The sequence below is a fragment of the Gordonia sp. 852002-10350_SCH5691597 genome (genome assembly GCF_001665715.1).
In the GTDB taxonomy this organism is placed as follows: domain Bacteria; phylum Actinomycetota; class Actinomycetes; order Mycobacteriales; family Mycobacteriaceae; genus Gordonia; species Gordonia sputi.
In genome coordinates this window covers 1-57,671 of the sequence record NZ_LZMO01000188.1, presented here as the reverse complement: position 1 = coordinate 57,671, position 57,671 = coordinate 1, and the positions used below count along the sequence as shown (strand labels likewise).

Sequence of the window (57,671 nt, the reverse complement as noted above, 5' to 3'; positions counted from 1 at the left end):
TCAGCACCCCGACGACCCTGTTCTCGCTGTCGACGACCGGCATGGCGAGGATGCCGCGGTCGACGCAGCGTTGCGCAGTCGACTCCGCGTCGTCGTCGGCGGCGGCAGCGACGGGCTTGCGCATGAGGTCGCCGACCGGGATCTCGGGATCGGCGAGCAGGAGATCGCGCAGGCTCACCACACCCTCGAGGACGCGGTGGTGGTTGATCACCGGGATGGTGTAGATCGTCTCGACCTCGGAGCCGCGCTCTTTGACGCGCGCGAGAGCTGCGGCGACCGGTTCGTCGACGTAGGCATGAACTATTTCCGGACTCATCCGCCTGCCGACCGAACCGCGCGCATAGCCGAGGACGACGCCGGTGGCATCACGTTCTTCGGGTGTCAGGTCTGCGATCAGCGTGTTGGCGACGGCCGCGGGCAATTCGTCGAGCAGTTCGGCGCGGTCATCGGGATCGAGATTGTCGAACGCCTCGGCGACCGCGGTGGTGCCGAGGTCGTCGATCAGGTGGCGCTGCGACCGCGGGCTGAGGTCGTCGAAGACGTCGACGGCTACGTCCTTGGGCAGCAGTCGAAACGCGATACCGCTGTGCTTGCGGGGGAGTCTGTCCAGAATGGCGGCGACGTCGTGGTGGGGAAGGGTGGAGAGGTATGCCGACGTCTGGGCCAGCTCGCCCGCGTCGATGAGGCCGTCGATGTCGTGGGCGGAAACGGTGGGGCTTGCCACCCCAGAACCTTAACGCGACGGCCGGGTTCGGGCGGGTTGACGATGACTGCTGGGCACGATTCTGCGTGTCAGCGTCTCGGGCGTCAGGATTCTGCCGCGGCCGCGGCGGCGTATGGATCGGGGATACGGCCGCGACTCGCGGCGGACAGCAATGGCAGGTCGCGGAACATCAACGCCGGCAATCGGACTTTCGAGCCGTCGGACAGCACTGCCCGAACGGGTCCCCACTTGGAGAACTGCAGACCCGCAATGTCCGACCACGCGATGCGCCTGGTGCGAAACGTGCCTACCGCGGTGATCCCGTCCGCGGTGACGACAGTCCGGATTCGAGCGATCCACAGGGCGAGCAGGATCGGGATGATCAGTGTCCAGCCGAGCCACACCAGCGACGTGCCCGCCAGGATGATCGCAACGATGAACGCCGCGGGCACCGCGAAGTAGGCCAGCTTCTGTACCCGGAAAGCCTGTGGCAGCTCGACCGCATCCTCGGTTGAGGAGTCCTCGAGTGACAGGTCCTCGCTCGGGGGGACGTCGTCGGGGAGGTCGCTGGAAGTCGGCTGGTCAGACGAAGGCACGACCCCATTGTGTCATCCTCGCCCGGTGGCCCGTCCACGCAGTGCGTTCCCACGATGTGGGACTCAGGTGTCCGTAGTTTGACTCAGTGATGTGCACAGCCCTACCGTGAACAACGTGATGCACAAGGATCTTCTCGTAGTAATCGGCCGGCGCGTCGTCGCCTGATCGGTCACTTCGTAGACCCAACCAGCATCGACGCGCCACCCTCGAACAGCCTTGCTGTCGGGGGTTTTTTGTTGTCAACGACATGGTGAACCGATCTCCATGCGCAATCACAAGTCAATCGAATCCCAGTCCGTCCCAGGACGCCGAACAGAAGATGTGAGGACCGTGCAGTGAGCGCACCAACAGCACGCGCCGCCAGCGGGGCCGATGCCACAACCGAGCCCGCAGCCAAGAGTAATGGCACCGCAGCCAACGTGCTGCGCGAACAATCACCGGCGGCGGGCACGCTCCGCGCCGTGCCGCAGAACACCGTCGCACCCGAGCGGGTCAGCGGTGCGCAGTCGGTGGTTCGATCGCTCGAGGAGCTCGGCGTCGAGGTGGTTTTCGGCATTCCCGGCGGCGCTGTTCTGCCGGTCTACGACCCCCTTCTCGACTCGCAGAAGGTGCGGCATGTTCTCGTTCGTCATGAGCAGGGTGCTGGTCACGCTGCCACCGGCTATGCACAGGTCACCGGTCGCGCCGGAGTCATGATGGCGACGTCGGGTCCCGGTGCGACCAACCTCGTCACGCCGCTCGCCGACGCGCAGATGGACTCGGTCCCCGTCGTGGCGATCACCGGCCAGGTCGGCCGGGCACTGATCGGCACCGACGCGTTCCAGGAGGCCGATATCTCCGGCATCACGATGCCGGTCACCAAGCACAACTTCTTGGTGAGCAACGCCATCGACATCCCCCGGATCATCGCCGAGGCGTTCCACATCGCCGAAAGCGGCCGTCCCGGTGCGGTTCTCGTCGACATCCCCAAGGACATCCTGCAGGCGCAGACCACCTTCTCGTGGCCACCGCAGATCGATCTGCCCGGCTACCGTCCGGTGACCAAGCCGCACGGCAAGCAGGTTCGTGAGGCAGCTCGACTGATCAACGCCGCGAAGCACCCCGTGCTCTACGTCGGTGGCGGTGTCATCAAGGCCAACGCATCGCCGGAGTTGCTCGAACTTGCCGAGCTGACCGGCATCCCCGTCGTCACCACCCTGATGGCTCGCGGAGCGTTCCCGGATTCGCACCAGCAGCACCTCGGCATGCCCGGCATGCACGGCACCGTGGGAGCCGTTGCGGCACTGCAGCGTTCGGATCTGTTGATCACTCTCGGCGCGCGCTTCGACGACCGTGTCACCGGACAGTTGGCGTCGTTCGCGCCCGACGCGAAGGTGATCCACGCCGACATCGATCCCGCTGAGATCGGCAAGAACCGCGTCGCCGATGTCCCGATCGTCGGCGACTGCAAGGCTGTCATCTCCGATCTGATCGAGACGCTGCGCAACGAGCGTGCCACCAGTGACACGTCACAGGATCTCACCGAGTGGTGGGCCTACCTCGACCGCATCCGCCGCACCTACCCGGTGAGCTACGACCGTCCCGCCGACGGTTCGATGTCGCCGGAGTTCGTCATCTCGCGCGTCGGGCAGCTCGCGGGCCCCGACGCCGTGTACTGCGCGGGCGTCGGTCAGCACCAGATGTGGGCCGCACAGTTCATCTCCTACGAGAAGCCACGCACGTGGCTGAACTCGGGTGGTCTCGGCACGATGGGCTACGCCGTTCCCGCGGCGATGGGCGCCAAGATGGCCGATCCCGACGCCGAGGTGTGGGCCATCGACGGCGATGGTTGTTTCCAGATGACTAACCAGGAGCTGGCCACCTGCGCGATCGAGGGCATCCCGATCAAGGTGGCGCTGATCAACAACGGCAACCTCGGTATGGTCCGCCAGTGGCAGACGCTCTTCTACGAGGAGCGCTACTCCAATACCGACCTCTCGACCCACTCGCGGCGAATCCCCGACTTCGTCAAGCTCGCGGAAGCGTTGGGCTGCGCAGCATTCCGTGTCGAGAACGAAGCCGACGTCGACGACGTGATCGCCAAGGCGCGTGAGATCAACGACCGCCCGGTCGTCATCGACTTCATCGTCGGCGCCGACGCCCAGGTCTGGCCGATGGTCGCAGCGGGTACCGGCAACGACGAGATCATGGCCGCCCGCGATATCCGGCCGCTCTTCGACGACGACGAGTCGGCCGCGGAGGACGTCGCCGAGATCCACGAAATCGTCAACCAGCAGACCAATCTCGGCCAGGAGGGTCGCAAGTGAGTACTCATACCCTGAGCGTTCTGGTCGAGGACCTGCCCGGTGTCCTCGCGCGCGTGTCGTCGCTCTTCTCGCGCCGCGGATTCAACATCGAGTCGCTCGCTGTCGGCCCGACCGAGATGAAGGGTGTCTCGCGAATGACCATCATGGTCTCCGTCGAGGACTTCCCACTCGAGCAGGTCACCAAGCAGCTCAACAAGCTGATCAATGTGATCAAGATCGTCGAGCAGGACCCGGCGTCGTCGGTGTCCCGCGAACTGATGATGGTCAAGGTGCGCTCCGACGCTTCGGTGCGCAGCGAGGTCATCGAGGTCGTGAATCTGTTCCGCGCCAAGGTGATCGACGTCTCGCCCGAGTCGTTGACCATCGAGGCGACCGGAACGTCGGAAAAATTGGAGGCCCTGCTGCGGATGCTCGATCCGTACGGCATCCGCGAGATCGCCCAGTCTGGTGCGGTCACACTGGGTCGAGGACCCAAGAGCATGTCGGCCAACCGCTGACGTTCTGAAGAAAACAACCTGTCGTAAGACAACATACGAGCCCCGGCCGCGAGACCACTTCGACTGGGGCACAAGTAGATATCGAAGGGAATCCAACTGTGGCGATCGAATTGTTCTATGACGACGATGCCGATCTGTCGATCATCCAGGGCCGCAAGGTCGCTGTGATCGGCTACGGCAGCCAGGGCCACGCGCACTCGCTGTCGCTGCGCGACTCCGGCGTCGACGTCGCGATCGGCCTGCGTGAGGGCTCCAAGTCGCGTGAGAAGGCGGAAGAGCAGGGCCTCAAGGTCATGTCGAACGCCGAGGCCGCCAAGTGGGCCGACGTCATCATGCTGCTCGCTCCCGACACCTCGCAGGCCAAGATCTTCACCGAGGACATCGAGCCGAACCTCAAGGACGGCGACGCGCTGTTCTTCGGCCACGGCCTCAACATCCACTTCGGCCTGATCAAGGCGCCGGAGAACGTCACCGTCGCGATGGTTGCCCCGAAGGGCCCCGGTCACCTCGTGCGTCGTCAGTTCGTCGACGGCAAGGGCGTTCCCGCCCTGATCGCCGTCGACCAGGACCCCAAGGGTGAGGGACAGGCGCTTGCACTGTCGTACGCCTCGGCTATCGGTGGTGGCCGCGCCGGCGTCATCAAGACGACCTTCAAGGAAGAGACCGAGACCGACCTCTTCGGTGAGCAGGCTGTGCTCTGTGGTGGCACCGAGGAACTGATCAAGACCGGCTTCGAGGTCATGGTCGAGGCGGGCTACGCACCCGAGATGGCCTACTTCGAGGTGCTGCACGAGCTCAAGCTCATCGTCGACCTGATCTACGAGGGTGGCATCGCTCGCATGAACTATTCGGTGTCCGACACCGCGGAGTTCGGTGGCTACCTGTCGGGCCCGCGTGTCATCGACGCCGACACCAAGGACCGCATGCGCGCCATCCTCTCCGACATCCAGGACGGCACCTTCGTCAAGCGCCTCGTCGCCAACGTCGAGGGCAGCAACAAGGAGCTCGAGGATCTGCGTCAGAAGAACGCCGAGCACCCGATCGAGGTCACCGGCAAGAAGCTGCGCGACCTGATGAGCTGGGTGGATCGTCCGATCACCGAAACCGCCTGATACTCAAAGCGCTCAGCACCGGCCCGGTTCCCGTCAGGGAGTCGGGCCGGTGTTCATCTGTTCGCCGTGCGCCCGCCGGGTCTGCCACACTGCTGCGGTGGGCGAACTGTGGATGTTGGAAGACCTCGAACCCTGGCCCGACGCACCAGAATCCGGCGGCATCTGCTCGCCGACGACTCTGTGGATCACTCCGGACACGATGGAGTTGCCCGACGAGGTGTGTGTCACCATCACAGCGAGAGTCGAGGCGCTGGTGGTAGGTGGTCGAGTCGAGCGCGTCGCGCACATCGGTCACGGCGTCACCACCATCGTCGGTTCCGGAGACGGCGATACCGGCGACGTGGAGCTGACCGGATGCCTCCTCTGGGATCACTACCTTTGGATGGACTTTCACACCGAGCCAACGGGACAATTGCGAATGACGCGGCGCGGCAGTCTCATTCAGCGAGCGATCAGTCACCCCACACGCAACCCGCACTGGTTCAGCGTCACGTACGAGGGTCCGATCGAATACTGGGCCGCGCCCAGGGTGAAGCCCGGGTATGACATCCGCTGGCGAGCGTCGACGGTGTCGCTGGGTGCGGCCTGATCGCACTGGTGCAGACGTAGACCGGCGACAAAGCAACACCCCGAGGCGAATTCGCCTCGGGGTGTTGTGGTGACTGTGTCGCGTCGATCAGATCAGCGAGAAACCCTTGTACTTGGTCGATTTCACGTAGTCGAGCACGGGGCCGATGTTGGTTCCGGTCTCCGGTCCGATGCAGCCGACGAAGTAGTACGCGTTGACCATGCCGACGAGCCGGTCGCCGACGATCACGGGGCTACCCGAATCGCCTTCGATGACGCAGATCTGGGAGAAGTGCACGTCACCGTCGGAGAACCACGAGATGCCGCAGGTGTTGCCGGTGGTACGACCCTGCTTGCATGCGACGGTGGGGAAGCCGAGGGGCTTGGTGTCGATGTGGTTGATCGTCACACCGTTCACGGTCCGCAGTGGAACGACGCGGCTCTTGTCGAACTCGATGATCGCGACGTCTTCTTTGGGGTCCGAGTAGGTGATGGTGCCTGCCTGGCCGCGACTCTGGAATGTCTCGGAGAGCACCTTCTGGCCGGGCTTGCCGCAGTGGCCGGCGGTGATACCGATCAGCTCACCGGTCCTGGCTTTCCCGATTGTGGTGAGGGTGCAGGCGGCTGCGCTGTTACCGCCCTTGAGGACCAGGATTCCCGACCCTCCGCCGAGATAGATCTTTGCCGGGGCAGCAGTGGCGCTACCGGCCCCCCAGCCGGCCAGCAATACTGCGGCGAGAACAGCCAGCATTGCTGTCAGCTTCCTCATCATTCACATGCTCCACTCTTGTTAACACCGGTCCCGCCCAAGCGGCGGGTCTTGCACACCGTAACGGTCAGCGGCCAAGACGAGCTGCACCTGGAATCCAGATGCGGTTGCTTTGCAACCTGTCTGTGATGACGTGTCCGATATTGGAATCGTCGGCCGCGTAATGACGATCACAATGTACAGGTGTTTCCTGAGTAAGAGCTCCGACGACGCAGACCGGCTGTTCAGGCGCGTCGGACGTCCCTCTAAGCTGAGTGCCGTACGTCCCTGGCGCTTCGATTACGTCCTTCGATATTTCGACACGTCTTCGGCGTCCCGATTCCTGTGTAACCGATCTACGGAGAATTCACTGTGACCTCAGCTGGCAGTCCGGTCGTCCTGATCGCCGACAAACTGGCCCCCTCGACCGTGGAAGCGCTCGGCGATGGCGTCGAGGTGCGGTGGGTCGATGGCCCTGACCGTCCCAAGCTCCTCGAGGCAGTGGTCGATGCGGACGCAATCCTCGTGCGGTCCGCCACCACCGTCGACGAGGAAGTGCTCGAGGCGGGCAAGAACCTCAAGATCATCGCCCGCGCAGGCGTGGGTCTCGACAACGTCGACGTACCTGCCGCGACCGCACGCGGCGTGATGGTGGTCAACGCTCCCACCTCCAACATCCACACCGCCGCCGAGCACGCCGTCTCGCTGCTGCTCTCGGCCGCACGTCAGATCCCCGCCGCCGACGCCACGCTGCGCGAGCACACCTGGAAGCGGTCGTCCTTCAATGGTGTCGAGATCTTCGACAAGACGGTCGGCGTCGTCGGGCTCGGTCGTATCGGACAGCTCGTTGCCGCGCGTCTCGCCGCGTTCGAGACACACGTCATCGCCTACGACCCCTACGTCTCGCCCGCCCGCGCGGCGCAGCTGGGTATCGAATTGGTCAGCCTCGACGAACTGCTCGAGCGTGCCGACTTCGTGACCGTGCACCTGCCGAAGACCCCGGAAACCCTCGGGTTGATCGGCGCCGACCAGCTCGCACGCACCAAGAAGGGCGTCATCATCGTCAACGCCGCTCGCGGTGGACTCGTCGACGAGCAGGCTCTCGCCGACGCGATCACCTCGGGCCAGGTGCGCGCTGCAGGCCTCGACGTCTTCGCCACCGAACCGTGCACCGACTCGCCGCTGTTCGAGCTGCCGCAGGTCGTCGTCACGCCGCACCTCGGTGCGTCGACCAGTGAGGCGCAGGATCGCGCGGGCACCGACGTCGCCAAGAGCGTGCGTCTCGCGCTTGCGGGCCACTTCGTTCCCGATGCCGTCAACATCACCGGTGGAGCCGTCGACGAAGAGGTCGCGCCGTGGCTGGAGATGTCGCGCAAGCTCGGCGTGCTGATCGGTGCGCTGAGCAGCGAACTGCCGTCGTCGATCGTCGTCGACGTTCGTGGTGAGCTCGCGTCGAGCAACGTCGACGTTCTCGCACTGTCTGCTCTCCGCGGACTCTTCTCGGCCGCGCTCGACGAACCGGTGACGTTCGTCAACGCGCCGACGGTCGCCGCCGAGCGCGGTGTGACCAGCGAAGTCGTGACCAACACCGAGAGCCCCAGCCATCGCAGCGTCGTCGACGTCAAGGCCGTCTACGCCGATGGTTCGGTGCACAACGTGTCGGGTGCGATCACCGAGCCTCGTCAGGTCGAGAAGATCGTCAACATCAACGGCCGCAACTTCGACCTGCGGGCCGAGGGACTCAACCTGCTCGTCAGCTACGTCGACCAGCCGGGTTCGCTGGGCAAGATCGGTACGTTGCTCGGCAACGCGGGCATCGACATTCTCGCCGCGGCGCTCTCGCAGGACACCGACGGTGGCGGCGCGACCATGATGCTGCGCGTGAGCAAGAACGTCGACGACGCCGTGGTCACCGAGATCTCCGAGGCTGTTGACGCGACCCTGATCGAGCAGGTGGATCTGTCATGAAACTCGCTGTCATCGCCGGAGACGGCATCGGCCCCGAGGTCATCTCCGAGGCGCTTGGCGTCTTGACGACGCTCGTGCCCGAGGTGGACGTCACCGAGTATGACCTCGGTGCTCGTCGCTACCACCGCAACGGAGAACTGCTCACCGACGATGATCTGGCGTCGCTTCGTGAGCACGACGCAATCCTGCTCGGCGCCATCGGCGATCCGTCGGTGCCCTCGGGTGTGCTCGAACGCGGACTGCTGCTCAAGATGCGGTTCGCGCTCGACCATCACGTCAATCTGCGGCCGTCGCATCGCTTCCCGGGCGTGACGTCGCCGCTGGCGGGCGATCCCGACATCGACTTCGTCGTGGTCCGTGAGGGCACGGAGGGTCCGTACACCGGCAACGGGGGAGCGGTCCGCGTCGACACCCCGCACGAGGTCGCGACCGAGGTCAGCGTCAACACCCGCTACGGGGTGGAGCGAGTGGTGCGCAACGCCTTCGAGCGTGCGACCAACCGTCGTAAGCATCTGACGTTGGTCCACAAGACCAACGTGCTGACCTTCGCTGGATCGTTGTGGAGCCGCACCGTCAACGCCGTTGCCGCGGAGTATCCCGACGTGAGCGTCGACTACTGCCACGTCGACGCCGCGACGATCTACCTGGTGACCGATCCGGGTCGGTTCGACGTGATCGTCACCGACAACCTGTTCGGCGACATCATCACCGACATCGCGGCAGCGGTCAGCGGCGGCATCGGCCTGGCGGCCTCGGGCAACATCGACGCCACGGGCACCAACCCCTCGATGTTCGAGCCGGTGCACGGCAGCGCCCCCGACATCGCCGGGCAGCAGAAGGCCGACCCGACCGCGGCCATCCTGTCGGTGGCGCTCCTGCTTGATCACCTCGGATACGCCGACGAAGCGCGCCGCGTCGAAAAGGCCGTCGCCGACGATCTTCTCGACCGCGACGGCGCGACGCTGTCGACCGGCGAGATCGGCAAGCGCATCCTGGATCGTCTCTGATCAGTTGTCGTCTTCTCGGGCCGGAACCCGAGGGTTCCGGCCCGAGTCGTCTGTGAGGGCACTGGCTCAGTGCACGTGAGCCCGCACCAGGGCCTGTCGGTCGACGGGGTCGCAGAAAACCGCGCCCCTCGGGATGTCGGAACGTACCGGTACATGCGAGCGACCCACGAGGCGCAACTTTCTGCGAGCGCGGCACGCGACAGATCGACCGCGCGACGCAAGTTGTTCTATTTAAACTAGAACTATATGATCAGGGCATGCTCATCCGCATCGACGCCGCAGATCGCGCGCCGATCTTCACTCAGATCGCCGCATCGGTTCGTGGCGGCATCGCGCGCGGGGAGTTGACCCAGGGCGAGCGGCTTCCGTCTGCTCGCGATCTGGCGGCGTCGCTTGACGTGAATATCCATACCGTCTTGCGCGCGTACCAAGAATTGCGCGACGAGGGACTGGTCGAGCTGCGCCGGGGTCGGGGTGCCGTGGTTTCCGGCGACGCGCCGCGCGCCGCCGAGCTCGCTGATGCGCTCGACCGACTCGTCGACGCGGCCCGCCGCTTCGGAGTCGGGCCAGCGGAACTGACCGTCGAAATCACCAGGAGGATGTCATGAACCATCCGTCGTCTCAACGCCGTTCGGGGAGAGTGGCAGCTTTCCTGCTGGGCACTCTGCCGTCCATCGCCGTGCTCGTCGTCGCGTTGGTGCTCTTGCGTATCTGGCGTGCGGATTTGCCGAAAGAGATTGCTACGCATTGGAACTCGCACGGAGTTGACGGCACGATGAGTCTGATCGGTGTCGTCGCCACCGTGGTGGTGATCGCGGTACTGGGCGCAGTCCTGGGAGGTGTGGCGGGGTGGTACATCCGTGAATCGGAGTCGCTGCGAGTCGCGCTCGCCCTTGTCAACGGGCTGACGGTGTTCGTGGTCGCCGGGATCGTGAGTACCGTTGGCGCCCAACGCGGTATCGCCAGTGTCAACGAACTCGGCATTCCGGCAATCGAACTCGTCGTCGCGGGTGTGATCGGACTGGTCGTGGGGCTGGTCACCGCGGCGCTGGTACGCCGCAGGGAGCTGCCGGCACCGGCGCCGGTCGGCGATGTGCCTGTCGCCGAACTCGCAGTGGGAGAACGCTTTCTGTGGCAGCGCCGAGTATCGACGTCGGCGACGTCGCTGGTCATCGTGGGACTTGTGCTGTTTCTAATCGTCGTGCTCGCGGTTCTCCTGCGGGAGCCATGGTTGGTGCTGCCGGGTGTCGTCGCCGCGTTGGCCGGTGCGATCCTGTGGTCTGCCCGCGTGACCGTTGATCGGGAGCGAATCGCCGTGCGAGGCGTTCTCGGGTGGCCTCGGGTCACCGTCCCCATGAGTGATGTCGTCCGCGCCGAAGTCGCTCAGGTCAACGCCTTGCGTGACTTCGGCGGGTACGGTCAACGGCTCTGTGTGCACGGCCGGTTGCGCGGAGTGCGCGGCATCGTCCTACGGTCCGGGCCCGCACTGATGCTGACTCGACTGGACGGCGGACGTGAACTCGTCGTCGTTCCCGATGCGCAGCAGGCCGCGGGCTTGGTCAATGCGTGCGTCGCGCAGGCACGCTCGCGTCGGTGACTTGCTCGACGGCCCGCGTAGTGCGTTCGACGGATTGGCGCGCGGGCCGATCAGCGTGACAATCGAGCTATCTGGTTCTGCACGTCAGCGTTACGGATCTGCGGGGCTACGAGACTGCCGGGTTACGAGACTGCCGGGTTACGAGACTGCCGGGTTACGAGACTCGGGGCTATGAGACTGCGGGGCCAAGAGACTACGGGTCTGCCGGATGCCGCCGAATCGGCGATGACGGGTGGTCGCCCTCAGGCGACCAATTCCTCCTGAGAGAGTGCGTCTTTCGGAATGAGTGGCGTCGCTACGACCGGTGCGGCGGCGCTGACGAGGAAGGCGAGTGGAAAGCCCGCAGCACCGATCAGAAGTCCGAACAATGGCGTGGTTGCCGCCGTTGCCAGGTACTGGGCGGTGTTCTGAATCGCGAGTCCGCGGCCACTCCATTGTGGCCCTGCGTATTCGGCGATCGCGGTGAATGCGAGACCATTGTCGGCAACCGTGATGATCGAGGCGATCATCATCAACGCCGGCGCCAACGGCGTGTGCAGCCAGTCGGTGACGGCCAGCAGCACCATCGCCGCTGCGGCGCCGATGGCGATCAGCCGAATCGGACGCATGCGTGACAACCAGGCATCCGACCAGCGACCGGCCGCGATCCTGCCCAATGCGCCGATCACCTGGGTGATCGTCACCAGAATGCCCGCTGCGGCGGGCGACCAGTGCCGCGCGACGATCAGCCAGGTCGGTACGAATGTCCACAACATCTGCTGCGGGATCACCAGCAAGACGCTGACTGCATGGACCCGTGCGAGAAACGAGCTCTCGCGGTACGGGTTTCGACGTTGTGCTGGGGCGGTGGTACCGGTTGTCGACGGCGCGGGCGGATCGATCACACCGAACACCACGGCAGCCAGACCGATCGCGGTCACCACGGCGGGCACCGCCAGTGCGGCGGCGACGGAGTGGCTTGCGGCGATGACGGGCATGGTCAGTGCGCAGACGCCGATGCCCAGCGGCTGTGCCATCTGCCGGATTCCCATTGCGGTGCCGCGCAATTCGGGCGGAAACCACCCGACGACGATGCGGCCGCTGGCTCCGTTGGCCGCGCCGGAACCCACTCCCGCGATGAACAGGCAGGCCGCTATCGCGACATACGACGCATGGGCGGCCGCGGTGATCGCGGCTGCGGACGTGCCGACAAGGGTGATGGAGACCGAGATCAGCAGGATCGTCCGCTCGCCGTATCGATCAAGAAGCGTGCCCCAGCCGACGATCGCGATCATGAGGCCGATCGTCGGGATCGTGGCCAGTACGGAGGCCTGGGCGAGTGACATGCCCTGCTGGGTGTGTAGCGCTGGGATGAGGTACGCGACCCCTCCGACGACAACCGCAGTCGTCATCGCGGCGACCAACGAGCACGCGAGCATGGTCCAGCGCCTGGTGTTGCTGATGGTGGACGTAGTCGTCATCGCGGACCTCCTTCGGGTGTGTCCTGGCAGCGAGGACCAGGTGGCGTCGCCGCACATCTCGAGCCGCTCTCAAATAATGAGATGATATTTTCACATTCTAAGACCGATGCGACGTCGGCTCAATTTCGCGTCCCACAGAGTGGACGCGGTGGGTGCGCTAGTGTTCTTGGTATGCGTCTTGGCCGAATTGCGAGTCCTGATGGTGTGGCTTTCGTCTCGATCGAAGAGTCGGACGGCTCTTCGATCGCCAAGGAAATCGCCGAACATCCCTTTGGTACACCGACGTTCACGGGCAGATCGTGGCCGCTGGCCGACGTTCGATTGCTGGCGCCGATCCTCGCGTCCAAGGTGATCTGCGTCGGGAAGAACTACGCGGCACACGCCGCCGAAATGGGTTCGGAAGCGCCGGAGAGTCCTGTGATCTTCCTCAAACCCAACACCTCCATCGTCGGACCCGAGGTGCCCATCGTGCGCCCGCCGTCGTCGGAACGCGTCGACTTCGAAGGTGAGCTCGCCATAGTGATCGGACGTCCGTGCAAGGACGTGAAGGCTGCCGACGCCGCCGGTGCGATCCTCGGCTACACGGTCGCCAATGACGTGACCGCTCGCGATCAGCAGAAGATCGACGGTCAATGGACGCGCGCCAAGGGCTACGACACCTTCTGCCCACTCGGACCCTGGATCGAGACCTCGTTCGACCCGTCCGACGCCGCGATCACGACGGAACTCGACGGCGAGGTGCGTCAACGCAGTCGCACATCGCTCATGCTCCACGACGTCGGAGCGCTGGTGGAATGGATCTCACGCGTGATGACCCTGCTCCCGGGTGACGTGATCCTGACCGGAACACCCGAGGGAATCGGTCCTATGGTTGCCGGCCAACGTGTTTCGGTCACGGTGGAGGGCATCGGCACACTGAGCAATCCGGTGGTCGACAAGCCGTGAGCGGATCGGGCGTGGCGCGCGTCAACGGAATAGAGCTCGCCTACGAGCGCACGGGCGCGGGCCCCGCGGTCGTGATGGTGATGGGCAGCGGCAGCCCGGGGCGCGTGTGGAAGGCCAATCAGGTTCCCGCGCTTGTGAAAGCCGGGTACGAGGTCGTCACATTCGACAACCGCGGTATCGCGCCGTCGTCGGAGTGTGCCGACGGGTTCACCCTCGACGACATGGTCGCCGACACCGCGAGCCTGATCGAATCGCTCGGCATTGCACCGGCATTCGTCGTCGGAACCTCTCTCGGCGCACGGATCACACAGGAGTTGGCGCTCGCGCGACCGAATCTCGTCCGCGGCGCGGTGATGATGGCGACCTACGGGCGTACCACCGTTCTGCAGGAGACCTTCTCGGTGGGCGAGCGCGCGCTGTACGACAACGGAGTCGAGTTGCCGCCAGAGTACGAGGCGGCGATCACTGCCGAGCAGAACCTCTCCGCCCACACGCTTGCCGACGACCGCGCGACCCGCGACTGGCTCGACGTCATGATGTTCTCGCAGCAGAAGATGACGCCGGGTATGCGTGCGCAACTCGGAATCCACACGAACGAGCCCAACCGACTCGACGCGTACCGCCGCATCGCCGTTCCGTCGCTCGTCGTCGGATTCAGCGACGACAGACGACTTCCCGTCGAGCTCGCCCGTGAAGTGGCCGATGCGATCCCCACCGCGGAGTATGCGCAGGTCGACAAGGCCGGGCACTTTGGGTATCTCGAGCAGCCAGCCGAGGTGAATCGACTGCTGATCGACTTCCTCGGTCGCCACCGCGACTGAGCACGCGGTCGGAGGTCGGCGCCCATTCGATACGCTGACCTCCATGAGCAGCGCGCAGGGAGTCCGTGTCCGTTTCTGTCCGTCGCCCACGGGCACACCGCATGTGGGAATGGTGCGGACCGCTTTGTTCAACTTCGCCCAGGCTCGTCATGACAAGGGCACCTTCGTTTTCCGGATCGAAGACACCGACGCCGCGCGCGACAGCCAGGAATCCTACGACGCGATCCTCGAGTCGCTGCGCTGGCTCGGGCTCGACTGGGACGAGGGCCCCGAGGTCGGCGGCCCGTATGCGCCCTATCGGCAGTCGGAACGTCGCGGCATCCACCAGGACGTCGTGAAGCAACTCCTCGACGCGGGTGAGGCTTACGAGGCGTTCTCGACGCCCGAGGAGGTCGAGGCCCGCCACCGCGCGGCAGGGCGCGACCCCAAGCTCGGTTACGACAACTTCGACCGCGACCTGACCGACGAACAGCGCGAGGCCTATCGCGCCGAGGGACGCAAAGCCGTTGTCCGACTTCCGATGCCCGATCACGACATCACCTGGAACGATCTCGTACGCGGGCCGACGACCATCAAGGCCGGCACCGTCCCCGACTTCGCACTCACGCGCGCCAACGGCGACCCTCTCTACACGCTGGTCAATCCTGTCGACGACGCGATGATGAAGATCACCCACGTGTTGCGCGGTGAAGACCTCTTCTCGTCGACGCCCCGTCAGATCGCGCTGTACGAGGCGCTCATCCGGATCGGCGTAGCCGAGCGTGTCCCGGAGTTCGGGCACCTGCCGTTCGTGATGGGGGAGGGCAACAAGAAACTCTCCAAGCGCGACCCGCAGTCGAATCTCTTCCACCATCGCGATCGTGGATTCCTCCCGGAGGGTCTGCTCAACTACCTCGCGCTGCTCGGTTGGGGCTACTCCCACGAGACCGACGTGTTCACGCTCGAGCAGATGATCGACAAGTTCGACGTCCGCGACGTGAACTCCAACCCGGCACGCTTCGATCAGAAGAAGGCCGACGCGATCAACGCAGAGCACATCCGCATGCTCGACCTCGACGACTTCGCGGCGAGGCTCAAGGCGTACCTGGTCACCCAGGGATTCCTCACCGTCCCGATCGACGACGAGCAGTTCACCACGATCGCAGAACTGGTACAGACCCGTATCCAGGTTCTCGGTGAGGCATGGCCGCTCATCTCTTTCCTTTATGTCAGCGATGACGAGTTCGCGATCGACGAGAAGTCGGCGGCGAAGAACCTCGGCGCCGACGCCGGGCCGGTCCTCGACGCCGCGATCTCGACGCTGTCCTCGCTCGCCGAGTGGAACACCGACGCCATCCAAGAAGCTCTGACGACCGCGCTGGTCGACGGACTCGAACTCAAACCACGAAAGGCGTTCGGGCCCGTGCGCGTGGCGATCACCGGATCGCACATCAGTCCGCCGCTGTTCGAGTCGATGGAGTTGCTCGGACGCGACAAGAGCCTCGCACGACTCCGGTCGGCAGCGGACCAGGTGGCCAATTAGCGGGTCTGACCAGGCGATTTGTAGTAACCCGGTCGGCCTCTGCTAGGCTATCGCAGGTTGTTTTCCTCACGGAGAACGAGACCTTTGGGGTATGGTGTAATTGGCAACACAGCGGTTTCTGGTACCGCCATTCTAGGTTCGAGTCCTGGTACCCCAGCGAAAGCCGGGACACCACACCCTGGTTTTTCAATTGAATATAGAGACATCTGATGTCGTTTCTTGGCCCCGTCGTCTAGCGGCCTAGGACGCCGCCCTCTCAAGGCGGTAGCGCGGGTTCGAATCCCGTCGGGGCTACAAGAAAAACGCACTTCTCCTTTCGGAGAGGTGCGTTTTTTCGTTGCCGCGCCTTCGAAAGCGAGTCAGGCCTTTGACCCCGATGAGTCGACGACGGCCGTCGACCCGGCGACTGGCATCGGGTCGAGGCCGAGCTTGCGGTGGTCCCAGGACCGCACGCGGGACGGGACGAGCCGCACGGCGACGCGCTTGTGCATCATCTGGTCGACGAAGGGCTTCATCTCGTCGGTGTAGGGGCCCGTGTAGCGTTCCCAGACGCTCACGCCGATGCGGTGGCAATGGTCGGGATCGTCGTGGATTTCCGCATGTCCTTCAAAGGCGACGCCGCGCAAAGTGTCGTAGGTGTCGCCATCTTCGATGAGGACCGAGCATCGCGCGTCGCGGCCGAGGTTGACCGCCTTCTGTGACTTGGCCTTTGTCTCGAACCAGATCTCGCCGTCGATGACGCCGTACCACATGGCGACGAGATGGATGCCGCCGTCGGCGCCGTGGGTCGCGAGAGTTGCTGTGCGACTGCGTTCGACGAAGTCGGTGATCTCGGCGTCGGACATGACGATCTGTTGACGTTGGTTTGTTCCCATGCCCAGACGCTAACTCCAATCAGCCTCGCGTGGTTGGTACTAACCGTTTCTGGATGGCCTCGGCGGCGGCGAGTAGATCGGCAGCCCATCGAGCGCCGGGGCGTCGGCCCATGCGATCGATCGGCCCTGAGACCGAGATCGCCGCAACCACATCGCCGTTGGCGTCGCGCAGCGGTGCCGAGACACTGGCGACACCCGCGGCTCGCTCACCAGCGCTCTGCGCCCAGCCGCGGCGGCGGATCTCGTAGAGTGCGCGTTCGCTGAAGACGCTGTCGTGTAGAAGCGCCCGCTGAGTCGACGGTTCGGCCCAGGCGAGCAGGACCTTGGCCGCCGAGCCCGCACTCATCGGGAAGCGGGTGCCAACGGGTACGGTGTCGCGGAGTCCGGTTGGCGGTTCCATGGCCGCGATGCAGACGCGTTCGGAGCCTTCTCGGCGATAGACCTGAACGGACTCGCCGGTGATCTCACGCAGTCGGGGGAGCACCATGAGTGCGGCCTCCTGGATGGGATCGTGCGCGCTCGACGCCAACTCGCTCAGGGCGGGCCCCGGGTACCACCGTCCGGCGGCGTTGCGTGCGAGCAGGCGGTGCGTCTCCAACCCGACGGCCAACCGATGGGCCGTTGCCCGCGGCAGGCTGGTGCGCTCGCAGAGCTCCGTGAGGTTGGCAGGGGCATGCGCGACGGCCCGTAATACGATCACGGACTTGTCGAGTACACCGATTCCGCTCTGCGGTTCCGGTGCGCTATCCTTTCCCATAGGACGATACTAGCGGTCCACATCGTGAGATGCACGCGAGAGGCGGCACAGCCCGCCGACTCTCGCCGCACCCCACCCGAAACCACAAGTGCTACAGCCAGAATGAGTGCAGTGATGACGAACAGCGCAAGTAAGCCTCGTACTCTCGCCGAGAAGGTGTGGGATGACCACGTCGTCGTACGCGGAGACGCGAACGGCGGGAACGACCCCGATCTGATCTTCATTGATCTCCACCTCGTTCACGAGGTCACCAGCCCGCAGGCATTCGAGGGTCTGCGGCTCGCGGGCAGGCCTGTGCATCGACCGGATCTGACGATCGCGACCGAGGATCATAATGTGCCGACAGTCGACACCAACCTGCCCATCGCCGACCCGGTGTCCCGGACTCAGGTCGACACTCTGCGAAGCAACTGTGAAGAGTTCGGTATTCGCCTGCATCCCATGGGCGATAAGGAACAGGGCATCGTTCACGTCGTCGGACCTCAGCTGGGACTGACCCAGCCGGGAATGACGGTTGTCTGCGGCGACAGTCACACGTCGACCCACGGCGCCTTCGGTGCGCTCGCAATGGGAATCGGGACATCGGAGGTCGAGCACGTGCTCGCGACGCAGACGCTGTCGTTGCGGCCGTTCAAAACGATGGCCATCACGGTCGACGGCGAATTGGCGCCCGGTGTCACGAGTAAAGATCTGATCCTGGCCGTCATCGCCAAGATCGGTACGGGCGGCGGACAGGGTTACGTGCTCGAGTATCGCGGTAGCGCCATCGAAAAACTCTCGATGGAAGCGCGGATGACCATCTGCAACATGTCGATCGAGGCGGGCGCGCGTGCGGGCATGATCGCTCCCGATGAGATCACCTTCGATTTCCTCAAGGGCCGTCCCAATGCTCCGAAGGGAGCCGATTGGGATGCGGCGGTCGAGTATTGGAAGTCGTTGCGCACCGATGACGACGCCGAATTCGACGAAGAAGTGCATATCGATGGCGCGTCGTTGAGTCCCTTCGTCACGTGGGGCACCAATCCCGGCCAGGGAGCGCCACTCTCCGCGTCGGTGCCGGATCCGGCCGACTTCGGCGACGAGAACGCGGCGGTCGCGGCGTCGAAAGCCCTTGAGTACATGGACCTCACCCCCGGAACCCCGTTGCGTGAGATCAGTGTCGACACCGTCTTCGTCGGCTCGTGCACGAACGGGCGGATCGAGGACTTGCGTGCGGTCGCCGAGATCCTCGACGGTCGAACGGTCGCCGAAGGTGTTCGGATGCTTGTGGTCCCGGGTTCGATGCGGGTGCGTGCGCAGGCCGACGAGGAGGGTCTCGGTGAGATCTTCACCGCCGCAGGCGCGGAGTGGCGTCAGGCCGGTTGCTCGATGTGTCTTGGAATGAACCCAGATCAGCTCTCGCCCGGCGAGCGCTGCGCGTCGACGTCGAACCGCAACTTCGAAGGGCGACAAGGCAAGGGCGGCCGTACGCATCTCGTGTCACCCGCCGTCGCCGCGGCAACGGCTGTGCGAGGCACACTGTCGTCGCCCGCGGATCTGTGACAGGCGCGCAACGCGCCGTCTGAGTCCGCCATCACCGAAGCCAACTCCCAGATCGCAAGAGGCACACATCATGGAACCGTTCATCACTCACACAGGCATCGGCGTTCCGCTGCGTCGAAGCAACGTCGACACCGACCAGATCATCCCCGCCGTCTACCTGAAGCGTGTGACCCGCACGGGTTTTGAGGACGGACTGTTCGCCGGGTGGCGCACCGACCCCGACTTCATCCTCAACGTCGAACCCTGGAATCGCGGTTCGGTTCTGGTCGCGGGTCCCGACTTCGGCACCGGGTCGTCGCGCGAGCACGCGGTCTGGGCGCTGTCGGACTTCGGTTTTCGTGTCGTCATCTCGTCGAGGTTCGCAGACATCTTCCGCGGCAACGCCGGAAAGGCCGGTCTCGTCGCCGCACAGGTCGAGCAATCCGACGTCGAACTGCTCTGGAAGCGTCTCGAAGAGCAGCCGGGTCTCGAACTGACTGTGAGCCTCGAAGATAGGACCGTAACCGCGGGAGACCTCGTGGTGCCGTTGACAATTGATGACTACACGCGGTGGCGTCTGATGGAGGGACTCGACGACATCGGGCTGACATTACGGCAGGTAGACGCGATTTCTGAGTACGAGCAGCGTCGCCCGTCATGGAAGCCGACAACATTGCCGCTCTGATTTTCGGCTCCAGGCAAGCCTTTCCGCGATACGACGATGGAAGTGCCCGAAAGCGTGACGAATTGGTGACACGTCACGCTAATTGGCGTGGAAGATGGAAGTTTTCGGCGTCGACGTTTACCGTGTGGTGGTAGCTGGCCTGATAAGAGGGCCAGATCGGCTTGCGGAGGTATCCAATGAACAAGGCAGAGCTCATCGATGAGCTGACAGTAAAACTCGACACGGATCGAAAGACCGCGACCGAGGCGGTCGAGCAGTTGGTCGACTCGATCGTGCGCGCAGTCAACAAGGGTGAGAGCGTCACCATCACCGGCTTCGGTGTCTTCGAGAAGCGTCGTCGCGCACCACGCGTCGCGCGTAACCCGCGCACAGGCGAGACCGTGAAGGTTCGCGCGACGTCGGTGCCCGCGTTCCGTCCGGGTGCTCAGTTCAAGGCTGTCGTGTCCGGCAAGCAGAAGCTCGCCTCGTCGGGTCCGGCCGTGAAGCGTGGCAGCGGCGCCACCACGGGTACCGCGGCCAAGAAGACCACTGCGGCAAAGAAGTCGACAGGTACTGCGGCCAAGAAGACAACCGCGGCCAAGAAGACCACGACTGCGGCGAAGAAGACCACGCCGGCAAAGAAGACCACGACCGCGGCGAAGAAGACCACGCCGGCAAAGAAGACGACGGCCAAGAAGACAGCCGCCAAGAAGACGACCCGTCGCTGAAAGTTCGCAGCGACAAGTTCACATTCTCAACTCACCCCCGATGGCCTTCCCCCGTCGGGGGTGAGGTGCGTTCGGACCCGATTCAGCCCCTGTAGCCAATCGCCCTGGGCCCGACCAACCCCCGGGCCCGACCAACCCCGGGGCCCGGTCAACCCCTGGGCCCGGTCAACCGCTCCGGCGGGTCACTCGACGTCGTGGCGGGGGAACGGGCTGTCGATGTGGTCGGCGGCGACGAGCTTGCCCTGATGCGTCGATACCACCCAGACGCTCGCCTTGCGGTTCCGCGCGGCGGGCAACGAGACGCCGTCCTGCTTGCCCCACCACTCCATGAGCGGCGGAATCACCTTGCCCTGACTACATACTGCGCGCACGACGGAGCCAGAATCGGTCGCGAGGTCGACGATGCGTCGTTGCGCGGCAACGGGGTCGTCGCGGTAGGCCTCTTCCGACAGCGTCGATTCCGTGATGATCGGCACCCCCAGTGCGCGCGCGGTCGGCGCAACGGTTTGCTCGCACCTGGTCCGGTCGGCGCTGTGTATCTCGTTGGTACCGAACGCGGGGAGCAGCGCCGACAGCGCGTCGGCCTGTGTGCGTCCCTCGGGGTCGAGCGGACGCAGCCGGTCGTCGCCGTGGTAGCGGGAACGACTGCCTGCCTTGGCGTGGCGAACCAGCAGCAGAGTATCGAGATCGACTGGGAGCCTTAGGAATTCGCGTAGTACGCGGCGATCCTGCGAGTAGCTCAGAAGCCGCTCTGCCGCGTCGATGCCGAGCCACTCCATCTCGTCGACTTCGTGGTTCTCGACGAAATCTCCGCCGACAGCTCGAGCCGACCAGTACCGCACGCGCTTTCGGCCGCTCGAGATGTCGTAGCCGACGTCGCGGAGATGCCTGCCGATCCGTACGCGGTAACCGGTCTCCTCGCCGATCTCACGGACCGCGGTCATCACGAGTGTCTCGTCGGCTTCGATCTTCCCTTTGGGAAGGGTCCAGTCGTCGTAGCGAGGTCGGTGGATCACACCGATCTCGACACCGTTGTTCTCCCGCGGACGCCACAGCACGCCGCCCGCGGCCCAGATCGTCTTGAGTGTCTTGGACATTGCCTGTGATGCTAGTGGCCGAAGGTTACGAAAAGGGTGGGCTTGTCACATGCCTGCGTCGCGACGGCGGGTGCGCCGCATCATCTGTCGTTGATGGTCGCGTACCTCTTCGCCCGCGGCGGGTGAGGCCATCCAGCTTCCGTCCGATTGCAGGACCCAGCATCGTGTTCGGGGGTCGAGCGCCGAATCGAAGATGTCGCCGAGTTCAGCGGTGAGCCGGTCATCGCGCACCTGCACCATCACCTCGATACGTCGATCGAGGTTGCGGTGCATCATGTCGGCACTGCCGATCCAGTACTCATCCTGCGCCCCGAAATGGAAGATGCGTGAGTGTTCGAGGAATTGGCCGAGGATCGAGCGCACATGAATGTTGTCGCTGACGCCCGGCATCCCGGGACGCAATGCGCAGATTCCACGCACGACGATTTCGACCGGAACACCGTTTTGCGATGCGCGGTACAGGGCATCGATCACCTGCTCGTCGACGAGGGCGTTGGCCTTCAACCGAACTCGGGCGCGGGGATCGCCCTCATGCTTGAGATCGATCTCACGGTTGATGCGCTCGACGATGCCGGAACGAATCCCGGTAGGGGCGACCAGGATGTTGCGGTACTCGCGTTTGCGGGAGTAACCAGTGAGCGTGTTGAACAGATCGGTCAGGTCGGCGCCGATGTCCGGTGCGGCAGTGAACAATCCGACGTCCTCGTAGAGCCGCGCGGTCTTCGGATTGTAATTGCCGGTGCCGATGTGGCAGTAGCGTCGGATCGACGATCCCTCACGACGCACCACAAGGCATGTCTTGCAGTGGGTTTTGAGTCCGACAAGGCCGTAGACGACGTGCACGCCTGCCTGCTCGAGCTGGCGCGCCCACTTGATGTTGGCCTGTTCGTCGAAGCGAGCCTTGATCTCGACGAGAGCCACGACCTGCTTGCCTGCCTCGGCAGCGTCGATGAGCGCGTTGACAATCGGCGAGTCACCGGAGGTGCGATACAACGTCTGCTTGATCGCGAGGACCTGCGGGTCGGCTGCAGCCTGCTCGATGAATCGCTGCACGCTCGTCGAGAACGAATCGTAGGGGTGGTGCACGAGGACATCGCCTTCGCGCAACGTGGAGAACACACTCTTGGGCGTCTCCCGCTCGCCGAACGCGGGATGTGTCGACGGTACGAACGGGGGGTCCTTGAGCTGTGGCCGGTCGAGCGAACCGATCTCGAACAGCGACGCCAAATCGAGCAGCCCGGGAACCTGGATCACGTCGGCGGGGTTGACGTCGAGTTCACGCAGGAGCAGTTCGAGCATGTGCTCGGTCATGTCGTCGGCGACCTCGAGTCGGACCGGCGAACCGAACCGGCGTCGTGCGAGTTCACGTTCGAGCGCCTGAAGCAGGTCTTCGTCGCGATCCTCTTCGACCTCGAAGTCTGCGTTGCGCGTGATGCGGAACGCGTGGTGCTCCACGATCTCCATGCCAGGGAACAGATGTCCGAGATTGGCGGCGATCAGATTCTCCATCGGAAGGAAGATCGCGGTGCGATTTCCTTTGCCGTCGGCTTCCGCACTGGGCGGCATCAGTCGATCGACACGGACGAACCGATTGACGTTGTCGGGCACCTTGACTCGCGCGAAGTGCTCGCCACCCTCGCCGGCGTCGCGCACCGTGACAGCGAGGTTGAGGCTCAGTCCGCTGATGTAGGGGAAGGGGTGTGCGGGATCGACGGCGAGGGGCGTCAGCACCGGGAACACGTCATCGTGGAAGTACTCGACCATCCGGGCCTGCTGGGCCTCGGTCAGATCCGACCAGCCGACGACGTAGATGTCGTTGTCCGCCAGTGCAGGACGCACCGAGTCGAGGAACACTCTGGCGTGCCGGTCGGCGAGGGTCTGGGTGCGTCCGGCGATCCGCAGCAACTGTTCGCGCGGGGAGAGTCCGTCGGCTGAGCGCACCGACAGGCCGGTTTCGTCACGGCGCTTGAGACCCGCGACGCGGACCATGAAGAACTCGTCGAGATTCGACGCGAAGATCGCGAGGAACTTCGCGCGTTCGAGCAGCGGGATCGACGTGTCCTCGGCGAGGGCGAGAACACGCGAATTGAAGTCGAGCCAACTCAGCTCGCGATTGAGGTATCTGTCCTCGGGAAGATCGGCTGACTCGCCCGGTTCGAGAGTTGCCGCGGGCGGCGCACCAGGAATCGCACTGATCGGTTGTGTGGTGACCGGAGTCGTCGTGGTGTCGTCAGCTGTGCTCACCGTTCAATCATGACGCATCGGACTGATCGCCGACACCGCTGGCCGTCGCGTCGGAGATCTCGGCATTTCCGAGCACAGAGAGTGTGTGCTCGCCGACGCCGAGTCGCAGTGCGGCGGCGAGATCGTCGACGGTGTCGACGTCGGTGCGCACGTCGGGCCAGAGGAGATGCTCTGGGTCGAGTTCGACAACGCCCGCGGAACGATGCGCCGCAGCCGAATCCGGCCCGAAACGCGGCAATTCGTGCGCTGTCATCGGCCGCAGCAGAAGAGATGTGCCCGTGCCTGCGCGGTCGGTCACCATCGACTCGCCGCGCTCGACTGCGGCGTCGACGATCTCGCGCAGACTCGACGGCTGCGCCGCGGGAAGGTCGGCCTGGACGATCACGACCCATCGATGCAAAGGCCACATGGTTCGAGCCTCCGCGGCGCCGAGCGCGTAGGCCGCGTTCAGGTCGCCTGCGACGTCGCCGGGCTCGTCGACGACGTGTGCCGAGAGCTGCTGGGCCCGCTCGCGGACCCGGTCGTCCGGGGTCACGACCACGACGTCGCGAATTCCTGCTTCGTGCAGGGTGCCGATGGTGTCCGCGAGCATGGCGAGCACGAAGGCGCCCGGATCGGCCCGCAGGCGCTCGCGCTGTGCGGGGGAGAGCTCGATCAGGGACGTCTCGGGAGTCTCAACCCCTGCGGCGTCGCTCATGGTGGAGACCAGACGCGATTTGGCGTCGCCGAGTCGTTTGACCGCGAGGACCGCGACCACGGTGCCGAGCGCGCACTCGTCGCCGGAGTCGCCGCAGTGCTGCCCGCGACCGGCGGGTACCGGAGCGTCGGCGGGCATGCGTCGTCGCTCGTTCGGATGACCGCGTACACAGGAGAGGGTCATGTAGACATGATGACCCATGCACGAGAGGACGTGTGGACGCGAGGGGTGATCGGCGTCGGAGGTTCTCGAATCGATCGGACGGGCATCGTCGGCGGTCTACCCTTGACCGAAGCGATGTCGGGCGAATGAGGAGAGTTGTGCGGGCGGTTGTGATGGGTGCCGGGTCATGGGGCACGGCGACGGCGAAGGTACTCAGCGACGCGGGGACCGACACCACCCTGTGGTGTCGGCGGGAAGAACTCGCCGATCGGATCAACGAGTCGCATACCAATGCCGACTACCTGGCGGGAATCACCCTTCCCGCGAATCTCACGGCGTCGAGCGACATCGCCGAGGCGCTGACCGACGCCGATCTCGTGGTGTGTGCTGTCCCGGCGCAGTCGCTGCGCGACAACCTCGCCAACTGGCGCCCGCACCTGAGCGACGACGCGACGCTGGTCTCGCTGGCCAAGGGCATCGAGACGTCGACGCTGATGCGTATGAGCGAGGTGATCGCCGAGGTCGCAGAGGTTCCCGCCGAGCAGATCGCGGTGCTCACCGGGCCGAATCTCGCGCGTGAGGTCGCCGAGGGCCAGCCCGCCGCAACGGTGATCGCGTGCTCCGACCTCGCGCGTGCCGAACAGCTACAGCAGATGTTCAACACCGGGTACTTCCGGCCGTACACCAACACCGACGTCATCGGCTGTGAGATCGGCGGTGCGGTCAAGAACGTGATCGCGCTGGCGTGCGGTATGGCCAGCGGCGTCGGATTCGGGCAGAACACCCTCGCGACGATCATCACTCGTGGCCTCGCGGAGACCATCAGACTCTCGAGCGCAGTCGGTGGGCAGATCGAGACCCTCGCCGGTCTCGCGGGTATCGGCGACCTCGTCGCCACCTGCTCGTCGCCGCTGTCGCGCAACCGCACCTTCGGTGCTCATCTCGGGCAGGGTGCGACGATGGAAGAGGCGCAGGCCGCAGCGTCGGGTCAGGTCGCCGAGGGCGTGAAGTCGTGCACGTCCGTCACGGCACTCGCCGAGAAATACCAGGTCTCCATGCCGCTCACCGAAGCTGTGAACAGTGTCTGCCACGACGGCCTGCCCGTCGCCGAAGCGGTCAGCTCATTGCTGGGTCGCAAGACCAAACCGGAGTTCCGAGCCGGCGACGCGTGATCTACCCGCGGCCGGACGGTACGAAAGCGGTTGCCGCTCAGCCGAAGTCGAGTGGTCCTCGGGGGAGTGTCCGTTCGATGGCGGCCGAGACGTCGGTGATCGGTCCGTTGCCCGCGTTCACCGGAACCCACAGCGCAACGTACGGGCGGTGATCGACGCAGATGAACGCCTGCCCGGAACCCTCGATGGAATCGGTGATGAACCACTGCACGGGGTTGACCACCTGCAGGTTGCTGGTGGGGGAGAGCTCCGCCGGGCGCGAGACGCCGCACCGCACGATCACCGGATCGCCGTCTTTGCTCGCAGGCCAACTGGCCTGTGTTCCCGAGATCGTCTTGTTGCCGTATCCCTCGAAGGTCTGCGGCAGCGCGGCGAGGAACTTCGGGCATTCGGCGGGAGTCGACGACTCCGCGGCGTACGAGTCGACGGGCGTCGAGTCCGAGTTGCCCGGACGAAGCGCCGCGAACACGATGAAGCCCACGATCACCATCACCGGAATCGTCACCAGTGTGGCGATCAGCGCCGGACTCAGCCGCGGTCCTGAGTCGCCGTAGCGCGCGTGCGTCGTGTCCTCGACGCTTTCGGCGGAGCCGGACTTTTTGACGCCTTCGGCCGCGCTGCCACGTTCGGCGTCGGTCTCTTCCGCGCGGTCGGCGTTGTTGTCGGGTTCGTCCGGTCCGGGTGGGGTCACGTCGACAACCCTAGGACATCGCCGCGCAGCTCCTGTGGCGTGCCGGTCAGTGCGCTGCGTTCACCACCGGGCATGTCAGGGTGCGTGTGATGCCGTCGACCTTCTGGATCTGAGGTACGACGTCGTTGTTCAGGTGGCCCGCATCGGTGGCCTCGACCCGCACGATCACGTCGTAGGGTCCACTGACCTCCTCGGAGGAGGCAACTCCGGAGATCTCTGCGATCGTCGCAGCCGCCAATGCGGCTCGTCCGACCTCCGTCTGGATCAGTATGTATGCCTGAACCACGGCCATCCTCTCGTATCCACTGTGCCGTCGGCCCCGGGCTGGGGAGCGGCGAGTCGACGCCCGCGGCAAGCCGCCGAAGGCATCTGGCTCCGGTCTCCCGGAAACCACTTCGCGCGTCGAAGCGCCACACGAAGTCACTACACTGTGGGGATATTGTCACCACAACGCCGCGAGAGCGCGAACCGAAACGAATAACCGTGGAGCCGACGAGGAGTTGACAGTGGCAGGTGGCGACGAGAACGCCACGACCCCCGACCACCCGGAGCCCAGTGGTGTCACAGTCGGTGACCTGGGTGAGCGGGCGCTCATCTCGCTGTTCACCTCGGCGGCGACGACCGCAACGTCGGGCGACATCGTCGTCGGATCCGGTGACGACGCCGCCATTTTCGACGCGGGTGGTCCGACCGTCATCAGTACGGACACCGCCGTGCAGAACCGTCACTTTCGCTTCGAGTGGTCGACGCCGCGCCAGATCGGAGAGCGGGCGGTGATCCAGAGCGCGGCTGACATCGCGGCGATGGGGGCACGTACGGTCGGCGTCGTCGTATCGATCGCATGTCCGGTGAGCACTCCCGCTGCCACTCTGACCGAGATCAATGACGGCATCCTCGCCGCAACCCATCGTCTCGGCGGTCGAGTGCTCGGCGGCGACCTCGTCGCCGCAGACGAGGTGGTGCTGACCGTCACATCGGTGGGTGCACTCGACGGACTCACTCCGGTGGCGTTGACCGGCGCGCAGGTCGGCGATGTGCTGGCTGTGAGCGGACCGCTCGGCAGCGCCGCCGCCGGGCTCGCCGTCCTGCTCGCCGCTGACGAATGCGACGACGACGGCGAGCGCAGTGCGCAGCGCTCCCGACTACGTGCACAGCACACCGAGGTGGTGGATTCGCACCGTCTGCCCAACCCCGACCTCTCGGCGGGTGTGGTGGCGGCGCGCGCAGGCGCTCACGCCATGACCGATGTCTCCGACGGACTGGTCGAGGAGCTGAAGACCCTGGCGGCAGCGTCGAATGTCGCTCTTGCAGTTGATGTCTCGCGAGTTCCGCGAACAGAGGCGACCAGACGAGCCGCGGCCGAACTCGGTGAGTCCGACGACATCTGGGCACTGACCGGCGGCGAAGACCACCAGTTACTGGCTGCGTTCGCGGCCGCCGACGTTCCGCTAGGGTGGGTCGTCATCGGTGATGTCCGCGAACGCACGGGCGATCGCGCACCGGTGTCTCTCGACGGCATCGCGACGAGTGACCTGCGCGGATGGCAGTCCTTCGGACACCAGTAGGTGGCGGCCGTCACCGCGGTGATTAGATCGACCCATGGCGATTTACGCACTCGACGATCGTGAACCGATCCTCGGTGAGGACGTGTACATCCACCCCGACGCGACGGTGATCGGCGCCGTCACCCTCGCAGACGGGGTGTCGGTGTGGCCCGGGGCTGTGCTGCGGGGTGACTACGGGACAATCTCCATCGGTCGGCGAACCAACATTCAGGACGGCACGGTCATCCACTGCACGCCGATCGATCCGACGGTCATCGGTGCCGGTTGCGTCGTCGGACACAACGCCCACATCGAGGGTGCGACGATCGGCGACAATTGTTTGATCGCGTCGGGTTCCGTTGTCCTCAACGGGTCGACGGTCGGTGACGGCGCCATTGTCGGCGCGGGAGCCGTTGTGCCTTTCAAGTTCTCGGTTCCCGCACGGGCGATGGCACTCGGTGTGCCCGCGCGTATCCGCGAGGGATTCGAGGTGCCCGCCGACCATATCGACCTGAACGTCGAGATGTACCACCAGAATTCGCTGTACTACCGATCGAAGCTCAGGAGACTCGACTGATCATGACCCCACAACCGTTGAGCGAACTCATCGATCCCGGTTGGGCGCAGGCACTCGCGCCGGTCGAGGAGAACATCGCGCAGATGGGGCAGTTCCTGCGTGACGAGAATGCCGCTGGTCGCCGCTACCTCCCAGCCGGACGAAATGTGTTGCGCGCATTCACACAACCTTTCGACGACGTCCGCGTGCTCATCGTCGGACAGGATCCGTACCCGACGCCCGGCCATGCGGTCGGGCTGAGTTTTTCTGTCGCAGAGGATGTTTCGCCCATTCCGCGCTCGTTGGCCAACATCTACACCGAGTACTGCGCCGATCTCGGTTATCCCAAGCCGGCCAACGGCGACCTGACACCGTGGGCGAAATCGGGTGTGCTGCTGCTCAACAGAGTGTTGACCGTCGCTCCCGGCGAGCCCGCGTCGCACCGCAACAAGGGGTGGGAGGCGGTGACCGAGTGCGCGATCAAAGCGCTCGTGTCACGCGACGAGCCGCTCGTGGCAATCCTGTGGGGACGCGATGCCGCAGGCCTTCAGCAATGGATGCCCGACGTACCGGTGATCGTGTCGCCGCACCCCTCACCGTTATCGGCGAGCAAGGGGTTCTTCGGCTCGCGTCCGTTCAGTCGGGCCAATACCGAACTCGAAGATCTCGGCGGCGAACCGGTCGACTGGCGCCTACCCTCCTGAAGCCCCTGCTCTCCTGAAGCCCCCTTCCTGTCAGCGGACGAAGCGTCGGGCTTCGGCGTCGGTGCGTTCCTGCCAGCCCACTCTCTCGAGTTCGGGGACGTCGTCGGCCTCGGTGGGATAACCCAGGCACAGGTATGCGGTGAGTCGCCACGTGTCGGGCACACCGAGATCGGTTGCCGCGGTGGGGGCGTCGAGGATGGATATCCAGCCGACTCCGACGCCGCGCGCCCGTGCTGCCAGCCACAGGGTCGCGACGGCAGTGACCGTCGAGTAGTCAAGTGTCTCCGGCATCGTCCGCTTACCGAGGCCGTGCCCCTGCGTGCCCGCATGGTCGGTGAAGACAGCGAGCTGGATCGGAGCGTCGTCGAGTCCGGAGAGCTTCAGCGCCGCGTACGCACGCTTGCGTTCGCCCGCGTACCCGTCGAGGGCCTCGGCGTTGCATGCGACGAAGTTGCGGCGGATGCGAACGCGGGCCTGCGCCGAGTCGACGCGCACCCATCGCCACGGTTGGCTGTTGCCGACCGACGGCGCGAGCTCGGCTCGTGCGAGCAACTCGTCGAGCAACTCTGGCTCGAGTGGATCGGCCCGGAAATGTCGGACGTCACGACGCCACGCGAACAACGTGTCGAGGTTTTCGATGAACGAAGCGTCGAACGTCGTCACCGCTCGCGTGCCGCTGCGAAGTCGGGGGTCCGCTTGCCCACGAACGCGTCGACGCCCTCGACACCCTCCGCGGAGCCGCTGTTGGTCGAGATCGCGTGCGCCTCGGCGGCGAGCTGATCGCGGAGTGTCGCGGTGGCCGACGCGCTCAGGAGGGCGCGTGCCGTGGCCAGGCCGGCGCGTGGGCCTGCGGCGAGTGTGCGGGCGATCTCGGCGGCGGTGTCGTCGATCTCGGCGTCGTCGACGAGGCGCGAGAGGATGCCCCACGCGAGTCCCTCGTCAGCGGTGATGACTCTGTCGGTGAGGATGATGTCGCGGGCGCGGGCCGCTCCGACGGTGCGCGGGAGGGTCCACGTCATACCGCCGTCGGGCGACAAGCCGATTCCGGTGTAGGCGGGACGCAGGTTGGTCGACGGCCCTCCGATCGCGATGTCTGCGTGCAGCACGATGCTCAGCCCGGCCCCTGCGGCCCATCCGCGCACACCCGCGACGACCGGACGATCGGCGTCGAGCAGGGCGGTGACGAAGTCATGGAAGGTGTCGGCGAGGGCACGGATGAAGGTGGGGCGGTGCTCGGCAGAGGCGAAGTCGCGCACATTGCCGCCCGCGCAGAAATTTCGGCCGGCGCCGAGCAGCAGGACCGCGCCGACTTCGCGTTCGCCGCGTGCGATCTCGCGCAGGGCGGTGGTTGCCGATTCCAGTGAGGCGTCGTCGAGTGCGCCGCCCTTGCTCGCATCGGAGATGCGTAGGACGAGGACGTCGCCGTCCGGTGTCACAGCCGAGTCTGCCGGGGACGTTGTGGTCGAGGTCATGGACGACACCCTAACCCGCAGATGCAGACAACCCGACCCCGGGGCCGAGCGTTCGCTCGGTCGGGATCGGGTTGTCAGTTCTCGCGATCAGGCGAGGGTGGTCTTGCCGGCCTTCAGGCAGGAGGTGCAGACGTTCTTACGCTTGCGGTTGCCCGGGGCCACCTCGACACGCACAGACTGGATATTGGGATTCCAGCGGCGGTTGGTACGGCGGTGCGAGTGCGAAACGGACTTGCCGAAGCCCGGACCCTTGCCGCAGACGTCACAGACGGCAGCCATTGTCGAACTCCCTTGATAGATGGAATGATCTTGCGGTTACGCCAGCTCGCTGCTCGCGGAAACGCAACGTCATCCACGGCGGCGGCAAGGCAACCCTGCAAGGGTAACCGTCCGGGTGCGTCACCACCAAATCCGGGCCGAGCGTGATCTGCCGCGGCGTCGGCGTCGGGTAGGCGGCGAATGCGCCGGACCCGTCGACGGCGACCGTGTCGGCGACTCCGAGTAATCTCTCACACATCCTGGGCAGCACGTGTCGTGGCACTTCGTTGGTGCGCACTTTTTCGATGACGTGGATTCGATGACGTGGAGACACGGCGTGAGCCCCCGCGGTGAAGGAGGACCCCCATGTCGACCGACGGTGGACTCGTTCGCGTGATGAATCCACAGGTCCTGCGTGACTGGGCCCAGGAGTGTGTTGCCCGGCTCGAAGACCTGCGCGGTGAGATCAACGACCTCAATGTCTTCCCGATCCCTGATTCGGACACCGGCAGCAACATGCTGTTCACCATGAGGTCTGCTGCCGACGCCGCCACCGGGCTCCCCGCCGACGCCGACGTGGTCGCCGTGACGCGGGCCATGGCAGAAGGTGCCGTGGCCAACGCGCGCGGCAATTCCGGCGTCATCATGTCGCAGATCCTGGTCGGCCTCGCCGACGCCGTGGAGATCGGCGCACCGGACGGACAGTTGACCTTTTCGCAGCTGGCGGTATCGGGGCTGAGGCTTGGATCGTTGGCAGCACAGCGCGCGGTCAGCGACCCCAGGGAGGGCACCGTCCTGACGCTGCTGACCATCGCCGCGGAGTCTGCAGCGCGTCACGCCGGTGAGACCGCCGCCGACCAGGCCCGCACGATCGCCGACGACGTGGCCGATGGTCTGGAACGAACGCCCGAACAGCTCCCCGAACTGGCGTCGGCGGGCGTCGTCGACGCGGGCGGTCGGGGTTTTCTCGCCATGCTCGACGCGATGGTCGGGGTGCTCACCGGTGTCACGCAGCGGCGGCGTCGGTACCGCGGAACCCTCACCGGGGGAGGACAGCCCGGTCATCCCGTCGACCAGACGTGTGATGGCCCGGGCGACATGGACTTCGAGGTGATGTATCTGCTCACCGGGGCTGCGGGCGAGAGCATCGCGACGCTGCGATCCGAACTCGGCGAACTCGGCGACGCCGTGGTGATCGTCGGAGACAGTTCGCCGGCGGGTGAACGGTTCTCGGTGCACGTCCACACCGACGAGCCGGGGGCCGCGGTCGAGGCAGCGATAGCGCACGGGAACGTCTCCGACATCCGGATCTCCTGCTTTGCGCTCGATTCGATTCGCGCGCAAGCCAATTCGATGGAGCCGCCGCCTCGTCACCGGCGCGCCGTCGTCGCTGTCGTGCGCGGCGACGGGGCCGCGGAACTCTTCGCCGAGGCCGGAGCGGCCGTGGTCCGCGCCGACGACGGGGTGACCCCGGAGGCGCTCGCCGCGGCCATTCGCGCCACCGATTCGGCGCACGTGGTGGTCATGGCGAACGGATCGCTGACCTCGCAGGATCTGGTGAGCGTTGCAGCGGAGGTCCGGTCTGCACAGCGGTCGGTGATCTCGTTGCCGACCTCATCGATGGCCCAGTGCCTTGCGGCCCTCGCGGTCCACGACCCCTCCGAGTCGCCGGATGCCGACGCCTACGCGATGGCCGAAGCCGCAGCGGGTGCACGCTGGGGTTCGCTGCTGCTCGCCGACGAGCGCATGATCACCCTCGCCGGTACGTGCGACGTCGGAGATGTGTTGGGCCTCATCGGCTCTGATGTCCTTGTCATCGCGCCGGAGCAGACGGCCGCTGTCGTGTCGTTGGTCGACCTCATGTTGGCGACCGGCGGCGAGATGGTCACCGTCCTTGCGGGTTCGAGCGTCGACCGCGACGCGTTGGCGGCGCTCGAAGCGCAGATCCGACGGGCCTATCCAGGCGTCGAAATGGTCGTGTACGAGACCGGGCAGACCGACGATCTGATGCAAGTGGGTATCGAGTAGTGGTCCGTGCATCCGACTCTCTGTCCGATGTCTTCAACGCTGAACGGGCGGCGAGTCTCGCGTCGTTGGGAATCGCGACCGTCGGAGAGCTGCTGCGTTACGCACCGCGTCGTTATCTCACGCATGGCCAACCCTCGGAGGAGCAGGACCTCACCGAGGGGGAGTGGGTCACGGTTGTCGGACGCATCACCCGTGCCGACCTGATCCGCATGAAGAAGCGTCACGGGCAGTTCCTGAAGGTGACAGTCGACGACGGCAACCGCTCCTACGAGGTCAGCTTCTTCAACCCGCGCTTCATCAAGAACGCACTCAAACCCGGCACGCGGCTCATGGTGGCGGGCACCGTGAAGTTCTTCCGCGAGCAGCCGCAACTCTCACACCCCGAATGGATGGTCCTGCCGGACGGCGACGTCGAGGTCGATCGTGTCGTCGGGTCGGCGATGCTCGCCGAGATGTACGCGGCCGAGGCCGAGATCACCGGCGAACAGCGGCGCCCGGGAGCGCACTCGGCCGACATCGCCGCCGCGTTCGATCGAGCGATCGTGCCGCTGTATCCCGCGAACCGCGAGATCCAGACTTGGGACATCTGGGCGTCGATTCGTCAGGTTCTCGACGACGTCGAGTCGTTCGTCGACCCGCTGTCCGACGACGAACGCGAACGCCGTGGGTTGATGTCGCTTGACGAGGCGATCCGCACCATTCATGTCCCCGACTCCGATGCACACGTCACCGCCGCGAACGATCGACTGAAATTCGACGAGGCGCTCGCGATCCAGACAGTCCTCGCGCAGCGTCGCCTCGCGGGCCGTGCCGAATCCGCACCCGCGTGCCCGCACGTTCCCGGCGGCCTGGAAGACCGCCTCCTGCAACGACTTCCGTTCACTCTCACCGACGGGCAGCAATTGGTGATCGCCGAGATCGCAGAAGACCTGCGCCACCCGACGCCGATGAGCAGGCTGCTGCAGGGTGAGGTCGGTTCCGGCAAGACCCTCGTGTCGTTGCTCGCCATGCTGCGCGTCGTCGACAACGGCCATCAGTGCGCGATCCTCGCGCCGACGGAAGTTCTCGCCGCGCAGCACCTTCGGACCATCACGTCGATGCTCGGCGATCTGGGTACTGCCGGTGAACTCGGCGCCGCCGACGGCGCGACGAGTGTGGTGTTGCTGACCGGCTCGATGAAGACCAAGGGCAAACGTCAGACGCTGCTCGACGTGGTGACCGGCAAGGCGGGCATCGTCGTCGGAACCCACGCGCTGCTCGAGGAGAAGGTCGAGTTCTTCGATCTCGGCATGGTCGTCGTCGACGAACAGCACCGCTTCGGCGTCGAACAACGAGATGTGTTGCGGGGCCGTGGTCGCGACCATCTCATGCCCCACTTCTTGGTGATGACGGCGACGCCGATCCCGCGGACGGTGGCGATGACGGCGTTCGGCGACCTCGACACGTCGGTGCTCACCGAACTTCCGCAGGGGCGTCAGCCGATCACCACGACCGTGGTGCCGACGGCGAAACCCCAATGGATCGAACGCATGTGGGGGCGCGCCGCGGAGGAGATCGAGGCCGGGCGGCAGGTGTACATCGTCTGCTCGCGCATCGGCGACATCGAGTCGGCGACCCCGAAGCGCGGCGCTGGCAAGCGCACGGCGGGCGAAGAAGCCGACGCGCAGCAACAGACCATCTCCGTGCTCGATCTTTACGACGAGCTGCTCGTCGGACCGCTCGGCCACCATCGGCTCGCAGTCCTGCACGGGCGGCTACCCGCCGACGAGAAGAACGAGGTCATGGACGCGTTCGGGCGCGGAGAGATCGATGCGATCGTGGCCACCACCGTGATCGAGGTCGGTGTGGACGTTCCCAATGCGTCGATGATGATCATCGTCGACGCAGAGAGATTCGGCGTCAGCCAGCTCCACCAACTCCGCGGACGTGTCGGCCGCGGCGGCCATCCCGGCCTGTGTTTGCTGATGACGTCGACGAAGCCGGTGTCGCAGGCGATGGAGCGGCTGCGTGCCGTCGAGGCGTCGACCGACGGATTCGAACTCGCGCGCGTCGACCTACTGCAGCGCCGCGAGGGTGATCTGCTCGGCTCACTGCAGTCGGGTGGGGTGTCGTCGCTGCGTCACCTCTCGCTACTCGACGACGTCGACGTGATCGCCGACGCTCGCGAACTGGCCGAATCCGTGGTGGCAACCGACCTTCCGCTGGCCGACCACCGGCCACTCGCCGACCTCGTCGACGCCATTCTCGTACCCAATAAGGTGCGCTACCTCGACAAATCCTGACCCGAGCCGCCCGCGTCCTCGAACCCGTGCGCCACACGCCGCCCGAACCCGCAGACGCGGCTGGTGTACCAACCGCGTTCACCAGAACGAGCCGCGTGTGCGACGCGGCTGCCAGATAGGGGAACCGCGTGCCGCCGCGCAGCGTCGAAGATGGCGTGAATCCCGTCATCGCGGTGCCGCTCTACCGGCTGCGGATGCGCTATCGGCACGTCAGGCGCGACGCGCAGTGGCCCGCCCGCAGGTGGGCGGTCACGATCGCGTTCGTGCTCACGGCGGTCGTCGTGGCCGTGGGTGTGTACCGCGACGTACCGCGCACCCGAGCGGGGCAGTGGCACGCCGGTGCGCAGCTGGCATTGCGCCAACTCGCAGGAGTGCCCGTCGTCGCGGCGCGTACCGGTCGCGAGGACTACGAACGGTCGGCGTTCGGGGCGTCGTGGACCGACGACGCGAGCGTGACGGGAGGCGGAAACGGCTGCGATACCCGAAACGACGTGCTGACCCGCGACCTCGGTGATGTGCGAATCGGCCCGGTGACCTCGTGTCCGCGCGCTGTCCTCGCGGGCGAACTGCGCAGCCCGTATACCGGCAAGATGGTCGTGTTTCGGCGTGATCGCAATGCGACTGCGGTTCAGATCGACCACATCGTGCCCCTGGCCTTCGCGTGGGACATGGGTGCGTTCGGGTGGTCGACGCGGCGTCGCGTCGACCTGGCCAACGACCCGGCCAACCTCGTCGCCGTGGACGCGGCGTCGAACCAGGAGAAGAGCGACAGCGAACCCGCCCGCTGGCTGCCGCCCAATCGCGGTTTCCACTGTCAGTACGCGATCGAGTTCGTTGTGGTGAGCCGCGCCTACGGCGTGGCGGTCGATGCTGCGTCGCGCAGCGTGCTCGCCGGAATACTCAACCGTTGCTGACATGCGGCATCTCGACGTCCGGGCCCGCGGTGGCGTTCTCGGGTGGGCGATCTTGGGGCGGGGTGGTGCTGGACGTACCCTGGACATGTTGTCCGCCGGCAGTGCCGCGCAGGACGCAATCGTCTGCCGTGAACTCGAAATCGAGGAATTGATGAGCGCACCCACCGTGACCGGAAGACAGGCCGCGACAGGGCCCGACGTCGAAGAGGTCGTGCACGCGCAGGCCCGCGCGGCCCGTACCGCTTCTCGGGCGCTGGCAGCGCTCACCACGACTGCCAAGAATGCTGCGCTGCTCGCCGCTGCCGACGCCGTCGATGCGAACACCGAGACCATCCTGGCCGCCAACGCCGACGACGTTGCGCGCGCCGAGGAGGCCGGAACCGAGGCGAACCTCATCGACCGTCTGCGCCTGACCCCGGAGCGCGTCGCGGGCATCGCCGATGGACTGCGTCAGGTCGCGATCCTCCCCGATCCGATCGGCGAGATCGTCGCGGGCAAGACGCTTCCCAACGGGCTGCGCCTGCGGCAGGTTCGCGTGCCGCTCGGTGTGGTCGGCATCGTCTACGAGGCGCGGCCGAACGTGACGGTCGACGCCTTCGGTATCGCGTTCAAGTCCGGAAACGCTGTGCTGCTTCGCGGTTCGTCGTCGGCGGCGTCGTCGAACGCGGAGCTTGTTCGCATTCTTCGCGATGTTGTCGCGGGCGCGGGCATCCCGTCCGATGTCGTGTCGCTGTTGCCGAGTGACGACCGTTCGAGTGTCACCGCATTGATCCGAGCGCGCGGACTCGTTGACGTCGTCATTCCGCGCGGGGGTGCGGGCCTGATCAACGCGGTCGTCGCGAATGCCACGGTCCCGACGATCGAGACCGGAACCGGAAACTGCCACGTCTACGTGCATGCGCTCGCCGACGTCGGTGTCGCGACCCGCATCATCCTCAATGCCAAGACGCGGCGACCGAGCGTGTGCAACGCGGCAGAGACGGTGCTTGTCGACAAAGCGATCGCCGCCGACGCGCTGCCCAAGATCAGCCAGGCGCTGCAGTCGCAGGGTGTCGTGATCCACGGTGATGAGCCGGGGATGGAGCCGGCCGGCGAGTCCGACTGGGCCGATGAGTACCTGTCGATGGACATCGCGATGAAGGTGGTCGACGGACTCGACGCCGCTGTCGCACACATCGACACCTATGGAACCGGGCACACCGAGGCCATCGTGACCACCGACCTCGCCGCGGCCGAGGAGTTCACGAACCGGGTCGACGCCGCAGCCGTGATGGTCAATGCGTCGACCGCCTTCACCGATGGCGAGCAGTTCGGCTTCGGTGCGGAGATCGGAATCTCCACGCAGAAGCTACATGCCCGCGGACCGATGGGACTGCCGGAACTCACCTCCACCAAGTGGATCGTGTGGGGCGACGGCCAGATCCGGCCCGCGTGATGACCGACAGCGCAACGACGAACGGCCCTGCGACGCAAGACGCGGCACCCATCGTCCCCTCGTTCACAGCCGTGCCCGACGTCGTCGACCGGCTGCGCTCCACCGGCTATCTGGCCGACGACGCGACGGCGACGTCGACCTTCCTCGCCGACCGGCTCGGTAAGCCGCTGCTCGTCGAAGGCCCTGCGGGAGTGGGTAAGACGGAGTTGGCGCGTGCCATCGCCGCGGCCACCGACGCAGAGCTCGTGCGTCTGCAGTGCTACGAGGGAATCGACGAGGCGCGCGCACTCTACGAGTGGAACCACGCCAAGCAGATCCTGCACATCCAGGCGACCGGTACGCGCGACTGGGCCGAGGCGAAGACCGACATCTTCTCCGAGGAGTTCCTGCTGCCGCGACCTCTGCTGACAGCGATCTCGCGCACCGATCCCACCGTGCTCCTGATCGACGAGGTCGACAAGGCCGACGTCGACGTCGAGGGGCTGCTGCTCGAGGTGCTCAGCGACTTCGCGGTGACCATCCCGGAGATGGGGACTGTCGTCGCGTCGCGTCGGCCGATCGTGATCCTGACGTCGAACGCGACAAGAGAATTGTCGGAGGCGCTGAAACGTCGCTGCCTCTACCTCTTCATCGACTTCCCCGACGCTGCGCGCGAAAAAGAGATTCTCGAGTCGCGGGTCCCGAATCTGCCCGACGCGCTGGCATCCGAACTGGTCCGCATCGTCGGCGTGCTGCGCACCCTCGACATTCGCAAGAAGCCGTCGGTCGCCGAGACCATCGACTGGGCCAACACCCTGCTCGCATTGGGCGCGGGCGAGGAACGCTCGAAGGGTGGTCGACTCGACGAAGGCCTGATCGCACGCACGCTCGGCGTCGTGCTCAAGCATCGCCCCGACCTGAAGACCGCTGTCAAAGAACTCAAGTTGGGCTGATGTCCGGGGCCGAACCCGCCACGGGCGACATCGCGACAGCAGTGCCGCTCGTCGCTCATCTCACCGACTTCGTCGACGCGTTGCGGCGACGGGGGATCGCGGTCGGTCCGTCGGCGCTGATCGACGCCGCGCGGGCGATGGAGGTGCTCGACCTGCTCGATCGCAGCAGCCTGCGCGAGGGACTCGCGGCGACGCTCGTCGACGATCACATGCACCGGCCGGCCTTCGACCGCATCTTCGACCTCTGGTTTCCGGTCGCGATCGGTGCACGCAGCGCAGAGGAAGAACTGCCGCGCGACACCTCCGGCGAGGTCGACGTCGCTGCCGTGCGCGAAATGCTCGCAGAGTTGCTCGCCGACGAGTCGGCCGACGCAGACGGACGTCTGTCTGCCGCGGTCGCGCAGGTGGTCGACGAGATGGGCTGCTACCAGTCGAGCCGCGGGGAGGCGTACTCGGCGTATCAGGCACTCTCGAGTATCGATCCGCAGACGCTGATCGCACGGATAGCCGCCGCGATGGCGGGCGGATCGGGTGACGACCTGAGCGTCGGCGACGATCCGACGTTCCGCAGGGCCGCCCGCGAACGGGCCAACCGACTACGCACCGCGATCGAGGTGGAGACGCAGCGTCGGATGGCCGACCGCAACGGACGCGAGAAGGTCAGCGACTACGCGGTGCCAACACTGCCCGAGAACATCAACTTTCTCGCGGCAGGCAAGAAGGACCTCACCGAGATCCGACGGACCGTCGCACCGCTCGCGCGTCTGTTGGCCTCCCGCTTGGAGATTCGACGACGCCGCGCCCACCGGGGTGCTGTCGACGTCCGTGCGACGCTGCGTGCGTCGATGTCGACGGGCGGGGTGCCGATCGAACTCAAGAACCGCAAGCCCCGCCCCGGCCGCCCCGAACTGGTGATCATCTGCGACGTATCGGGTTCGGTGTCCGGGTTCTCGCAGTTCACGCTGCAACTCGTCTACGCGCTGCGACAGCAGTTCGCGAAGGTTCGGATCTTCGCATTCGTCGACACTGTCGACGACGTCACCGAGTATTTCACCGACGACGAGGGGTTCGGCGGCACCGACATCGGTGAGGCGATGCATCGCATGTTGACGCAGGCCCGGCTCATCACGCGTGACGGTCATTCCGACTACGGGCACATGCTGCGCGGGTTCGTCGACGCCTACGGCGACACGCTGACACATCGCGGAGCGCTCCTGATCCTGGGCGACGCCCGCAACAACTACCATGACGCCTCCGAGGACTCGCTGCGCGAGTTGGTGGAGCGTGCGCGTCACGCGTATTGGCTCAACCCGGAGGCGCATGGCGACTGGGGTACCGGCGATTCCGCGGCCGACGACTACGCGGAGATCATCGATATGTTCGAGTGTCGCAACGCCACGCAGCTGTCCGCGGTCATCGCCGACCTCCTGCCGGTGTGATCGCTCGCGTAAACTGACCCCTCATGGCACATGACCGTCCGCGTGTACGCCGGATCGGTGTGATGGGCGGAACGTTCGATCCCATCCACAACGGGCACCTCGTGGCAGCCAGTGAGGTCGCCAACCGGTTCTCGCTCGACGAGGTGATCTTCGTCCCGACCGGACGGCCATGGCAGAAGCTGACCGAAGACGGCGGGGAGGTTCCCGACCGGACGAAGCAGGTCAGTCCCCCCGAGGACCGCTACCTGATGACGGTCATCGCGACGGCGTCGAATCCGCAGTTCAGCGTGAGTCGCGTCGACATCGACCGGGAGGGATTCACCTACACGGTCGACACGCTGCGGGATCTGCGCAAAACACTTCCCGACGCTGCGCTCTACTTCATCACCGGCGCCGATGCGTTGGAGTCGATCCTGTCGTGGCAGGACTGGGAAGAACTGTTCGAACTGGCGAACTTCGTCGGGGTGAGCCGACCGGGATACGAGTTGAACGCCAGCCATCTGGCCACGCATCTGCGAAATCTGCCAGCCGATACGCTTCATCTGATGGAGATTCCCGCACTGGCGATCTCCTCGACGGACTGTCGGGCACGCGCTGCGACGGGACGACCGGTCTGGTACCTGGTGCCAGACGGCGTCGTCCAGTACATCGCCAAACGCAGGCTCTACCGCAGGCCGCGGGTGAACTCGCCGGGTGTCTCGGCGCCACTGGCGAGCGAGGCCGACGATGAACCGACAACCTCCGACACCTCAACACACCGTGCGGAAACGCAACGCTCGAAAGGACGAACGTGACAGCAGCAGCCGAGTCACTGGACATGGCGAAGGTGGCAGTCGCTGCCGCGCAGGACAAGGTCGCCACCGATGTCGCGGTGATCGACGTGTCCGAACAACTCGTGATCACCGACCTGTTCGTGATCGCGTCGGCCGACAACGAGCGTCAGGTCAACGCGGTCACCGACGAGATCGAAGACAAGATGCGCGAGGCGGGTTACAAGCCCGTCCGACGCGAAGGCACACGTGAGGGTCGCTGGGCGCTGCTGGACTACGTCGACATCGTGGTGCACGTCCAGCATGCCGACGAGCGCGCCTACTACGCGCTCGACCGTCTGTGGCAGGACTGCCCGGTCATCGACCTGGAGCCGCAGGCGTGAGTGGAGCGCCCGACGACCACGACACCTCCGTCGAACGACTCACCCCGGTGGTCCGCAGGCTGATTCTGTTGCGGCACGGGCAGACCGAGTACAACGCGACGAGTCGGATGCAGGGACAACTCGATACCGATCTCTCCGATCTCGGTGTGCGACAAGCGAAGTCGGCCGCCGCCGCACTCGCCGAACGCAATCCGATGCTCATCAGGTCGTCGGATCTGCGGCGTGCTCGCGACACCGCGGAAGCGCTCGCTGTGCTGACCGGCCTGCCTGTCGAGACCGATCAACGGCTCCGCGAAACACATCTCGGTGAGTGGCAGGGCATGACGCACTACGAGGTCGACGACGTCATGCCCGGTGCGCGCGCGCTGTGGCGCGACGACGCCACGTGGCGCCCGCCGGGCGGGGAGAGCCGCGTCGACGTCGCTGCCCGCGCCCTACCGGTCGTCGACGAACTGCTCGCGAGTGTGGACGACTGGGGGAGCGGCGCGAGCCCGGAGTCGCCCGTCGTGCTCGTCGCGCACGGAGGTGTGATCGCCGCGATGACCGCCGCACTGCTCGACCTTCCGGTCGCCAACTGGCCGGTGTTCGGCGGACTGGCCAACACGAGCTGGGTCCAACTGTCGGGCCACGGACTCCCCGGTGAGAAGCCGCGGTGGCGGCTGGACGTGTGGAACGCCTCGGCCGAGGTTGCCGACGCAGGGGTGCAGTGACCGACTCGGTTGCGGCGGGTACGCCCGACGACTGCCTACTCATCCTCTCCGACTCGCTCGCCTACTTCGGGCCGCAGGGTGGGCTGCCCGCAGACGACGCTCGAATCTGGCCGAACATCGTCGGCGCGCGGTGTGGTCTGCCGGTGCGGCTCTTCGGACGGATCGGCTGGACCAGCCGGGACGTCTGGTGGGCGATGACCCAGGACCCGAACATCTGGGCCGCGGTACCGCACGCACGCGCGGTGATCCTCGCGTTCGGCGGAATGGATTCGTTGCCGTCGCCGCTTCCGACCGCGTTGCGCGAGCAGATCAGATACGTGCGGCCGGGCCGACTGCGCCAGATCGTCCGGTCGGCGTATCAGTGGGTCCAGCCGCGTGCGTCGAAGATCGGGTGGCCGGTGGCCCTGCCGCCGTCGGTGACCGTCGACTACCTCGACAAGATCCACGAGGCGCTGAGCCAGTTGCGCCCCGACCTGCCGATGGTCGTGTGTCTGCCGTCGACGCATCGGAGCCCCTACTACGGCTACGTCCACACCGGGCGGATACCGACGACCGCGGCGATGCGCGCGTGGTGCGACCGGCACGGCGTCTCTTATGCCGACTTCTATCCACCGACCCGCGACGCATACGACGATCCAGATGCCGTGAACCCAGACGCCGCGACTAACCCAGACGCTGCGATGAACCCAGATGCTGTGATGAACCCCGACGGCATCCACTGGGGCTTCGCGTGCCATCGGGCGGTCGCCGATGTGGTGGCGGAGCCGGTTCTGCGCGTGCTCGACGATCCGGATGTCCGAGCCGCACGGCGAACCGGCTAACGTAGACGGGTGCCTGTTGTCGTCGTCACAGATTCCTCCGCGCGGTTGCCCGCTGCCGTTGCTGACAGCTATGACATCATCCAAGTTCCGTTGCATCTGACGCTCGACGGCGTCGACTATCTCGAAGACGACGACAACGTCCCCGCCGACATCGTGTCGACGCCGGGAGTCACCACCGCCGGGGCGACTCCGCACGATCTGGTGCGGGCGTACGGCGAAGCCATCGAACGCAGTAAGGGCGACGGCGTCGTCGCGGTCCACATGTCGCGAAAACTGTCCGGCACGTGGAGCGCAGGGCGCCTCGCCGCAGAGGACTACTCGGGGCAGGTGCGGGTCGTCGACTCGCGGTCAGTTGGACTGGCAGTCGGGTTCGTGGCCATCGCCGCGGCGCAGGCCGCCCGGGACGGTGCCGACCGGGACCGTGCGTACGAAGCCGCCATCCGCCAGGCGGCGACCGTCGAATCACTGCTCTGTGTGCAGAACCTCGACAACCTTCGCAACAGCGGCCGAATCAGCGCCGCGAGCAAGATGCTCGGTTCCGCGTTGTCGATCAAACCGATCCTGCACGTCGTCGACGGGACGCTGACGCTTCGGGAACGCACGCGCACCTTCTCCAAGGCGCTGGACAAGATGGCAGACGCAGCAGTCGATTACGCCGACGGCCGCGCGGTGACCCTTGGCGTGCAACATTGCCAAGCTCCTGCTGCCGCAGCCGATCTCGTCGTCCGACTGCGGGAGAGCCTGCGGAGCGTGACGTCGAGCATCACGGTCGATCTCGGTCCCGTGCTCGGCTGTCACGTCGGCCCCGGAGCGGTCGGCGTCGTGATCGGTACCCAACTCGACCCCATCACCAGGGGCCCGTCGGTGGCCGAGGGGTTGTCCACAACCTGACCGTCGTCCACAGCGCTGCGTCGGTGCGTGGCCGCCGACCCCAAGGCGTGGTGTGCCCGCCGTAGCGTCAGAGGCTATGAGCGACAAACCAATCCGGACGGCACGTGGATTCGCCGCGCGAGGTGTTGTCGAGCGCGGACAGCGCACCGGGTCCACCGCGGTCGGGCGCTCCCCGCTGGACCGGTTGTCGGCGACCGCCCCCACGCCTGTCGGAGCCACCCGGGTGCCCGAACCCGACGCGAACTCGTCGGCTGCAAACGACGATGTGTCGCCTGATTCCTGGGAGATCGACACGACGCCGGGTTGGCTGGCTCCCGAGGTGGGACGTAGGCGTTCTCTCGATAGTCGAGAAAGACTACATGCCAACGGATTCGACGACGATCGTCTAGATGATTTCGGCCTCGACCCGGATGCAGATGACGATTCGGATGACGATGGGTATCGTCCCCGACGCCGATTCGCGGTGGCTCCCGCCGGTGCCATCGCGCTGATCAGTGTGGGTGTAATCGCCTGTGTGATAGCGGGATTCGGACTGCTCCGCAACGACGACGTCGTGCCGACTGTTGCCTTCCCCTCATCGGCGGGTCCGTCGACGTCGATTCCGTCCCACGCTGCAGCGTCTTCTGCCGCAGTGCCGTCTGACGCCGCGCCCTCAGCTGCACCAGCCCAGATCGTGGTGAGCGTCGTCGGACTGGTGCGGAAGCCCGGGTTGGTGAGATTGGCGCCGCGGTCGCGGGTGGCCGACGCGCTGTCGAGCGCTGGCGGTGCCCGCGAGGGAGCCGACACGACGTCATTGAATCTCGCTCAGGTGTTGGGAGACGGCGACCAGGTGCTTGTCGGCTACGCGAGCAAGGACGGCAACGCCTCACTGCGCAGCGCGGTGGTCGCCGCGGGTGTAGGGAGGGCGGGCCCGTCGTCGCCACCGACGGCCGGTGATGCGCCCGAGTCGGGCACTGGCACAACGGGTTCGGGGTCGGCGAGCAGCACGGGCGGAAAGGTCGATCTGAACACTGCGAGCGCCGAGCAGCTCGACGCTCTCCCGGGGGTCGGCCCTGTCACGGCGAAGGCCATCATCGACTGGCGATCGCAGCACGGAAAGTTCACGTCCGTCGACCAACTCGGCGAAGTTGACGGAATCGGACCCGCACGGCTCGCCAAGCTTCGCGACCTCGTGACCGCAGGTTGACACCCCGGTGGATCTACGGCTTGTCACACCCGCGCTCGTGGTGTGGTTGGTCACGCTGCTCGGGCTGCACGGGCCGTCGTGGTCGATGCCTGCTGTGCTGGTGATCGGCGGAATGATCTGTGCTGCAGCTCTGTTCGCGTATCGGCGGTGGAAAGTGGCCTGGCGAATGGTCGGCATCGTGGTGATCGGCGCGGGGATGGCGGTGACATGTGCACTCGCGCTGTGGCTTCGGCTCGAGACGCGCGACGCGCATCCGATGTCGGGCATGTCGGGCAAGGCGACGGTCACGATGTCGATTCGCGACGACCCGCGGAACTTCGGGCCCGCACAACGGGGTCAGGTGACCACTCGGGTGACGGTGCTGGCCGTCGGGGAGCGTCGAGTTCCCTCCGCCGTCGCCGATGTCGTCGCTCGCGCGCCCGGATGGGTCGGATTGTTGCCGAGTCAGCGCGTGCGTGTCCTGGTGAGTATGCGCGCACCTCGAGGGGGTGATCTCAGTGTTGCGAGGTTGGCGGCGTCGGGACCGCCGACGATGTTGGGGCGGCCTCCTCCGCTGCAGCGCGGAGCCGGCATCGTGCGGACAACGCTGCAGCAGAACTCGGCGCAGGCGCTGACCGGTGAATCCGCGGGATTACTGCCGGGATTGGTCATCGGCGACGAGAGCGCATTGTCGCAAGATGTCCGGGATCAGTTCCGCGCGGCCGGGCTCAGCCACCTGACCGCTGTTTCCGGTGCCAATTTCGCGCTGACCTGCGGTGCAGCGATTGCGTTGATCAGGTTGATCGGCGGGTCACCGAAGGTGGCGGCTGTCAGCGGGGTGATCGTCATCGTCGGATTCGTCGTCCTGGTACGGCCGTCGCCGAGTGTGCTGCGCGCGGCGATGATGGGCGGAGTCGGTCTGCTCGCGTTGTTGTCGACGCGACGTGCGCGCGCGGTGCCCGCGCTCGGTGTCGCCGTGATCGGGGGACTCCTGTGGTGGCCGGAGCTTGCGAGCGCGCCGGGGTTCGCGTTGTCGGTCGTGGCGACAGCCGGACTCGTGCTGATCGCGCCGTCGATCCGAGACATGCTGCGCGAGTGGAGAATCCCGCCTGTCGCGGCCGAGGTGCTGGCTATCGCCATCGCTGCGCAGGTCGTGACGGCGCCGCTGATCGCGATGATCAGCGGGACGTTCAACGTGGTCTCCATTCTGGCCAACGTCGTCGTGGCGCCGGTCGTCGGAGTGATCAGTGTGGTGGGAACACTCGCCGCATTGATCGGGCTCGCCGGAGAGGTGGGGGCTGTGGTTGCCCAAGTGTTACTGCGCGCGATGTCGCCGGAGCTGTGGTGGATGATCACCGTGGCGCGGGTGCTCGGTGGATTGAGTTGGGCGGCAATCGAAATACCTGACGGGCTTGCCGGGATGGTGCTCGTCATGGCGTTCACGGTCCTGGGTGCGGCGTTGGTGAATCGACGCTCGATCGGGTGGGTGCGGCGTCGTACGCACAGGCGGCGGAACGAGACGCACGGTCGGCGGAGGGACGGGTGCGACCGGTAGTAGGGAAGGTGTCCGGTGCGTCGTCGGGGTTGTCGGGGCGTTCTGGCACCATGAGTGGCGTGACCGATCGCCTGCATCTGCTCCTCGGAGACGACGACTTCCTCACCGGACGTGTGATCTCGGGTGTGACGAGCGAGCTGTCCCACCACGCAGGCGCCGACATCCCGGTGACGCGTGTGCGCGCGGGCGACGTCAGCGAATACGAACTGGCCGAGTTGTTGAGTCCGTCGTTGTTTGCCGAAGACCGCGTCGTTGTCGTCGAGTCGGCGGCAGAGGCGGGTAAGGAGCCCGCAGCGCTGATCACGCGGGCGGCTCGTGAGCTTCCCGACGGCATCACGCTGATGGTGATCCACACCGGCGGCGGCCGGACGAAGTCGATGGTGGGCGAACTCCGCAAGGCCGGTGCCGTCGAACACGACTGCACTGCGCCGCGCTGGCCGTCGGAACGAATGGACTTCGTCCGCAAGGAGTTTCGTGAGCTCGGCGTGAAGGTCAGCGCCGACGTCGTCGAGCAGGTTGTCGAGGGGGTCGGTGCGGAGCTTCGTGAGCTTGCCGCGGCGTGCAGTCAGCTCGTTGCCGACACCGGCGGGAAGATCGACCGCGACGCGGTGCGCGTCTACTACCAGGGGCGCCCGGAGGTCACGGGATTCGAGGTCGCCGACAAAGCCGTCACCGGTGATCGGGCCGGAGCGCTCGAGTCCTTGGCGTGGGCGGTGCACCACGGGGTGCCGCGAGTACTGCTGGCTGATGCGCTCGCCGAGGCGGTGCACGCGATAGCTCGCGTACGCGGAATCGGCTCGATGGATCAGTACGCGGCTGCGTCGGAGTTGGGCATGCCGCCGTCGCGTGTCAAGAAGGTGCAGTCGCAGGCACGGGCATGGGATTCGCCGTCGATCGCGCAGGCCGTCGTGGTGGTTGCCGGACTCAACGGAGATGTAAAGGGACAGGCCGCCGACGCAGACTATGCGCTTCTGCATGCGGTCGACGCTGTTGCATCGTTGCGCCCGACGTCGCGTCGGCGCTGAAGCGTGCTGGGCTGAGTTCGCAGGACTGAACCGCTCAGAAGCCGGAGCGTGCGCGACGACGCAACTCACCCCGGCGACCGCGTGGAAGTCGCCGGGGTGAGTTGTCTCGACAGGGGAACGGTCGGCGCTGCGATCCGGCGTGCTCCCGTGTGCACGGGGCGCGTCGCGGGTGCGCGCTCTGACTCGTTCAGCTCCGGCTGACGCCGGAGAGTGCTACCTCAGAGCTTGTTGACGGCCACAGCGATGGCCGACTTCTTGTTGGCTGCCTGATTGGCGTGGATGACGCCCTTGCTGGCGGCCTTGTCGAGCTTGCGGCTTGCCGACTGTCCGAGCTCGGCGGCCTTGTCCTTGTCGCCGGCGTCAACAGCTTCGCGGAAGCTGCGGATCGCGGTGCGCAGCGAAGAGCGCACGGACTGGTTGCGCTGCCGACGGATCTCGTTGGTGCGGTTGCGCTTGACCTGGGACTTGATGTTTGCCACGCGTGTGTACCTATCAGTTGTTGGTGATTGCTGTTGCTGGGTGTTCCTGAGCAGGTCAAACGGGTGGACAGCACGTGTCCGCCGTCGACTCTGCGACAGCGGTCTACTTTACCAGCCGGAAACAGGGGCCCCAAATCCGCAGGCGTTTGCTCGCGCTCGATCGTGCGTCTCCCACCGATCTGCTGTGAATACTCACAGCATGTGTCGAGCTCGCGGATGTGTGCGTGAGCACAACTAAACTCGACCCATCATGTCAGTTGTCTTCATTCACGTCGGATTACCCAAGACGGGCACCACCCATCTCCAGGATCGCCTGTGGTGGAACCGCGACCTCGCTTTTCGTCACTCCGGGCTGCTCTACCCGGGAAACGAGATGGCGGATCACTTTCACGCCGCAACCCACCTACAGCCCAGTCGGTATCTCGACTGGGTCGACCCGGCCTTCGCCGGAAGGTGGTCGACGATGGTCTCGCAGATGCGTGCTTGGCCGGGGACGTCGCTGGTGTCGCACGAGTTGTTCGCGACGGCGCGCGAGGAACAGATCGAGTCGATGGTGAACGACCTGTCCTTCGCCGACGAAGTCCACGTGGTCGTGACCGTTCGTGATCTGGCCCGCCAACTGCCCTCGGTGTGGCAGGAGAACGTCAAGAACCAGCGTCTGGCATCGTTCGACGACTTCGTGACGTCGGTGCGGCGGCACGCGCCACGTCGAACGGGGTCGTGGGGTGGCGACATGGAGGAGGAGCCCTTCTGGGAGTTCCAGGACTACGTGGGCATCCTCGGACGGTGGGCCAAGTTCGTCGGGCCGGAACGGGCTCACCTGGTCACCGTGGCGAAGCCGGGAACGAACGCATCGTCGTTGTGGGACAGATTTCTGTCCGTGCTCGACGTCGATCCGACGCCGATGACCATCGACGTTCCCAACAACAACACGTCACTCTCGGCGGCGCAGGCCGAGCTGCTGCGACGGCTGAACTCGCGCCTACAGCCCGACGACATCGAGTGGGATCGGTACGAGCGCGTCGTCAAAGGTCACATCATCGCCAAGGTCTTGTTCGCACAGACCGGCGGCACTCCACGGGGGCTGTCCAGCGAACAGCGTGCGTGGGCGGCCGACGAAGCCGAGACGATGATCGAGGCTGTGCGCGTGGCGGGGTATCCCGTGACCGGTAATCTCGGGGATCTTTCGGTGAGCACGATGGCAGGCGACGACGCCCAGCCGCCGACAGTGGACCAGATTCTCGACGCCTCGCTCGACGCGATTGCAGGAATCGCGCAGACGATGCCCTATCCCGAGACCGCGGCTCGATTGCAGACGCGCGCAGCGAATATCGCGCGTCGAGTCGGTCGTCGCCTGGTGTCGGCACGGCACCGGCTCGGCTAGCCACCGGCTAGCAGCTAGCCCTCGTCTTCGCTCAGATGTGGATTTCTAGCGAGGTGCGCTCGCAGCTCGCGTAGCAACTCCGAGCGCACGTACGATGCAACCTCTGCTCGGCGTTCTGGGCTGATTCCAAAAATCTGAGCGTCGACACTGCGTTGGCATTCGTCGTCGAGTGCGATGGCCAGCCGACGCTTATACTCGACCTGGCGTGCTATTTCGTCGGTACAGAGAACGTCTAGGTCGCGAGTCTGGGTAGGCACGGGTGCGCTCGCGGGGCGTGCGCGCAGTGCAGCGGCCTGTGCGCGCAGGCGTTCGTCGAGAGCCGCGTCGTTCCGTTTACGTTCCGCGAGCATGTCGGGTGTCACGAACCGGGCGAAGGGCTCATCGGACGCGGAGGTCATAGGTCACCGGTTGTGGTGGTGGGCCAGCCGGGGGTGGGTGTGTGGCCGCGGTTGATGGGGGTGTCTGTGCAGAGGTCGTGCTTGGGCGTGGTGAAGTCGACGTCGTATTGCGTTGCGTACCAGCCGCCGAAGACGTTGTCTGGAGGGGCGTTTCGCGGTCCGCGTTGATTGGCGGGTGGGGGCGTGCCGTGGTGGTGGTAGGTGAGCCACTCGATGTCGACGTTGAGTGATTCCTCGTTGAGGGGGTTGACACTTTCGCGGCGGCAGACGGTGGCGATGTAGGTGTCGGGGCCGGTGTTGTCGAGTCGGATGATGGTGTGTGAGGAGAATCCGGTGTAGGCAGGTGTGGGAAAAGAATCGTAGTAACGGGAATGGTGTGGAACGTGGTCGGCGTCGGTGAAACCGGGGTAGGAACCAGCGGCGGCGCGACCACTGAGCACCGCTACGTCCTGGGCTTCGATGAAGGCGCGGATGAAGGTGCCGTCGGCGCTCATGAGATCGACTGCCGGGGTGGGGTTCCAGTGATCGGTCCATTGGACGTTGGCGGGGCGTTGGTAGCCGGGGTCACGCGACGGCGATATCGCGGTGGTTGCCGGTTGTGTTGTGGTGCAGGCGGTCAGGGCTATCAGCAGGCTGGCGCCAGTCAGGAGTGTGGCTGAGCGGGTCATAGGTCACCGGTCGTGGTGGTGGGCCAGCCGGGGGTGGGTGTGTGGCCGCGGTCGATGGGGGTGTCTGCGCAGACGTCGTGCTTGGGCGTGGTGTAGTCGAAGTCGTGTTTCGTGGCATACCATCCGCCGAAGACGTTGTTGGAAGGCGCGTTTCGCGGTCCGTGTTGATTGGAAGGTGGCGACGCACCCTGGTGGTGGTAGGTGAGCCACTCGATATCGACACTGAGTGATTCCTTGTTGAGCGGATTGACACTTTGCCGGCGACAGAGGGTGGCGGTATAGGTGTCGGGGCCGGTGTTGTCGAGTCGGATGATGCTGTGCGAGGAGAATCCTGTGGTGAGGTCGGTGGGCGAGATGCCGTAGAAGTATGGGTTGTGTGGGACGTGGTCGGCGTTGATGTAGCCAGGGTAGGAAGCGGGTCGGCCGCTGAACACTGCGACGTCCTGTGCTTCGATGAAGGCGCGGATGAATGTGCCGTCGGCGCTCATGAGATCGACTGCCGGGGTGGGGTTCCAGTGATCGGTCCACCGCGCAGTGGGAGGGCGTTGGTAGCCAACGACGTTGCTAGGCGATGTTGCAGCGGTGAGATTCTGAGGTGTCGTACATGCTGCTGTCAACTCGATGGTTGCGATGAGGAGTCCCACGAGTGCACACACGAGTCGGCTGTGAATCATTGCGGGGGCCTGCTCGCATCGTAGCCAGGCGCGGGCAGTTGGTGCGGATCGATATTGGCGCCGGGCCGGGCTCCGCTCGCGTAACCATCGCCAGCGTAGTTCCACGATTCCTTTGAAATCGGTAGCCCGTCAACAACATAGTTGAAATCTGATTTATGACTTTGAATCTTCCCCCAGTCCAACACCATCGGCGACGACGGGTCGTCCGGGTCCGCACGTGACAAATAGGGTGCCCATCGTGGATCGGCCTCCAGCCCGCCGTGCGTGCTGGCATAGCCTAATGCGAGGTCGCGTTGGTAATAGAGCCCCTGAGTGTCGTTGTCGTAGCCCTTGACTGCCTCTTGAATAGCGTCGCTCACATGATCATGCGGAATCGTCGACGGATCGTTGACGATTCCGAGAGCGGAGAGTTTGGTGCCGGGGTTCGCGACGTCGATAACCGATCCGGCGAGAGATCCGACTTCGCCCCAAGGTCCTGGAAGGAATTTCAGTCCGGTCGTGAGTACCGTCTTGGCAGTGTCCCATTCGGTGGAATCGAGATTATATTGCTGTATACGATCCCAATTCTGTTGATTGAACAGTCCCTGCAATTCGGCAGTGTCGGCCTCATGGAACATCTCGTGAAAACGACCGGCGGCCGCGGCAAAAGTCGGATCGCCATCGTGTGCCGCGTACATCGAGGTCATGTAATTCTCCCAGGCCGCCCCGGCGTGGTTGATAACGGCTGCGGAAACGGGATCGGAATCGAGCGCTTGAATCATGCCCTGCATCTCGGTGATATTCCCGAAACCATAGCCAGGGAACGTGTGGATTCCCATGCCCTCGACGCCATTGAGCGCGCCGAGATAGGGAATGATGTTCTTCGTCAATGACTGTGTCAGTTCGGGATTGATACTGCCAAGTGTCGGGTGCCCGACTCCGCTGCCGTTGGTGTCTAGTCCCAGGAGCGTGGCGTTTTCGGCCAGCCGATGCGCGTAACCGCTGGCCGCTAGCGCAGCCAGATCGCCTTCGTGTCCCGGGGTCCCGGCGTTCGGGCCGATCCAGTTGAACATGTCCTCGACGGCGTGTTGCCCGGGGTCGAAGGGGTGGGTCACAAGGTCCACGAAATGTGAACCTGCATCGAAGTGGCCACCGGGCTCGACTGTGCAGTCCATGTGCTGCGCGGTGAGGAAATCCGTGATGGCAGGGTGGTCGGCATCAGTGAGCGCGATCATGCTATTGATGGTGCCGTTGAGGTCCTTGTCGGAAACGAGATGACCAGTCTCGTCATCGGTCTCCAGAAATAGGCCCTGACGATTCGATGTGGCGCTCGCGAGCTCTGATGCCTGTTTGAGAAGGCCACGATCAACGTCGGTGTTAACCCGTAGATCTGCGTTTCCCTTTCCCAAGAGGTCCGTCAGGGCGACGAGATCGTGGTAGTTGTTCAGTCTCCAATATATGCCTGCTGCGGGGTTGTCAATATCAAAAGTGACCGGGTTGCGTTGTAGTGACTCTCGGACCTTGGCCGGCAACTCAGTCATTCCGCCGTGGTTGCCTCTTCCATCGTTGATCAGCGGATTTCCCATGAGTTGCATGCCGTTGGCGAGCGCAGTCTTCACGGAGTCGCGCGACCCGGGATCGAGGTAGTCGGCGATCCGGTCTATTTCTGCTGGGCTCTTGCTGTCCAGCCCGGCCATGACTTCTCGCAGATATGCGTATTTGTTCGGAGGGATGTCAACAGGTTTGCCTTGGCGGATCGCCTCGATCTGCTCAGGTGTCAACTCGGTCGCTTCTCGGAGTTCGGCGAGTTCAGTCCCGGACAGTCGGCGATGATCGGCCAGGTCGTCGAGTAATTGATCGGCGCTGTGGATACTCACCGCTGCGCCTGCTGGTGATAACGCGTTCATCCCCTCGATTCCTGAATGGACCGCGCTTACTAGTTGTTGGTCTGCAGCCGCGAACTCGCCGGCCTTTCCCTTGAGCGATGAAGTGGCATCTCGTGCTGCCTGTTCTCAACGCTCTTTCTCTTGAGAATTAACGAATTGCTGAGCCTCATCGCCGGACGGGTACGTCTTGGAGTCGGTCACCGTCCAGTCGTTAGCTACGCTGTAGTTGTCGACGAACAGTTGCACGATGTCTGCTCTTCGGCGGCGCGCTTAGTTGCGGCATCGTGCGCGAGGCCCCGGCCACGGCACCGAGGAGATTTCACGTACCATCCGCGTCGCGTGGGATTCGATGTTCGACGCCAGATCGTTGAGTCCGTTGCGGGCGTCGAGGTAGTTGCCGGGCTCTGCGTCGAGCGCATCTGACAGGGTCGGGTAGGTCATATGCAGATCTCAGCGACGTGGAAGTGGAGTCGCCCGGCGTGACTTCGACTACTTGGCCACCACTTCTTTGCGGCTCTGGCGCCACAGCAACCCCTTTGTCCGAATTGTCCAAAACGTTCAGGTGTCTAATTAGCTGGCATGCGGCATGCTACCGCATCGGGCGGGAGTCAGTTCCGGTGTGCCTGGGCGCAGCGACAATCGAATAGCCACGCTCTAGCGGTGTCGGCCCGACAGGGGATCTGCGACGCGCCCGCGCAGACGTCGTGCCGAGTGGAGCGACTTGAGGCACCATGTGTGTCTATGAGTCCCGCGTCAACCGGTGCGCAAGCCAAGAAGGCACCGCGCAAAACCGCGCCCCCGTCGTCGTCTAAGTCCGTCACCGCCGCCAAGGCGGCAAACGGCAAGGGTGCCGAACCGGGACAGGTTGCCAAGAGCGCGAAGGCCAAGGTGGGCAGGGAAGCACTCCCCACCGAGACCGGGATCTTTAAGGGATATTCGAAAGGTCCCTACGGCAAGGCCTTTGACGAGATGTTCGACGCCGACGGTGAAGTGCGCCCGCCATATCGAGGCATCTTCAAGGTCATGGCGGAGTCCGATCGTGCCGACCTCGAGGCTCGCGTCGACGCGCTCGGGCGCGCGTTCATCGACCAGGGCATTACATTCTCACTCTCCGGTATGGAGCGGCCGTTCCCGTTGGACGTTGTGCCACGGGTCATTTCGGCCGGGGAGTGGAACAAGCTCGAGGCGGGCATCACCCAGCGCGTGCAGGCGTTGGAGTTGTTCCTCGACGACGTGTACGGCGAGCAGGAGATCCTGCGCGACGGTGTGTTGCCCAAACGTCTGGTCCATTCGTGTGAGCACTTTCACCGTCAGGCCGCAAACATCCGTCCTCCCAACGGAGTTCGCATTCACGTCGCGGGCATCGACCTGATCCGTGACGCCAACGGAGACTTCCGGGTGCTCGAGGACAACCTGCGATCGCCGTCGGGTGTGTCGTACGTGATGGAGAACCGCCGCACCATGGCTCGGGTTTTTCCCGACCTGTTCTCCACGCACAAGGTGCGACCTGTCGCCGACTACCCGAGTCACCTGCTGCGCGCACTGCGGGCCTCGGCAGCGTTCAACGAGGCCGACCCCAACATCGTGGTGCTCACCCCCGGTGTCGCGAACTCGGCGTACTTCGAGCACTCGCTGCTCGCGCGGCTGATGGGCGTCGAGCTCGTCGAGGGTCGAGACCTGTTCTGCCGCGACAACGTCGTCTACATGCGCACCACCGAGGGTGAGCAACGCGTCGACGTGATCTATCGACGCATCGACGACGACTTCCTCGATCCCATGCAGTTCCGTCCGGATTCGATGCTCGGCGTGGCCGGCCTGCTCAACGCGGCGCGCGCGGGCAACGTCGTGATCTCGAGCGCGGTGGGCAACGGTGTCGGCGACGACAAGCTGATCTACACCTACGTGCCGGACATCATCAACTACTACCTCGGCGAGAAGCCGATCATCGGCAACGTCGACACGTTGCGCTGCTGGCTCCCCGAGGAGTGCGAGGAGGTTCTCGATCGGATCGACGAACTCGTCGTGAAACCCGTTGAGGGATCGGGTGGTTACGGGATCGTCTTCGGTCCCGACGCAACGAAGGCCGAGCTCGACACGTTGGCCCGCAAGGTGCGCAACGACCCTCGCGGGTGGATCGCACAACCCGTGGTGCAGCTTTCGACGGTGCCGACGAAGGTCGGCGACTCACTGAGACCGCGCCACGTCGATCTGCGACCTTTCGCCGTCAATGACGGCGAGAAAGTCTGGGTGCTACCGGGCGGTCTCACCCGCGTTGCCCTACCCGAGGGCTCGCTGGTGGTGAACTCGAGTCAGGGCGGCGGTTCGAAGGACACCTGGGTCCTCGCCAGCCGCGCGACGCAGAGCGAGCGCGAACTCGGCGGCGGCAAGGTTGTCACGTCCAGCGCGGCCAAGGCGGCACGGCCGGCGGAGAGCGCACCCGATCCCGTCTTCGAGCAGACGCAACAGCAACAGCAGGGCCTCGGCTCGATGGCGCAGACCCAGAGCATGCACGGGATGACGCAGAGTCAGGGCACCGCCACAACTCAGAATATGGGCGGTGATCCCCGATGATGTTGGCCCGCAACGCCGAATCCCTCTACTGGATCGGCCGCTACGTCGAACGTGCCGACGACATGGCGCGCCTGCTCGACGTGGCAATCCATCAGCTTCTCGAGGACACGTCGGCGGACGTGGATGCGTCTGTGCGCATGGTCATCAAGGTTCTCGGACTCGACGAACCCGACACCGACGAGCCCCTCGACGTGTGGGCATTGACCGAACACGTCGCCTACGCAAAGGCTTCCGCCGGTTCGGTGGTGGACCTGATCCGTGCGGCGCGCGAAAACGCCCGTGGCGCACGCGAAGTCACGTCGAGCGAGATGTGGGAATGCCTGAACACCACGTACAACGGGCTTGCTGAGGCCGAGCGCAGGGGACGTCGACTCGGACCTCATGAGTTCCTGTCGTATGTGAAGAACCGGGCAGCCATGTTCGCAGGGCTGGCGGACGCGACGATGAGTCACGACGACGGCTACCGGTACCTGCTCCTCGGCCGGTCAGTCGAGCGCGTGGACATGACCATCCGCATGCTTCTGTCGCGTGCCAACGCCCCCGTCAATTCGCCTGCGTGGGTGAATGTCCTGGTGTCTGCGGGCGCTCACGACACCTACCTGCGTACCTATCGCGGCTTGCTCGACGCCGAGAACATCGTGCAGTTCACGTTGCTGGACAGGCTGTTTCCGCGGTCGGTGTTCCACGCACTGCGCGTCGCCGAGCAGAATCTCGCGGAGATCGAGAAGCGACCGAGCCGCGTCGGCGAACAGGCGGAGGCGCTGTTGCTGCTCGGTCGAGCGCGCAGCTCGCTCGAGTTCCTCGAGCCCGGTCATCTGCTCGACGGTCTGCAGGATCGGCTACTCGACCTGCAAGACACCTGCAGGGCGGTCAACGAGGCGGTCACCGCCCAGTACTTCCATGTGTCACCGTATGTTTCGTGGGCCGATGCTCGCGTCAGCGATGGTGAAGACCACTTCATCGAGGAGAGTGAACTGTGAGTTGGCGATTGAGGGTCGTGCATTCGACGGGCTTTGCCTACCAGAGTCCGGTCACCTCGTCGTTCAACGAGGCTCGCCTGACTCCGCGAAGTGACACGCGGCAGAACGTGATCGTCAACCGTGTTGAAACGGTGCCCGCGACCCGCGCGTACCGCTACACCGACTACTGGGGCACAGCCGTCACCGCGTTCGACCTCCATGCACCGCACGAGGAACTCGAAGTATCAGGGATGTCGGTGGTCGAGACCGAGGCAGGGGAGCGCCCTTCATCGGAGAAGGCCGCGACCTGGGAAGAGTTGCAAAGCGAATATGTCGCTGACCGGTACGACGAAATGCTTTCGTTCACAACATATGTGCCCAAGAACGGACGTCTCGGCACGACGGCGCGTCGGATAGCCAAGGGTCTGGACCCTGAGGAAGCGGTCGAGGCCATCTGCAAGTTCGTGCACGAGGAGATGGAGTACGTACCCGGCACGACAGGCGTGCATAGCACCGCCGTGGACGCATGGAACGAGCGCAAAGGCGTCTGTCAGGATTACGCGCACGTCAGTCTGTCCATGCTCCGCAGCCTCGGCGTGCCTGCGCGGTATGTCTCGGGATATCTCCATCCCAAGCCCGACGCGAAGATCGACAAAACCGTCGAGGGGCAGAGCCACGCGTGGATTGAGGTTTGGACAGGTGGATGGTGGGGCTACGACCCGACCAACGACACGCCGATATCCGAGCAGCACGTCTCGGTGGGTGTCGGCCGCGACTACTCCGACGTCTCGCCACTCAAGGGCATCTACACCGGAGGCAAGGCCACCGACCTCGATGTCGTCGTGGAGATAACCCGACTCGCCTGAACCGCGCTCCAGGCAGTGCGATCGCTAGAACGGTGGCGGTCCGGCTGCGTTGTCGACAAGGGATTTGTCGACGTCGCGGGTGAGGCGGCGTTGGGGGTTGCGGTGTCGTTCGGCGCGGCGTCGGGCGTGTTTGTTCGCCGCGCGTGTGTTGTGGCGTGGTGGTGGGTGCGCTGATGGGGTTCCTGGTGGTCGGGTTGGCGGGTCGCCGGTGTCCGGTGGGGTGAAGTGGAGTCGGCGTAGTCCGGGGAAGGTGTCTTCGAACGTTTCGGCGTCACCGGGGATGACGAATCCTTCCGGGGTGATGTATTCGGTGACCAACCGGCCGGTGACCGGGTCGCGGTACTGGTCATCGATCCAGTCGCCGAATGTCTTGGTGATGTGCCCGTAGCGGCATTTGGTGTTGAGGTTCTCGTAGCTGGTGGACCCACCTGCAGCCGGGGTGTGGTGGTCGTATTCGGTGACGTG

At 65.2% G+C, this 57,671-nt stretch carries 56 protein-coding genes, 2 tRNA genes and 1 pseudogene (1 of these 59 running past the window's edge); 38 read left to right on the top strand and 21 right to left on the bottom strand.

The features are described from left to right. Positions 1–724, bottom strand: partial view of a magnesium transporter gene (gene mgtE / locus A5777_RS13650; protein ID WP_064863054.1) — the 5' portion only. It extends 620 nt beyond the left edge of the window; 724 of the gene's 1,344 nt are visible here — the first part of the coding sequence; the start codon lies at positions 722–724; the stop codon falls past the left edge of the window. 83 nt (positions 725–807) lie between these two features. Continuing rightward, positions 808–1,299: a PH domain-containing protein gene (locus A5777_RS13645; RefSeq protein WP_231895061.1), complete on the bottom strand. Its 492-nt coding sequence runs from the start codon at positions 1,297–1,299 to the stop codon at positions 808–810. 336 nt (positions 1,300–1,635) lie between these two features. Between A5777_RS13645 and A5777_RS13640 the strand changes: the two genes are divergently transcribed. The 4 genes from A5777_RS13640 to A5777_RS13625 all read left to right on the top strand — a co-directional run bounded on the left by A5777_RS13640 (position 1,636) and on the right by A5777_RS13625 (position 5,804). Continuing rightward, a complete protein-coding gene (locus tag A5777_RS13640; RefSeq protein WP_064863053.1) occupies positions 1,636–3,606 on the top strand; it encodes an acetolactate synthase large subunit in 1,971 nt (656 codons plus the stop codon). Next, positions 3,603–4,103 carry an acetolactate synthase small subunit gene (gene ilvN, locus A5777_RS13635; protein ID WP_005205228.1) on the top strand — a complete coding sequence of 167 codons (501 nt, stop codon included), beginning with the start codon at positions 3,603–3,605 and terminating at the stop codon, positions 4,101–4,103. The genes A5777_RS13640 and ilvN overlap by 4 nt, the downstream gene beginning before the upstream one ends. Positions 4,104–4,201: 98 nt before the next feature. Further along, positions 4,202–5,215: a ketol-acid reductoisomerase gene (ilvC, locus tag A5777_RS13630; RefSeq protein WP_064863052.1), complete on the top strand. Its 1,014-nt coding sequence runs from the start codon at positions 4,202–4,204 to the stop codon at positions 5,213–5,215. Between the two features lie 97 nt (positions 5,216–5,312). Next, positions 5,313–5,804 (top strand): hypothetical protein, encoded by a 492-nt coding sequence (locus A5777_RS13625; protein WP_064863051.1) that lies wholly within the window; start codon positions 5,313–5,315, stop codon positions 5,802–5,804. Between the two features lie 87 nt (positions 5,805–5,891). Here A5777_RS13625 and A5777_RS13620 read toward each other — a convergent pair whose 3' ends face one another. Then, positions 5,892–6,554: a trypsin-like peptidase domain-containing protein gene (locus tag A5777_RS13620; protein WP_064863050.1), complete on the bottom strand. Its 663-nt coding sequence runs from the start codon at positions 6,552–6,554 to the stop codon at positions 5,892–5,894. Between the two features lie 348 nt (positions 6,555–6,902). On the opposite strand from A5777_RS13620, the gene serA reads away from it, so the two are divergent. The 4 genes from serA (at position 6,903) to A5777_RS13600 (ending at position 11,102) form a co-directional block, all read left to right on the top strand. Further along, positions 6,903–8,498: a phosphoglycerate dehydrogenase gene (serA, locus tag A5777_RS13615; RefSeq protein WP_005205222.1), complete on the top strand. Its 1,596-nt coding sequence runs from the start codon at positions 6,903–6,905 to the stop codon at positions 8,496–8,498. Next, the gene (locus A5777_RS13610; RefSeq protein ID WP_005205221.1) at positions 8,495–9,505 is read left to right on the top strand and encodes a 3-isopropylmalate dehydrogenase; all 1,011 of its coding nucleotides are present in this window, start codon (positions 8,495–8,497) and stop codon (positions 9,503–9,505) included. Before serA ends, A5777_RS13610 begins: the two co-directional genes overlap by 4 nt. Before the next feature lie 257 nt (positions 9,506–9,762). After that, entirely contained in the window at positions 9,763–10,113 is a 351-nt protein-coding gene (locus A5777_RS13605) for a GntR family transcriptional regulator (RefSeq protein ID WP_064863049.1), read from the top strand. Beyond that, positions 10,110–11,102, top strand: coding sequence for a hypothetical protein (locus tag A5777_RS13600; protein ID WP_064863048.1), 993 nt, complete (start codon positions 10,110–10,112; stop codon positions 11,100–11,102). The genes A5777_RS13605 and A5777_RS13600 overlap by 4 nt, the downstream gene beginning before the upstream one ends. A 242-nt stretch (positions 11,103–11,344) precedes the next feature. Here A5777_RS13600 and A5777_RS13595 read toward each other — a convergent pair whose 3' ends face one another. Next, entirely contained in the window at positions 11,345–12,562 is a 1,218-nt protein-coding gene (locus A5777_RS13595) for an MFS transporter (RefSeq protein ID WP_064863047.1), read from the bottom strand. 171 nt (positions 12,563–12,733) lie between these two features. On the opposite strand from A5777_RS13595, the gene A5777_RS13590 reads away from it, so the two are divergent. From A5777_RS13590 to A5777_RS13570, 5 genes are all read left to right on the top strand, one after another. Beyond that, on the top strand, positions 12,734–13,507 hold the full coding sequence (locus tag A5777_RS13590; RefSeq protein WP_064863046.1) for a fumarylacetoacetate hydrolase family protein: 774 nt from the start codon (positions 12,734–12,736) through the stop codon (positions 13,505–13,507). Next, positions 13,504–14,328: an alpha/beta fold hydrolase gene (locus A5777_RS13585; RefSeq protein ID WP_064863045.1), complete on the top strand. Its 825-nt coding sequence runs from the start codon at positions 13,504–13,506 to the stop codon at positions 14,326–14,328. Before A5777_RS13590 ends, A5777_RS13585 begins: the two co-directional genes overlap by 4 nt. A gap of 43 nt (positions 14,329–14,371) precedes the next feature. Next, positions 14,372–15,850, top strand: a complete 1,479-nt coding sequence (gene gltX, locus A5777_RS13580; RefSeq protein WP_064863044.1) for a glutamate--tRNA ligase — start codon at positions 14,372–14,374, stop codon at positions 15,848–15,850. A gap of 85 nt (positions 15,851–15,935) precedes the next feature. Beyond that, positions 15,936–16,007 (top strand) — tRNA-Gln (locus tag A5777_RS13575). Positions 16,008–16,071: 64 nt separating this feature from the next. Continuing rightward, positions 16,072–16,144, top strand: a tRNA-Glu gene (locus tag A5777_RS13570). 65 nt (positions 16,145–16,209) lie between these two features. Here A5777_RS13570 and A5777_RS13565 read toward each other — a convergent pair. After that, a complete protein-coding gene (locus A5777_RS13565) occupies positions 16,210–16,725 on the bottom strand; it encodes a pyridoxamine 5'-phosphate oxidase family protein (RefSeq protein WP_064863043.1) in 516 nt (171 codons plus the stop codon). Between the two features lie 19 nt (positions 16,726–16,744). After that, the gene (locus A5777_RS13560; RefSeq protein ID WP_064863042.1) at positions 16,745–17,482 is read right to left on the bottom strand and encodes an IclR family transcriptional regulator; all 738 of its coding nucleotides are present in this window, start codon (positions 17,480–17,482) and stop codon (positions 16,745–16,747) included. Positions 17,483–17,596: 114 nt separating this feature from the next. On the opposite strand from A5777_RS13560, the gene leuC reads away from it, so the two are divergent. The 3 genes from leuC to A5777_RS13545 all read left to right on the top strand — a co-directional run bounded on the left by leuC (position 17,597) and on the right by A5777_RS13545 (position 20,395). After that, positions 17,597–19,024, top strand: a complete 1,428-nt coding sequence (gene leuC, locus A5777_RS13555) for a 3-isopropylmalate dehydratase large subunit (protein WP_064863099.1) — start codon at positions 17,597–17,599, stop codon at positions 19,022–19,024. Positions 19,025–19,094: 70 nt separating this feature from the next. Next, the gene (leuD, locus tag A5777_RS13550; RefSeq protein WP_064863041.1) at positions 19,095–19,688 is read left to right on the top strand and encodes a 3-isopropylmalate dehydratase small subunit; all 594 of its coding nucleotides are present in this window, start codon (positions 19,095–19,097) and stop codon (positions 19,686–19,688) included. 176 nt (positions 19,689–19,864) lie between these two features. Further along, the gene (locus A5777_RS13545) at positions 19,865–20,395 is read left to right on the top strand and encodes an HU family DNA-binding protein (RefSeq protein ID WP_064863040.1); all 531 of its coding nucleotides are present in this window, start codon (positions 19,865–19,867) and stop codon (positions 20,393–20,395) included. 182 nt (positions 20,396–20,577) lie between these two features. On the opposite strand, the gene A5777_RS13540 is transcribed toward A5777_RS13545, so the two are convergent. Genes A5777_RS13540 through cofC form a run of 3 tightly spaced genes read right to left on the bottom strand, consistent with a single transcriptional unit; the run spans position 20,578 to position 24,616 of the window. Further along, the gene (locus A5777_RS13540; protein ID WP_064863039.1) at positions 20,578–21,492 is read right to left on the bottom strand and encodes an NUDIX hydrolase; all 915 of its coding nucleotides are present in this window, start codon (positions 21,490–21,492) and stop codon (positions 20,578–20,580) included. 45 nt (positions 21,493–21,537) lie between these two features. After that, positions 21,538–23,736, bottom strand: a complete 2,199-nt coding sequence (locus A5777_RS13535) for an RNA degradosome polyphosphate kinase (protein ID WP_064863038.1) — start codon at positions 23,734–23,736, stop codon at positions 21,538–21,540. A 7-nt stretch (positions 23,737–23,743) separates the two neighbouring features. Further along, positions 23,744–24,616, bottom strand: coding sequence for a 2-phospho-L-lactate guanylyltransferase (gene cofC / locus A5777_RS13530; protein ID WP_231895060.1), 873 nt, complete (start codon positions 24,614–24,616; stop codon positions 23,744–23,746). Positions 24,617–24,753: 137 nt separating this feature from the next. On the opposite strand from cofC, the gene A5777_RS13525 reads away from it, so the two are divergent. Then, positions 24,754–25,767 (top strand): NAD(P)H-dependent glycerol-3-phosphate dehydrogenase, encoded by a 1,014-nt coding sequence (locus tag A5777_RS13525; RefSeq protein WP_064863036.1) that lies wholly within the window; start codon positions 24,754–24,756, stop codon positions 25,765–25,767. Between the two features lie 37 nt (positions 25,768–25,804). Here the strand turns inward: A5777_RS13525 and A5777_RS13520 are convergent, their stop codons facing one another. Both A5777_RS13520 and A5777_RS13515 read right to left on the bottom strand, forming a co-directional pair. Next, positions 25,805–26,458: a DUF3515 domain-containing protein gene (locus A5777_RS13520; protein WP_064863035.1), complete on the bottom strand. Its 654-nt coding sequence runs from the start codon at positions 26,456–26,458 to the stop codon at positions 25,805–25,807. Positions 26,459–26,504: 46 nt separating this feature from the next. Continuing rightward, positions 26,505–26,750 carry an Lrp/AsnC ligand binding domain-containing protein gene (locus A5777_RS13515; RefSeq protein ID WP_005205185.1) on the bottom strand — a complete coding sequence of 82 codons (246 nt, stop codon included), beginning with the start codon at positions 26,748–26,750 and terminating at the stop codon, positions 26,505–26,507. Positions 26,751–26,964: 214 nt separating this feature from the next. Here A5777_RS13515 and thiL point away from each other — a divergent pair, with 214 nt between their 5' ends. The 3 genes from thiL to A5777_RS13500 are packed head-to-tail and all read left to right on the top strand — an operon-like array spanning position 26,965 to position 29,262. Further along, positions 26,965–28,023 (top strand): thiamine-phosphate kinase, encoded by a 1,059-nt coding sequence (thiL, locus tag A5777_RS13510; RefSeq protein ID WP_064863034.1) that lies wholly within the window; start codon positions 26,965–26,967, stop codon positions 28,021–28,023. Between the two features lie 34 nt (positions 28,024–28,057). Continuing rightward, positions 28,058–28,579, top strand: coding sequence for a gamma carbonic anhydrase family protein (locus A5777_RS13505; RefSeq protein WP_064863033.1), 522 nt, complete (start codon positions 28,058–28,060; stop codon positions 28,577–28,579). Positions 28,580–28,581: 2 nt separating this feature from the next. Then, a complete protein-coding gene (locus A5777_RS13500; protein ID WP_064863032.1) occupies positions 28,582–29,262 on the top strand; it encodes a uracil-DNA glycosylase in 681 nt (226 codons plus the stop codon). Positions 29,263–29,292: 30 nt separating this feature from the next. Here the strand turns inward: A5777_RS13500 and bluB are convergent, their stop codons facing one another. From bluB to rpmB, 3 genes are all read right to left on the bottom strand, one after another. Further along, a complete protein-coding gene (bluB, locus tag A5777_RS13495) occupies positions 29,293–29,925 on the bottom strand; it encodes a 5,6-dimethylbenzimidazole synthase (RefSeq protein WP_064863031.1) in 633 nt (210 codons plus the stop codon). Continuing rightward, entirely contained in the window at positions 29,922–30,734 is an 813-nt protein-coding gene (locus tag A5777_RS13490) for an enoyl-CoA hydratase/isomerase family protein (protein WP_082933667.1), read from the bottom strand. The genes bluB and A5777_RS13490 overlap by 4 nt, the downstream gene beginning before the upstream one ends. A gap of 87 nt (positions 30,735–30,821) precedes the next feature. Beyond that, complete coding sequence (gene rpmB, locus A5777_RS13485) at positions 30,822–31,013, bottom strand: 50S ribosomal protein L28 (RefSeq protein WP_005180428.1); 192 nt, start codon at positions 31,011–31,013, stop codon at positions 30,822–30,824. A gap of 345 nt (positions 31,014–31,358) precedes the next feature. Here rpmB and A5777_RS13480 point away from each other — a divergent pair, with 345 nt between their 5' ends. The 14 genes from A5777_RS13480 (at position 31,359) to holA (ending at position 47,342) form a co-directional block, all read left to right on the top strand. Then, entirely contained in the window at positions 31,359–33,020 is a 1,662-nt protein-coding gene (locus A5777_RS13480; RefSeq protein ID WP_064863029.1) for a DAK2 domain-containing protein, read from the top strand. Further along, entirely contained in the window at positions 33,020–35,302 is a 2,283-nt protein-coding gene (gene recG / locus A5777_RS13475) for an ATP-dependent DNA helicase RecG (RefSeq protein ID WP_064863028.1), read from the top strand. Before A5777_RS13480 ends, recG begins: the two co-directional genes overlap by 1 nt. Before the next feature lie 155 nt (positions 35,303–35,457). After that, positions 35,458–36,216 carry an HNH endonuclease family protein gene (locus tag A5777_RS13470; protein WP_156529383.1) on the top strand — a complete coding sequence of 253 codons (759 nt, stop codon included), beginning with the start codon at positions 35,458–35,460 and terminating at the stop codon, positions 36,214–36,216. Positions 36,217–36,367: 151 nt separating this feature from the next. Next, complete coding sequence (locus tag A5777_RS13465) at positions 36,368–37,651, top strand: glutamate-5-semialdehyde dehydrogenase (protein WP_064863097.1); 1,284 nt, start codon at positions 36,368–36,370, stop codon at positions 37,649–37,651. Beyond that, complete coding sequence (locus A5777_RS13460) at positions 37,651–38,583, top strand: AAA family ATPase (RefSeq protein ID WP_005205154.1); 933 nt, start codon at positions 37,651–37,653, stop codon at positions 38,581–38,583. Before A5777_RS13465 ends, A5777_RS13460 begins: the two co-directional genes overlap by 1 nt. Further along, positions 38,583–40,022, top strand: coding sequence for a vWA domain-containing protein (locus tag A5777_RS13455; RefSeq protein ID WP_064863027.1), 1,440 nt, complete (start codon positions 38,583–38,585; stop codon positions 40,020–40,022). The genes A5777_RS13460 and A5777_RS13455 overlap by 1 nt, the downstream gene beginning before the upstream one ends. 23 nt (positions 40,023–40,045) lie before the next feature. Beyond that, a complete protein-coding gene (nadD, locus tag A5777_RS13450) occupies positions 40,046–40,816 on the top strand; it encodes a nicotinate-nucleotide adenylyltransferase (protein ID WP_064863026.1) in 771 nt (256 codons plus the stop codon). After that, complete coding sequence (gene rsfS / locus A5777_RS13445; RefSeq protein ID WP_064863025.1) at positions 40,813–41,175, top strand: ribosome silencing factor; 363 nt, start codon at positions 40,813–40,815, stop codon at positions 41,173–41,175. Before nadD ends, rsfS begins: the two co-directional genes overlap by 4 nt. Beyond that, positions 41,172–41,885, top strand: coding sequence for a histidine phosphatase family protein (locus A5777_RS13440; protein WP_064863024.1), 714 nt, complete (start codon positions 41,172–41,174; stop codon positions 41,883–41,885). The genes rsfS and A5777_RS13440 overlap by 4 nt, the downstream gene beginning before the upstream one ends. Then, a complete protein-coding gene (octT, locus tag A5777_RS13435; RefSeq protein ID WP_064863023.1) occupies positions 41,882–42,706 on the top strand; it encodes a diglucosylglycerate octanoyltransferase in 825 nt (274 codons plus the stop codon). The genes A5777_RS13440 and octT overlap by 4 nt, the downstream gene beginning before the upstream one ends. Positions 42,707–42,715: 9 nt before the next feature. Next, positions 42,716–43,597: a DegV family protein gene (locus tag A5777_RS13430; RefSeq protein WP_005205144.1), complete on the top strand. Its 882-nt coding sequence runs from the start codon at positions 42,716–42,718 to the stop codon at positions 43,595–43,597. A gap of 76 nt (positions 43,598–43,673) precedes the next feature. Continuing rightward, positions 43,674–44,783, top strand: a complete 1,110-nt coding sequence (locus A5777_RS13425) for a ComEA family DNA-binding protein (protein WP_231895059.1) — start codon at positions 43,674–43,676, stop codon at positions 44,781–44,783. Between the two features lie 7 nt (positions 44,784–44,790). Continuing rightward, positions 44,791–46,317, top strand: coding sequence for a ComEC/Rec2 family competence protein (locus tag A5777_RS13420; protein ID WP_064863022.1), 1,527 nt, complete (start codon positions 44,791–44,793; stop codon positions 46,315–46,317). 50 nt (positions 46,318–46,367) lie between these two features. Beyond that, positions 46,368–47,342, top strand: a complete 975-nt coding sequence (holA, locus tag A5777_RS13415) for a DNA polymerase III subunit delta (protein WP_064863095.1) — start codon at positions 46,368–46,370, stop codon at positions 47,340–47,342. 218 nt (positions 47,343–47,560) lie between these two features. Here the strand turns inward: holA and rpsT are convergent, their stop codons facing one another. Next, complete coding sequence (gene rpsT, locus A5777_RS13410) at positions 47,561–47,821, bottom strand: 30S ribosomal protein S20 (RefSeq protein ID WP_005205136.1); 261 nt, start codon at positions 47,819–47,821, stop codon at positions 47,561–47,563. Positions 47,822–48,071: 250 nt separating this feature from the next. Between rpsT and A5777_RS13405 the strand changes: the two genes are divergently transcribed. Further along, positions 48,072–49,205: a hypothetical protein gene (locus tag A5777_RS13405; RefSeq protein ID WP_064863021.1), complete on the top strand. Its 1,134-nt coding sequence runs from the start codon at positions 48,072–48,074 to the stop codon at positions 49,203–49,205. Between the two features lie 14 nt (positions 49,206–49,219). On the opposite strand, the gene A5777_RS13400 is transcribed toward A5777_RS13405, so the two are convergent. From A5777_RS13400 to A5777_RS24695, 5 genes are all read right to left on the bottom strand, one after another. After that, complete coding sequence (locus A5777_RS13400) at positions 49,220–49,603, bottom strand: hypothetical protein (protein WP_064863020.1); 384 nt, start codon at positions 49,601–49,603, stop codon at positions 49,220–49,222. After that, positions 49,600–50,271: a hypothetical protein gene (locus A5777_RS13395; protein ID WP_231895058.1), complete on the bottom strand. Its 672-nt coding sequence runs from the start codon at positions 50,269–50,271 to the stop codon at positions 49,600–49,602. Before A5777_RS13395 ends, A5777_RS13400 begins: the two co-directional genes overlap by 4 nt. Then, a complete protein-coding gene (locus tag A5777_RS13390; RefSeq protein ID WP_156529382.1) occupies positions 50,268–50,927 on the bottom strand; it encodes a hypothetical protein in 660 nt (219 codons plus the stop codon). The genes A5777_RS13395 and A5777_RS13390 overlap by 4 nt, the downstream gene beginning before the upstream one ends. Positions 50,928–50,941: 14 nt before the next feature. Beyond that, positions 50,942–52,831, bottom strand: coding sequence for a TPR repeat region-containing protein (locus A5777_RS13385; protein ID WP_156529381.1), 1,890 nt, complete (start codon positions 52,829–52,831; stop codon positions 50,942–50,944). Between the two features lie 249 nt (positions 52,832–53,080). Further along, complete coding sequence (locus A5777_RS24695) at positions 53,081–53,251, bottom strand: hypothetical protein (RefSeq protein ID WP_156529380.1); 171 nt, start codon at positions 53,249–53,251, stop codon at positions 53,081–53,083. Between the two features lie 300 nt (positions 53,252–53,551). Between A5777_RS24695 and A5777_RS13380 the strand changes: the two genes are divergently transcribed. The 3 genes from A5777_RS13380 to A5777_RS13370 are packed head-to-tail and all read left to right on the top strand — an operon-like array spanning position 53,552 to position 57,206. Then, complete coding sequence (locus A5777_RS13380) at positions 53,552–55,381, top strand: circularly permuted type 2 ATP-grasp protein (RefSeq protein ID WP_064863018.1); 1,830 nt, start codon at positions 53,552–53,554, stop codon at positions 55,379–55,381. Next, positions 55,378–56,361 carry an alpha-E domain-containing protein gene (locus A5777_RS13375; protein WP_064863017.1) on the top strand — a complete coding sequence of 328 codons (984 nt, stop codon included), beginning with the start codon at positions 55,378–55,380 and terminating at the stop codon, positions 56,359–56,361. Before A5777_RS13380 ends, A5777_RS13375 begins: the two co-directional genes overlap by 4 nt. After that, positions 56,358–57,206, top strand: a complete 849-nt coding sequence (locus A5777_RS13370) for a transglutaminase family protein (RefSeq protein ID WP_064863016.1) — start codon at positions 56,358–56,360, stop codon at positions 57,204–57,206. The genes A5777_RS13375 and A5777_RS13370 overlap by 4 nt, the downstream gene beginning before the upstream one ends. Positions 57,207–57,230: 24 nt before the next feature. Here A5777_RS13370 and A5777_RS25045 read toward each other — a convergent pair. Further along, positions 57,231–57,671 (bottom strand): annotated as a pseudogene (locus A5777_RS25045) (DUF222 domain-containing protein); the annotation flags it as partial.

Bases quoted from the DNA above. Each gene is read 5' to 3' on its own strand.
- A5777_RS13620 (WP_064863050.1), bottom strand. From the start codon at position 6,554: ATGATGAGGAAGCTGACAGCAATGCTGGCTGTTCTCGCCGCAGTATTG.
- A5777_RS13610 (WP_005205221.1), top strand. From the start codon at position 8,495: ATGAAACTCGCTGTCATCGCCGGAGACGGCATCGGCCCCGAGGTCATC.
- A5777_RS13605 (WP_064863049.1), top strand. From the start codon at position 9,763: ATGCTCATCCGCATCGACGCCGCAGATCGCGCGCCGATCTTCACTCAG.
- A5777_RS13600 (WP_064863048.1), top strand. From the start codon at position 10,110: ATGAACCATCCGTCGTCTCAACGCCGTTCGGGGAGAGTGGCAGCTTTC.
- A5777_RS13595 (WP_064863047.1), bottom strand. From the start codon at position 12,562: ATGACGACTACGTCCACCATCAGCAACACCAGGCGCTGGACCATGCTC.
- A5777_RS13590 (WP_064863046.1), top strand. From the start codon at position 12,734: ATGCGTCTTGGCCGAATTGCGAGTCCTGATGGTGTGGCTTTCGTCTCG.
- gltX (WP_064863044.1), top strand. From the start codon at position 14,372: ATGAGCAGCGCGCAGGGAGTCCGTGTCCGTTTCTGTCCGTCGCCCACG.
- A5777_RS13565 (WP_064863043.1), bottom strand. From the start codon at position 16,725: ATGGGAACAAACCAACGTCAACAGATCGTCATGTCCGACGCCGAGATC.
- A5777_RS13560 (WP_064863042.1), bottom strand. From the start codon at position 17,482: ATGGGAAAGGATAGCGCACCGGAACCGCAGAGCGGAATCGGTGTACTC.
- leuC (WP_064863099.1), top strand. From the start codon at position 17,597: ATGACGAACAGCGCAAGTAAGCCTCGTACTCTCGCCGAGAAGGTGTGG.
- leuD (WP_064863041.1), top strand. From the start codon at position 19,095: ATGGAACCGTTCATCACTCACACAGGCATCGGCGTTCCGCTGCGTCGA.
- A5777_RS13545 (WP_064863040.1), top strand. From the start codon at position 19,865: ATGAACAAGGCAGAGCTCATCGATGAGCTGACAGTAAAACTCGACACG.
- A5777_RS13540 (WP_064863039.1), bottom strand. From the start codon at position 21,492: ATGTCCAAGACACTCAAGACGATCTGGGCCGCGGGCGGCGTGCTGTGG.
- cofC (WP_231895060.1), bottom strand. From the start codon at position 24,616: ATGACCCTCTCCTGTGTACGCGGTCATCCGAACGAGCGACGACGCATG.
- A5777_RS13515 (WP_005205185.1), bottom strand. From the start codon at position 26,750: ATGGCCGTGGTTCAGGCATACATACTGATCCAGACGGAGGTCGGACGA.
- A5777_RS13505 (WP_064863033.1), top strand. From the start codon at position 28,058: ATGGCGATTTACGCACTCGACGATCGTGAACCGATCCTCGGTGAGGAC.
- A5777_RS13500 (WP_064863032.1), top strand. From the start codon at position 28,582: ATGACCCCACAACCGTTGAGCGAACTCATCGATCCCGGTTGGGCGCAG.
- A5777_RS13490 (WP_082933667.1), bottom strand. From the start codon at position 30,734: ATGACCTCGACCACAACGTCCCCGGCAGACTCGGCTGTGACACCGGAC.
- rpmB (WP_005180428.1), bottom strand. From the start codon at position 31,013: ATGGCTGCCGTCTGTGACGTCTGCGGCAAGGGTCCGGGCTTCGGCAAG.
- A5777_RS13480 (WP_064863029.1), top strand. From the start codon at position 31,359: ATGTCGACCGACGGTGGACTCGTTCGCGTGATGAATCCACAGGTCCTG.
- A5777_RS13465 (WP_064863097.1), top strand. From the start codon at position 36,368: ATGAGCGCACCCACCGTGACCGGAAGACAGGCCGCGACAGGGCCCGAC.
- A5777_RS13460 (WP_005205154.1), top strand. From the start codon at position 37,651: ATGACCGACAGCGCAACGACGAACGGCCCTGCGACGCAAGACGCGGCA.
- A5777_RS13455 (WP_064863027.1), top strand. From the start codon at position 38,583: ATGTCCGGGGCCGAACCCGCCACGGGCGACATCGCGACAGCAGTGCCG.
- nadD (WP_064863026.1), top strand. From the start codon at position 40,046: ATGGCACATGACCGTCCGCGTGTACGCCGGATCGGTGTGATGGGCGGA.
- A5777_RS13425 (WP_231895059.1), top strand. From the start codon at position 43,674: ATGAGCGACAAACCAATCCGGACGGCACGTGGATTCGCCGCGCGAGGT.
- holA (WP_064863095.1), top strand. From the start codon at position 46,368: ATGAGTGGCGTGACCGATCGCCTGCATCTGCTCCTCGGAGACGACGAC.
- A5777_RS13405 (WP_064863021.1), top strand. From the start codon at position 48,072: ATGTCAGTTGTCTTCATTCACGTCGGATTACCCAAGACGGGCACCACC.
- A5777_RS13400 (WP_064863020.1), bottom strand. From the start codon at position 49,603: ATGACCTCCGCGTCCGATGAGCCCTTCGCCCGGTTCGTGACACCCGAC.
- A5777_RS13395 (WP_231895058.1), bottom strand. From the start codon at position 50,271: ATGACCCGCTCAGCCACACTCCTGACTGGCGCCAGCCTGCTGATAGCC.
- A5777_RS13385 (WP_156529381.1), bottom strand. From the start codon at position 52,831: ATGAACGCGTTATCACCAGCAGGCGCAGCGGTGAGTATCCACAGCGCC.
- A5777_RS24695 (WP_156529380.1), bottom strand. From the start codon at position 53,251: ATGACCTACCCGACCCTGTCAGATGCGCTCGACGCAGAGCCCGGCAAC.
- A5777_RS13380 (WP_064863018.1), top strand. From the start codon at position 53,552: ATGAGTCCCGCGTCAACCGGTGCGCAAGCCAAGAAGGCACCGCGCAAA.
- A5777_RS13375 (WP_064863017.1), top strand. From the start codon at position 55,378: ATGATGTTGGCCCGCAACGCCGAATCCCTCTACTGGATCGGCCGCTAC.